Annotated in this window: 46 protein-coding genes, 1 tRNA gene and 1 pseudogene (1 of these 48 running past the window's edge); 29 read left to right on the top strand and 19 right to left on the bottom strand. The window is 42.3% G+C overall.

The features are described from left to right. Positions 1–131: 131 nt before the first annotated feature. Positions 132–515 (top strand): hypothetical protein, encoded by a 384-nt coding sequence (locus tag AACX33_RS09710; protein ID WP_194003464.1) that lies wholly within the window; start codon positions 132–134, stop codon positions 513–515. Between the two features lie 486 nt (positions 516–1,001). Here AACX33_RS09710 and cydB read toward each other — a convergent pair whose 3' ends face one another. Both cydB and AACX33_RS09720 read right to left on the bottom strand, forming a co-directional pair. Next, positions 1,002–2,015: a cytochrome d ubiquinol oxidase subunit II gene (gene cydB, locus AACX33_RS09715; RefSeq protein WP_194003462.1), complete on the bottom strand. Its 1,014-nt coding sequence runs from the start codon at positions 2,013–2,015 to the stop codon at positions 1,002–1,004. Positions 2,016–2,221: 206 nt separating this feature from the next. Then, positions 2,222–3,667: a cytochrome ubiquinol oxidase subunit I gene (locus tag AACX33_RS09720; RefSeq protein ID WP_194003460.1), complete on the bottom strand. Its 1,446-nt coding sequence runs from the start codon at positions 3,665–3,667 to the stop codon at positions 2,222–2,224. Between the two features lie 205 nt (positions 3,668–3,872). Here AACX33_RS09720 and AACX33_RS09725 point away from each other — a divergent pair, with 205 nt between their 5' ends. After that, the gene (locus tag AACX33_RS09725) at positions 3,873–5,186 is read left to right on the top strand and encodes an AAA family ATPase (protein WP_194003458.1); all 1,314 of its coding nucleotides are present in this window, start codon (positions 3,873–3,875) and stop codon (positions 5,184–5,186) included. Beyond that, positions 5,180–5,893: a DUF4276 family protein gene (locus AACX33_RS09730; protein ID WP_227789000.1), complete on the top strand. Its 714-nt coding sequence runs from the start codon at positions 5,180–5,182 to the stop codon at positions 5,891–5,893. The genes AACX33_RS09725 and AACX33_RS09730 overlap by 7 nt, the downstream gene beginning before the upstream one ends. 126 nt (positions 5,894–6,019) lie before the next feature. Here the strand turns inward: AACX33_RS09730 and ald are convergent, their stop codons facing one another. Beyond that, positions 6,020–7,111 carry an alanine dehydrogenase gene (gene ald / locus AACX33_RS09735; RefSeq protein WP_194003454.1) on the bottom strand — a complete coding sequence of 364 codons (1,092 nt, stop codon included), beginning with the start codon at positions 7,109–7,111 and terminating at the stop codon, positions 6,020–6,022. Positions 7,112–7,522: 411 nt separating this feature from the next. Between ald and AACX33_RS09740 the strand changes: the two genes are divergently transcribed. From AACX33_RS09740 to AACX33_RS09755, 4 genes are all read left to right on the top strand, one after another. Next, positions 7,523–7,693, top strand: a complete 171-nt coding sequence (locus AACX33_RS09740; protein WP_089093260.1) for a chlorophyll a/b-binding protein — start codon at positions 7,523–7,525, stop codon at positions 7,691–7,693. A gap of 331 nt (positions 7,694–8,024) precedes the next feature. Then, positions 8,025–8,333, top strand: coding sequence for a hypothetical protein (locus AACX33_RS09745; protein ID WP_194003470.1), 309 nt, complete (start codon positions 8,025–8,027; stop codon positions 8,331–8,333). Between the two features lie 39 nt (positions 8,334–8,372). After that, positions 8,373–9,434 carry a WD40 repeat domain-containing protein gene (locus tag AACX33_RS09750; protein WP_227789001.1) on the top strand — a complete coding sequence of 354 codons (1,062 nt, stop codon included), beginning with the start codon at positions 8,373–8,375 and terminating at the stop codon, positions 9,432–9,434. Between the two features lie 118 nt (positions 9,435–9,552). Beyond that, positions 9,553–10,125 carry an REP-associated tyrosine transposase gene (locus tag AACX33_RS09755; protein WP_194003452.1) on the top strand — a complete coding sequence of 191 codons (573 nt, stop codon included), beginning with the start codon at positions 9,553–9,555 and terminating at the stop codon, positions 10,123–10,125. A gap of 69 nt (positions 10,126–10,194) precedes the next feature. Here AACX33_RS09755 and AACX33_RS09760 read toward each other — a convergent pair whose 3' ends face one another. The 6 genes from AACX33_RS09760 to AACX33_RS09785 form a co-directional block, all read right to left on the bottom strand. Beyond that, on the bottom strand, positions 10,195–13,680 hold the full coding sequence (locus AACX33_RS09760) for a CHAT domain-containing protein (protein WP_194003450.1): 3,486 nt from the start codon (positions 13,678–13,680) through the stop codon (positions 10,195–10,197). A 326-nt stretch (positions 13,681–14,006) separates the two neighbouring features. Continuing rightward, positions 14,007–14,531 carry a DUF4168 domain-containing protein gene (locus AACX33_RS09765; RefSeq protein ID WP_194003448.1) on the bottom strand — a complete coding sequence of 175 codons (525 nt, stop codon included), beginning with the start codon at positions 14,529–14,531 and terminating at the stop codon, positions 14,007–14,009. Positions 14,532–14,877: 346 nt separating this feature from the next. Continuing rightward, positions 14,878–15,498, bottom strand: coding sequence for a cytochrome c oxidase subunit 3 (locus AACX33_RS09770; protein WP_194003446.1), 621 nt, complete (start codon positions 15,496–15,498; stop codon positions 14,878–14,880). 108 nt (positions 15,499–15,606) lie between these two features. Continuing rightward, a complete protein-coding gene (gene ctaD, locus AACX33_RS09775; protein WP_194003444.1) occupies positions 15,607–17,301 on the bottom strand; it encodes a cytochrome c oxidase subunit I in 1,695 nt (564 codons plus the stop codon). 186 nt (positions 17,302–17,487) lie between these two features. Beyond that, a complete protein-coding gene (locus AACX33_RS09780) occupies positions 17,488–18,582 on the bottom strand; it encodes a cytochrome c oxidase subunit II transmembrane domain-containing protein (RefSeq protein WP_194003442.1) in 1,095 nt (364 codons plus the stop codon). A 62-nt stretch (positions 18,583–18,644) separates the two neighbouring features. Then, positions 18,645–19,865 (bottom strand): RNA-guided endonuclease TnpB family protein, encoded by a 1,221-nt coding sequence (locus AACX33_RS09785; RefSeq protein WP_194003440.1) that lies wholly within the window; start codon positions 19,863–19,865, stop codon positions 18,645–18,647. Positions 19,866–20,390: 525 nt separating this feature from the next. On the opposite strand from AACX33_RS09785, the gene AACX33_RS09790 reads away from it, so the two are divergent. Further along, on the top strand, positions 20,391–21,374 hold the full coding sequence (locus tag AACX33_RS09790) for a COX15/CtaA family protein (RefSeq protein WP_194003438.1): 984 nt from the start codon (positions 20,391–20,393) through the stop codon (positions 21,372–21,374). Positions 21,375–21,765: 391 nt separating this feature from the next. After that, on the top strand, positions 21,766–22,719 hold the full coding sequence (locus tag AACX33_RS09795; RefSeq protein ID WP_194003436.1) for a heme o synthase: 954 nt from the start codon (positions 21,766–21,768) through the stop codon (positions 22,717–22,719). Between the two features lie 101 nt (positions 22,720–22,820). Here AACX33_RS09795 and AACX33_RS09800 read toward each other — a convergent pair whose 3' ends face one another. Together AACX33_RS09800 and AACX33_RS09805 are read right to left on the bottom strand one after the other, a co-directional pair. After that, a complete protein-coding gene (locus AACX33_RS09800; protein WP_194003466.1) occupies positions 22,821–23,594 on the bottom strand; it encodes a CPBP family intramembrane glutamic endopeptidase in 774 nt (257 codons plus the stop codon). A gap of 263 nt (positions 23,595–23,857) precedes the next feature. After that, positions 23,858–24,289 (bottom strand): AbrB family transcriptional regulator, encoded by a 432-nt coding sequence (locus AACX33_RS09805; protein ID WP_194003434.1) that lies wholly within the window; start codon positions 24,287–24,289, stop codon positions 23,858–23,860. 1,394 nt (positions 24,290–25,683) lie between these two features. Here AACX33_RS09805 and AACX33_RS09810 point away from each other — a divergent pair. Then, positions 25,684–26,694: a succinate dehydrogenase/fumarate reductase iron-sulfur subunit gene (locus AACX33_RS09810; RefSeq protein ID WP_194003432.1), complete on the top strand. Its 1,011-nt coding sequence runs from the start codon at positions 25,684–25,686 to the stop codon at positions 26,692–26,694. 23 nt (positions 26,695–26,717) lie between these two features. Here AACX33_RS09810 and AACX33_RS09815 read toward each other — a convergent pair whose 3' ends face one another. The 4 genes from AACX33_RS09815 to psbX form a co-directional block, all read right to left on the bottom strand. Next, positions 26,718–27,248 (bottom strand): TolB family protein, encoded by a 531-nt coding sequence (locus AACX33_RS09815; RefSeq protein WP_194003430.1) that lies wholly within the window; start codon positions 27,246–27,248, stop codon positions 26,718–26,720. A 95-nt stretch (positions 27,249–27,343) separates the two neighbouring features. Next, on the bottom strand, positions 27,344–27,895 hold the full coding sequence (locus AACX33_RS09820) for a PD40 domain-containing protein (RefSeq protein WP_194003428.1): 552 nt from the start codon (positions 27,893–27,895) through the stop codon (positions 27,344–27,346). A gap of 47 nt (positions 27,896–27,942) precedes the next feature. Continuing rightward, entirely contained in the window at positions 27,943–28,851 is a 909-nt protein-coding gene (locus AACX33_RS09825; RefSeq protein ID WP_194003426.1) for a Ycf66 family protein, read from the bottom strand. A gap of 351 nt (positions 28,852–29,202) precedes the next feature. Next, a complete protein-coding gene (psbX, locus tag AACX33_RS09830) occupies positions 29,203–29,322 on the bottom strand; it encodes a photosystem II reaction center X protein (protein ID WP_006194277.1) in 120 nt (39 codons plus the stop codon). A 265-nt stretch (positions 29,323–29,587) separates the two neighbouring features. Between psbX and AACX33_RS09835 the strand changes: the two genes are divergently transcribed. Beyond that, positions 29,588–29,881 (top strand): YggT family protein, encoded by a 294-nt coding sequence (locus AACX33_RS09835; RefSeq protein WP_194003424.1) that lies wholly within the window; start codon positions 29,588–29,590, stop codon positions 29,879–29,881. A gap of 88 nt (positions 29,882–29,969) precedes the next feature. Here AACX33_RS09835 and accC read toward each other — a convergent pair whose 3' ends face one another. Next, on the bottom strand, positions 29,970–31,313 hold the full coding sequence (gene accC, locus AACX33_RS09840; protein WP_194003422.1) for an acetyl-CoA carboxylase biotin carboxylase subunit: 1,344 nt from the start codon (positions 31,311–31,313) through the stop codon (positions 29,970–29,972). Between the two features lie 740 nt (positions 31,314–32,053). On the opposite strand from accC, the gene AACX33_RS09845 reads away from it, so the two are divergent. The 5 genes from AACX33_RS09845 to AACX33_RS09865 all read left to right on the top strand — a co-directional run bounded on the left by AACX33_RS09845 (position 32,054) and on the right by AACX33_RS09865 (position 36,597). Further along, positions 32,054–32,134 (top strand) — tRNA-Leu (locus tag AACX33_RS09845). A 135-nt stretch (positions 32,135–32,269) separates the two neighbouring features. After that, on the top strand, positions 32,270–32,899 hold the full coding sequence (locus AACX33_RS09850) for a chorismate lyase (protein ID WP_194003420.1): 630 nt from the start codon (positions 32,270–32,272) through the stop codon (positions 32,897–32,899). Positions 32,900–33,233: 334 nt separating this feature from the next. Next, a complete protein-coding gene (locus AACX33_RS09855) occupies positions 33,234–34,991 on the top strand; it encodes a DUF3352 domain-containing protein (RefSeq protein ID WP_194003418.1) in 1,758 nt (585 codons plus the stop codon). Between the two features lie 137 nt (positions 34,992–35,128). Continuing rightward, positions 35,129–36,187: a c-type cytochrome biogenesis protein CcsB gene (gene ccsB / locus AACX33_RS09860; RefSeq protein WP_194003416.1), complete on the top strand. Its 1,059-nt coding sequence runs from the start codon at positions 35,129–35,131 to the stop codon at positions 36,185–36,187. Between the two features lie 101 nt (positions 36,188–36,288). Beyond that, positions 36,289–36,597 carry a KGK domain-containing protein gene (locus AACX33_RS09865; protein WP_194003414.1) on the top strand — a complete coding sequence of 103 codons (309 nt, stop codon included), beginning with the start codon at positions 36,289–36,291 and terminating at the stop codon, positions 36,595–36,597. A gap of 85 nt (positions 36,598–36,682) precedes the next feature. On the opposite strand, the gene AACX33_RS09870 is transcribed toward AACX33_RS09865, so the two are convergent. Further along, the gene (locus AACX33_RS09870) at positions 36,683–37,582 is read right to left on the bottom strand and encodes a hypothetical protein (RefSeq protein WP_194003412.1); all 900 of its coding nucleotides are present in this window, start codon (positions 37,580–37,582) and stop codon (positions 36,683–36,685) included. 84 nt (positions 37,583–37,666) lie between these two features. Then, positions 37,667–38,584 carry a LysR family transcriptional regulator gene (locus AACX33_RS09875; protein WP_194003410.1) on the bottom strand — a complete coding sequence of 306 codons (918 nt, stop codon included), beginning with the start codon at positions 38,582–38,584 and terminating at the stop codon, positions 37,667–37,669. A gap of 85 nt (positions 38,585–38,669) precedes the next feature. Here AACX33_RS09875 and AACX33_RS09880 point away from each other — a divergent pair, with 85 nt between their 5' ends. The 5 genes from AACX33_RS09880 (at position 38,670) to tilS (ending at position 42,854) form a co-directional block, all read left to right on the top strand. Then, entirely contained in the window at positions 38,670–39,416 is a 747-nt protein-coding gene (locus AACX33_RS09880; RefSeq protein ID WP_194003408.1) for an SDR family oxidoreductase, read from the top strand. A gap of 6 nt (positions 39,417–39,422) precedes the next feature. Further along, positions 39,423–40,343, top strand: a complete 921-nt coding sequence (locus tag AACX33_RS09885; protein WP_194003406.1) for an SMP-30/gluconolactonase/LRE family protein — start codon at positions 39,423–39,425, stop codon at positions 40,341–40,343. A 22-nt stretch (positions 40,344–40,365) separates the two neighbouring features. After that, the gene (locus AACX33_RS09890; RefSeq protein WP_194003404.1) at positions 40,366–40,926 is read left to right on the top strand and encodes an antibiotic biosynthesis monooxygenase; all 561 of its coding nucleotides are present in this window, start codon (positions 40,366–40,368) and stop codon (positions 40,924–40,926) included. A gap of 502 nt (positions 40,927–41,428) precedes the next feature. After that, positions 41,429–41,743 carry a KGK domain-containing protein gene (locus AACX33_RS09895; protein WP_194003402.1) on the top strand — a complete coding sequence of 105 codons (315 nt, stop codon included), beginning with the start codon at positions 41,429–41,431 and terminating at the stop codon, positions 41,741–41,743. A 76-nt stretch (positions 41,744–41,819) separates the two neighbouring features. Continuing rightward, complete coding sequence (gene tilS / locus AACX33_RS09900) at positions 41,820–42,854, top strand: tRNA lysidine(34) synthetase TilS (protein ID WP_194003399.1); 1,035 nt, start codon at positions 41,820–41,822, stop codon at positions 42,852–42,854. A gap of 166 nt (positions 42,855–43,020) precedes the next feature. Here tilS and hmpF read toward each other — a convergent pair whose 3' ends face one another. Further along, entirely contained in the window at positions 43,021–44,754 is a 1,734-nt protein-coding gene (hmpF, locus tag AACX33_RS09905; protein WP_194003397.1) for a pilus motility taxis protein HmpF, read from the bottom strand. Between the two features lie 402 nt (positions 44,755–45,156). Here hmpF and AACX33_RS09910 point away from each other — a divergent pair, with 402 nt between their 5' ends. The 8 genes and pseudogenes from AACX33_RS09910 to AACX33_RS09945 form a co-directional block, all read left to right on the top strand. Then, positions 45,157–46,380 (top strand): response regulator, encoded by a 1,224-nt coding sequence (locus AACX33_RS09910; protein ID WP_194003395.1) that lies wholly within the window; start codon positions 45,157–45,159, stop codon positions 46,378–46,380. 167 nt (positions 46,381–46,547) lie between these two features. After that, positions 46,548–46,952, top strand: a complete 405-nt coding sequence (locus AACX33_RS09915; protein ID WP_194003393.1) for a response regulator transcription factor — start codon at positions 46,548–46,550, stop codon at positions 46,950–46,952. Beyond that, positions 46,921–47,298 (top strand): annotated as a pseudogene (locus AACX33_RS09920) (chemotaxis protein CheW); the annotation flags it as partial. The gene AACX33_RS09915 and the pseudogene AACX33_RS09920, both read left to right, overlap by 32 nt. A 229-nt stretch (positions 47,299–47,527) precedes the next feature. After that, complete coding sequence (locus AACX33_RS09925; RefSeq protein ID WP_194003391.1) at positions 47,528–47,917, top strand: response regulator transcription factor; 390 nt, start codon at positions 47,528–47,530, stop codon at positions 47,915–47,917. Continuing rightward, on the top strand, positions 47,901–48,431 hold the full coding sequence (locus tag AACX33_RS09930) for a chemotaxis protein CheW (protein ID WP_194003389.1): 531 nt from the start codon (positions 47,901–47,903) through the stop codon (positions 48,429–48,431). The genes AACX33_RS09925 and AACX33_RS09930 overlap by 17 nt, the downstream gene beginning before the upstream one ends. 16 nt (positions 48,432–48,447) lie before the next feature. After that, positions 48,448–51,423, top strand: a complete 2,976-nt coding sequence (locus AACX33_RS09935) for a methyl-accepting chemotaxis protein (protein WP_194003387.1) — start codon at positions 48,448–48,450, stop codon at positions 51,421–51,423. 111 nt (positions 51,424–51,534) lie between these two features. Next, positions 51,535–56,742, top strand: coding sequence for a hybrid sensor histidine kinase/response regulator (locus AACX33_RS09940; protein WP_194003385.1), 5,208 nt, complete (start codon positions 51,535–51,537; stop codon positions 56,740–56,742). A gap of 236 nt (positions 56,743–56,978) precedes the next feature. Continuing rightward, positions 56,979–57,671, top strand: partial view of a prolyl oligopeptidase family serine peptidase gene (locus tag AACX33_RS09945; protein ID WP_194003383.1) — the start only. It continues 1,356 nt past the right edge of the window; the window shows 693 of its 2,049 coding nt (coding positions 1–693); it begins with the start codon at positions 56,979–56,981; its stop codon lies beyond the right edge, outside the window.

Consider the following 57,671-nt stretch of genomic DNA (forward strand, 5'->3'; position numbering starts at 1 on the left):
TTCCTGACTAATTCGCGTAAACTTTCCGCGAATTAGTTTTCTGACTCTATTTCTCCCACACTTTTACTCACTCTCAATCCTTTAAACCCTTATCTCAAATTGCTTTCGGCTTATCTTAGTGCCATTCGCTCATGGCACAATCATACCAAGCCAAAGGTTCATCATTCTACATCACAGCCAAAAATCATTTCGAGAAGGCTATTCAATTTGACTTGGAAAAAAGAGGATTTTTTTACTATCAATTTGGATGCTTCTGTCGTTATGCGGTTGGCAATATCCAACAAGCCAAACAACACTTCGAGCAATCCTTCGCCCAAAAGCTCAACTTCTCCGCCTGTATCGAACTCGCTGAACTAGAAGCCGCAGAAGGCAACATTGAACGAGCCAAAACCCTTTTAGCAGAAGGACTTGCCATCATCCCCATCACCCGTCCAGAAAAGGAAGAGCGAGAAAAACTAGGCGATCGGATTACAGGCCTACAAATATTACTGAACCTAACCAAACTCAACGATTAGCTCTTATAAAGCATTAAGGTAGTGAGCCGAGATAGAAGTAAAAACCTGCAAGATGGTCTGGAAATGCTTACTATATCTACGTTATAGCCTTTTTGATATCGAACTAGAATTTCTGCATGAATGCAGTGGCACGTGGCACTTTTCACCCCATAATTGCTTTTCGTCTACCCATAACCTATCCCACTAATACAAAAGTATGGTAATCTACTTCTCAACAAAGAGGGGTAGATGGCGGGACGTTTTGAAGGATTGAGTGACCTCGAATAGAAGTTATTTGAGGATATTTTCCCTCTTTAGCAGGAACGGTGTTTCGCTTGTGGCTACCATCCACATCTGGATTCACAAAATATTATTAGTGGGATAGGTTCATATAATATTAATAATTTACAGAATTTTATTTTACCTTTTTTAACAGTTAAATTAACACCATAAATTCCCCTCCCCATAATCAAGGAAGGGTTAGGTGTGGGTTTCCACAAAAATTATTTATTCCCCATACTGTTCACCAGTCACCTTACCCCGAAACACAATGTACTGGTAAAGGTTGTAAAACAACATCACCGGAATCAGAAAGCCGATAAAAATAATCATGATTACCAGCGAACTCGGATCAGCCGCCGCCTCATAAATGGTGATTTGTCTAGGAATAATATAAGGAAAAACAATTAATCCTAATCCCAGGAACGTCAGCATAAATAAAAGAATTGTCCAGACAAAAGGCGCTCTTTCTTCCTCACGATTGAGACTTTTGAGGAGTTGCCAAATTAGCAGCACTCCCAACACAGGAATTACAGCAAAGATATAAACTAGGGGTTGTTGAAATAAGCGAGTCCTAGCACCCTCATAAATTATTGGTGTTGTAATTGTAATGAAAACTGCCCCAATTAAAGTTGTCCAAGCCGCAATTTTGGCAGTTTTAAAGTGAGTAGCTTGTATTTCTCCTGTAGTTTTCCACACAAGATAGGTAGAACCAATCAACACGTATGCTTGAATTAACGTCAAAGCTACCAACACAGATGGAATACTCAGCCAGTCCCAAGTTGTACCAATAAAGTGTCCTCTTTCATCAACTTTAATGCCCTTCAGCACTGCACCCAAAGCGAACCCCTGACCGAGTGCGGCGGCAAAACTTCCAGCACCAAAGGCGAAATTCCAGAAAAATTTGCGGTTGGATAACTCTCTAAATTCAAAGGCTACACCCCGAAAGATAAACCCAAACACCATTGTGAGAATGGGAATATACAGAGCGCTTAAAATTGTGCCGTAAGCTAGGGGAAATGCCCCAAATAGACCCCCAGCCATGAGAACTAGCCAGGTTTCATTAGCATCCCAAATATTACTCAAGCTAGTCATTAAAATGCCCCGGCGTTCTTCATCTGAGGAAGTGAGAGACAATATCCCAACTCCTAAATCAAATCCGTCTAGCATCACGTAGAGGAAGAGGAAGAGAGCCAAAATTACAAACCATACTTGGGGGAGAAAATACTTGAGTGTCTCCATATAATTTCTTGTTGAAATGTTTTGCAAAAATATGGATTCAGGATATTTAAAACCACAGATAAATTTGGGAATATCTAAACCTCACCCCAACCCTCTCCTTAGTAAGGAGAGGGAGCAAGAATATGTACAAGTGAGGATTTAGGAAATATTTTTAAACCTGAGATAATCTAGATGACTTATCTGTGTTTATTTGGGGATTGATTTTTCTATTGTTGTGCTTCTGCCGGACGTTCATCTGGTATAAAATCTCCAGGGGTGGTTTCCACTGCGGGTTTAGTAATTTCTAATCCGGGGATTGGTAAGTCGAGATTTGGGCCTCTACGAATAATCCGACTACCAAAGTACAAAGCAGCAATAAATAAAAGACTGTAGACTGTGGCAAAGCTGGTTAGTGAAACTAAAACATTGCTAGCAGGTATATGAGAAGCAGCATCAACGGTGCGAATTTGCCCGTATAATGTCCAAGGCTGTCGTCCTACGCAGCGCACAATCCAGCCTGAATCGACGGCGATGTATCCTAGAGGTGCGGCAAATATCCAAGCCCGCATCAGCCAGCGTTGCTGAGAAATATTTTCTGGTGAAAGCTTACCGCGTAGCCATTGCAAAGTGCTTAACAGCATTAATCCGGCGAAGAAAAAGCCAATGGCGATCATTGTGCGGAAGGCGTAATAAATTAAACCCACCATGTGGGGACGATCTTGTGGTTTCCACTCCTTCAGTCCGCGTAAAGGTTCTGAGAGATTTTTCCTAAATTCCAGAATGTACCCCAGTGCATTGGGAACGGTGATTTCCCAGTCGTTTTTTTGCGCCTGGTTATTGGGTATGGCTAGTAAACTCCAATCAGCAGGTTGTCCAGCGGGGGAAGATTCCCATTGGGCTTCCATTGCTGCGAGTTTGGTGGGTTGATAGTGATAAACTTGTTCGCCGCTTAAGTGACCGATGTATATTTGTAATGGAGCAACTGCGATCGCAGCTGCTAAAGCAATCTTTAAAGACCGAGCAAAAAAAGCTTGATGGCGTTGCTGCAAAATATACCAAGCACTAATTCCACCAATCACAAATAAAGAAGTTTCCAGTGTGGCAAAGAACATATGCATCACACTGTTAACCATAGAGGGATTTAAAATTGCTTGAAAGTAATCACTAACAACAAATTTACCATTAACCATTTCTCCACCCGATGGAGTTTGCATCCAGGAATTTGCTGTCAAAATCCAGAGTGTGGATAAGTTAGCGCCAACAGCCACCAAGATAGTTGAGAGATAGTGAATGGCAGGATTAACTCGTTCCCAGCCGAATAACATAATACCTAAAAATGCCGCTTCCAGCATAAATGCCCAAGAAGCCTCAAAACCAATAACACTGCCAAAAAAGTTACCTACCGCTTCCGAGAAAGGGGCCCAATTGGTGCCAAACTGAAATTCCATTGGGATACCAGTTGCGACACCAATGCCAAAGTTGAGGACATAAAACTTTGACCAAAAACGAGCATGAAGGTAGTAATCAGGATTACGAGTTTTTAGCCATATGCCTTCAACGATTACCAAATAAATCCCCATTCCGGTAGTCAGCACAGGCCACAGCATATGGAATAGTGCCGTCAGCGCAAATTGCATCCGTGATAGCACCACAGAATCGGATAAAAATTCCACGAATTTTCTCCCTTAGTTAGCCACACCATTTAGGATAAACGCTTTGGATAGATTGCAAATATACCAAAAGGCTGGCTGCATCTAAATTAGTTTTGTTGCAAATTGTCTCAATAGAGATTTTCTTACTTGCCATCAGCACTCAATGTGTAAAATGGAAGAATATAGTATTTTATAGTCATAATTATCCAAAGTTATTGGCAGTTTTATGAATTACCCCCTGCTTCATTTTCTGATTAGTAAGAATTATAAAAATTTGTCTTTAGATAAGGTAGTCGAATTAAATAAACTCAATATCTTTATAGGTGCAAACAATTCAGGTAAAAGCAACTTTATTAGCTGTTTGAAGTTCTTAAAATCTAGCCTAACTACAATTCCTGATGAAAGTCGGGGTGTCAGTAGTTTTGAAGATGCTATATCTCAAATTGGCGGTGACAGAATTTTAGATATTAGTGTAGATAGTCCTGCGAGAGTAAGACTTGCATATTGTTTTGAATTTCCTCAAAATACCCAAATTGATACAGATTCTAAAAATTGCAGAATCCTTGATATAAAAATTTTTGTGAATAAACCTAATCTGAAAGTTTCTATAGGAGAAGAGTATTTATATAATGGAGTCAATTTACATGATTCCAATTCATCGACACCTTTTTATTATTATAAATTTCATGATAGAGAAGTTGGCAAAGGCGCTGTGTCAGTTTATGATGAACCGGCTCAAAGCTCAACAACTCATTTTGAAGGTTTAGAAGATATACCAAGCAATTCTTTAGGACTTGCTACCATCCCTAGGCTACTTGAATATAGTCAATATCCTCCTGAAAATACACCTGTTTATAAAGTCAGAAGAGAATTAATTGAATTAATTTCGCACTGGCAATTTTATAATGCCAATAATATGGATTTAAATAAAATTAGAATCTCAGAGCCAAAAATTGGAGGAAATGATATTTATTTATCCGCATCTGGAGAAAATCTACCTCTAGTATTGGATAATTTAATTCAACTAGATATCGACTTTGAGGAAAGTATTAACCGAGCATTAAAGGCTATATTACCAAAAAGCCGTCGTCTTCGACCTATACGTTCTGGTAGATTATCTCTAAATTTAGAATGGTATTTTGAAGATATATACGAACCCTTCTATTTGGATGAATTATCAGATGGAACTGTAAGAATGTTGTGTTGGGCGACTATTTTGCATTCTCCAATTTTACCGTCATTGCTAGTAATTGATGAACCAGAATTAGGGTTACACGTATCATGGATGCCAATTTTAGCAGAATGGATTAAAAAAGCTGCAAGAAAGACGCAAGTAATTATTACCACACACAGTCCTGACCTTTTAGACCATTTCACAGATTGTTTAGAAAATGTCTTTTGTTTTTATTCCGAAGATAAAATGCATTTTTCCATAAAAAAGCTTTTTCCTGAAATGCTGAGTGAAAAACTAGCAGAAGGATGGGAATTAGGTGATTTATACCGTGTTGGTGATCCCAGTATTGGAGGATGGCCGTGGTAGTATGGGTGTTTGCAGGTGGTGGTGAATCTGAAGTTAGAGGACTGATTCCTTTTTTAGAAAAAAATTTTCCTGGATGTCAATTTGAAAGAAAAACCCCAGTTCGTAATAAACCTGGTGGTAAATCTAATAAGGAACATAGTTATGGAAAAACAGGTCAAAGTTTAATTGAACAAATTAAGATCGAGTTACCTATTGCTTTAAAATATCAACCAAATAAGTGTAATTTAATTTTAGTTTTTGATGATTTAGATTGTCGCAATCCGATTGAGCAAGAAGAAAAAATTTTAGCTGCTATATTATCAATATCAGAATCTATTAATATCAAAACATTTGTGGGATTTGCATCTCCTGAATTAGAAGCTTGGATTATCGCAGATTGGTCTAATTCAGTAGCTAAACATCCTGATTTTAAAGGCAGACACCAGCGTATGTGTCAGTGGTTGAGTACAGAAAAAAGTATTCCTTTTGATACCCCAGAGTCATTTAGTGAGTACGATAGTGAAAGAGATTGTTGTCTAGAAAAATTATCACAGGCGCTAGTAGATTCTAGTGTCCTAGATGAATTTGATAGCAGATCAACCCGCTTTTCTAAAGGGTTACATACACCTGCGCTATTAGGTTATATAGATCCAGATGTAGTTCAAAGAAAATGCCCATTATTTCGGGAAATGTATAACTATCTCAATGATTTTTGTCGTACTTCATGAAGTCTTAGTTAAACCCTGTAATTCCTGGGTTAAACAAATTTACCTTCTGTAGTAAGTGTTTTAAAACTAAAGCACTTACTACAAGCTTTTATTTATTAATGTTTACTTACCTAATACCCTGTAACATTAACTTACTAAATCCGGGAAAACTTCTTGCACAGCCGGATGTACTAAGCGATGATTTTGGACATTCAAGCCTTTGGCTAACGCTGGGTTAACTTCCAATGCCTTGATGCCTAAATTTGCTAACTGCACAACATAAGGTAATGTACTGTTATTCAGTGCTTGTGTTGCTGTCCAAGGTACTGCACCTGGCATATTGGGAACACCATAATGCACTACACCTTCTTCAACATATACAGGATTAGTATGTGATGTTACGTGTAGAGTTTCCACGCAACCGCCCTGATCAACTGCAACATCTACGATGACTGAACCGGGATGCATTTGTTTGACCAATTCGCGAGATACTAGTATGGGCGCTCTACGTCCTGGGACTAACACAGCACCAATCAGTAAGTCGGCTTCTTTAATAGCGGCTTCGATATGAACAGAGTTGCTGTATATTAATTCGACTCTGGAACCAAATAGGGTTTCTAAGTAAGATAAGCGCTCGACGCTTACATCTAAGATTTGCACAGCAGCACCCATGCCTACGGCAATTTTAGCGGCTTCTGTACCCACAACACCGCCACCTAAAATTACGACTTTTCCGGCTTTGACTCCGGGTACACCGCCTAAGAGAACTCCTCTACCACCTTGCTGGCGTTCTAGAAATCTGGCTCCAAATTGTACTGCTAGTCTCCCTGCAATAATGCTCATGGGACTCAGCAATGGTAGTTTGTTAGCACCGGGTTGTTCTACGGTTTCGTAGGCGATCGCACAAGTGCCACAATCAATTAAATGCTCGGTCAATTTGCGATCAGCCGCTAAATGCAGATAAGTAAATAAAATCTGCTCTTTTTGTAAAAAGTTATACTCACTAGTTAGAGGCTCTTTGACTTTGACAACTAATTCCCGATTCCAAGCTGCTTCAGGTGTGGAGACAATCTCAGCCCCAGCTTCTTGATAGTCATCGTCTGTAAATCCCGCACCACTACCTGCTTGAGTCTGAACAAAAATGGCATGACCATTTTCCCGCAGCACCCGCACACTAGAAGGACTCAACCCTACCCGAAACTCCTGATCCTTAGACTCTCTAGGAACGCCGATTTCCATGTTCCGCCTCTAATGATTTTTTATTCAACTTTAGCCTGCCAGTATCCGGCTTGCACTTCCGTATTCGGGATAACTAACTACTAACTTAGCTTTCTCAACCCCACTAGCAAGCTATGAAACTCCTACCCTTGACTATTGCCCCAGTATTTATACAATATATGAAAAATAATTACAAATTGTTAACATAGTGTTAGTAGGGTTTTTTTTGGACGCTGTAGCCGATTCTCCCAGAGATGCTGGCATTCAAGCACCGCCATCACCCCCATCAGTTATCAATAATCAACTTGGGAGTCACACTCTCTAAACTTTTGACAAAAGTTGGTTTCTGGTGGTAAATGCCATCTGAAACCTTGATAATTGTTTACTGTTCACTGTTTTAACTCCCGTTTGCCAAAAAGAGGTTCCTGGAAAATGACACAATCACAACCAACAATTACGCCCAAATTAGAAGATCCCAAATTTGGCTTTAATGAATACGCAGAACGCTTAAACGGTAGAGCTGCAATGGTTGGCTTTTTATTGACTGTGGTTATTGAGTACTTCACTAATCAAGGTGTGCTATCATGGCTAGGCCTGAAATAGGTCTACAAAAAATCATCAGCCTTGAGGTTGTAAGCTAGTAATTAGAAGTGTTTGAACCAGCTGAAACAACTAGCTGGTTTTGAGCGTATCAATACCTAAAAGGGAACTACCTTACACAATTTTCTGTCTATGACGAAGAGGCACTTAGAAAAGTTTTGGTATGATCTTAAACTTGTTGGCAAATAACACCTGCAAGAAGGTTAATCACTAGACTTTTTCAGTAATCTAGAAAATTCTAGTGATTGAGATGCCGATAGTCAAAATGTCAGTTAATGTGTGAGGTATTCCCAGTAAAATTACACATAAGGTAATCTGGATAAACCAAGCTGTGATGAATGCTGTATTACCTCGTTTTTTAAAGTCAGCCTACAGAAGAGACCCAATAATCAGCGTATTGATGACGGTAGGCCTGGTAGACTCCCTGATTGGAGGACTGAATGATAGTTGGTCATTATTTGCTGTTGGTTTGGGGACAGCAGGGATCAGCCTAGCTTTTAAGTTGTGGCATATCCAGCAACGGCGACCCCTACCAGATCAGCCTGTAGTACAACATTATTTGCCTTCCCAATCATCTAGTCCTACTCTGCCAATTCTGACTATTTCTAAGAAAAAACCCCCCGGTAAGGACATAATTCGGTAAATTTGATTGGCGTAAGTATCTTAAAAGTGAGGAAAAATAGTGAGGAGTGAGGGAAAAAGTGGTGATGATTCCGGACGGCAACCGTACATTATTATGGCATTTATGGCAGCGATCGCTCTGCCGATAACTGTCTGGCAAGGGTTAAACATTCGTGCTGCTCATGCTGTTGTGGAATTTGCACCAAACGCTCAAATCAAAAGTGCGGTTACTGGTCCCCAACTGCTGTACACCCTCTCTGCACATAGCGGAAACGTTAAATCTCTAGCCTTTAGTCCCAATAGCCAACTTCTGGCCAGTGGTGGTGCAGAAAATGATGGGATCATCCAATTGTGGAATCCCAGCAGTGGTGAAAGAGTGGGGCGGATTAAAAAAGCCCACAAAACTGGGGTGAAGTCTTTGGTAATTTCACCAGATGGTCAAACTTTAATTAGCTGTAGCAGCGATAATACTATTAATCTTTGGAATCTGAGAAATAATAGCTTTAGTCGTTCTTTTGTGGGACATGGCAGTAATGTGATGTCTTTAGCTGTATCGGCAGATAGTCGAGTTCTCGTCAGTGGTGCTTTAGACGGGATTCGGATGTGGGATTTGTTACAGCAGCGTCCATTGGCTACCTTAGTCCGTTTTGATAATTCTATACATACAGTGGCAATCAGTCCTGATGGTCAAACTGTAGCTAGTGGTGATAACAAGGGTGTAATTAAGCTGTGGAACTTGAAAACTGGGGAATTAATCCGTGAATTTACTGGGCATTCTCAGATAGTTACTACTCTATCTTTCACGCCAGATGGGTCAAATTTCGTGACTGCTAGCCGCGATCGCACAATTAAAGTTTGGAGTCTAAATTCTAACACGCCAGTTCGCACCCTCACAGGACACAATAGTTGGGTGAATGCGATCGCCATTAATCCCGATGGACGAACTTTAGCCAGTGCCGGCAGAGACGGCGTGAAATTGTGGAATTTAAATACTGGAGAGGTAGTAAATACACTGATGGGACATTCAGACTGGGTAAGTGCGATCGCCTTCAGTCCTGATGGTCAAACCCTAGCCAGTGGTAGCTTCGATGGCAGAGTTAATATTTGGGGAATCGCACCTTGAATGAATGCTGAGATCCCCGACTTCTTTGAGAAGTCGGGGATTTGATTGATTAATTAGCATCTGAATAAATTGCACTTTTTCAGGGAATACTAAAAGCAACACATTTATATTCCCAGCTATGCCGCGACGAGCAATTCCCTTGTACACTGGAAACTTTTATCACGTCTACAATCGAGGGAATAACCGGCAAAATATTTTCTTTGAGCGTGAGAATTATATTTATTTTTTGAGGTTAGTCAGAGAACATCTCATCAGTAAAGCAGTAGATATCGTTGCTTACTGTTTAATGCCCAATCATTATCATTTTTTAGTATATCTCAGAGATGAAACCCTCTCTGATGCCATGAAATCTCTCTCCCTCGCCTATACAAAGGCAATTAATAAACGTTTTAATCGTTCTGGAGTCTTGTTTCAGGGAAGGTTTCAAAGTATCCACATTTCACAGACTGAGTATTTGATCAATCTCTCTCGTTATATTCATCTCAATCCAGTCAAAGCAGGACTCGTACAGCAACCGCAAGAATGGGAGTTTTCCAGTTATTCAGAATATGCAAGATTGCGCGCCGGAACACTACCCAAAACAGAATATATCAAGATGCAGATTGAGGGAGAATCAGCCTATCAGCAATTTTTAGCAGATACTAATTTACAAATTAGCAGCGATTTACAGCCACTACTGCTAGATGATTAGCTTAAGCATAGATCCCCGACTTCTTTGAGAAGTCGGGGATCTGAACCCTCGCCAGGGAACAGAAAAAGCTTAAAATCGCTCAAATAGCCACTCATCCCCAATAATCGCCTCTAAACGTTGCTTGAGTTGCGGTATAAAATATTCGTGGTCATTCAACCCTTGCTGCACAAACCAAGTAGCAAATGCTTCCTGTGTGTCAATCCCTTGAGCAGCAGCCGCACCTGCTAAAATATCTAAACTGCGCTGTTTTAACTCCTCTAACTGGGGATGACCTTCGCCGCGAATTTGGCAGAAATACCTTGCTACTGCACCCAGTAAAGCTTTCATTTCATTCTCTTGGACTACATAATCATACATAGCCCAAAGAGTATTTACTGTATTAGTTAAAGGGACTTGAATTCGCAGACACAGCCATACAGCTTGAGCAAGGTAAATAATTCCCTTCGTTTCATCACGAATGCCTAAGTTATTTAAAGTCTTATATAAATCTAGATAAGCGCGGACTTGTCCGAATAGTTGGACTGCTTCCAGGTATAGTTCTAACTGCTTTGTCTTATTTCCCCTTTCTCCTTCGCAATAAGCCATATTTGTCAGCGTGGCGGCTGTGCCTTGGACATCGTTGATGCTCTCAGTGATATCCCTAGATTGCTGGTAATCTGACAAAGCACCAGTTATGTCTCCCTGTTGGGTTTTTAAATTAGCCCTATTGGTTAGCGTCACCGCTGTGCCTCGGACATCGTTGATGCTGTCAGTGATATCCCTAGATTGCTGGTAATCTAAGACAGCCCCAGCTATGTCTCCCTGTAGGGCTTTTAAATCAGCCCTGTTGGTTAGCGTTGCGGCTGTGCCTAGGACATCGTTAATGCTTTCTCTGATATCCAAAGATTGCTGGTAATCTAAGACAGCCCCAGCTATGTCTCCCTGTAGGGCTTTTAAATTAGCCATTTCGTGTAGTGTGGCGGCTTTTACTTTTAAATCATCTTCTGGACAGAGTTGTAAGGCTTGTTCATAATGCGCTAACGCTTCCTTAACAAAACCAAAAACCGCTTCTGCCCTAGCAATACTCCCCACAATTCGGTAATCTTCACCCAATGGCAGAATTTCTCGGCATATCTCCCAAGCTTCCACATATCGGCTGTTATTCAACCAAAAATTTGCAATGTTATCTCCTACACTAACGGCGATTTCTTTTTCCTGTCCCAACACCGCCAACCTGACAATTTCTCGCCCTTGTTCTTCGTTACGGTTATCCGTTTTTTCCCACCAAGTTTGATACATTTTACGTGTAGCTGCTTGGCGCGTAGTTTGCCATTCTTCCTCCGTTAATATCGTTTGCAGCAACGGTTCTAAAATCGTCGTTACCCGATATTCGGCAATTTGCTGGGCGTAAGTTGTCGCTGACTCCACTAAACTGAGACTAATTAATTTGGGTAGGAAACCTAACCCCCCAACCCCTACCAGAGAAGTGGAAGTTTGAAGCCCTTCTCCTGGTAGTATAGGAGTTGGGGAGAGGTTCTTAATTATTTCCTCCGTCACCGGGAGACGAAACACACTCAACCTAGCCAGAAACTTTTTTTCCTCATCCTCCAAAGCATTTAACAAAACTTCCGCCAAAATATCTTCCCGAAACTTGAGTTGCACACCCTCCAACCTTGTCAGCAACTCATCTGTAGCCAAATCTGGTAACTGCACAATTTCCACCAGCCACTTCAACAAGCGCGGATTTCCATCAGCAATTGTCAGGAGGCGCTGCTTTCTCACTTGCAACCTGATATTCTGATCCAATTGCCAATATATTTTATTAATATCCGCCTCACCCATCCCCTGCAAACTTTCCAAATGTAAGCGATGGGGTGGAAGAGTATCTTCTTTCAGATAGCGACAGGTAACAATTAACCGACTTTCCGCTTGATTCTCAGCCAAAGCTGCACACAAAGCTGCTAAAACCTCGTAAGCTTCCGCAGTCATCCGCAGACTACCATCTGTTATATTCCCTTGGGAGATATTCTGCTCAAAATCATCCAAAACCAACAACAAAGGCTGATAGTGTGTCTCTTCTATGGCCTCAAAAAAGTTTTGCAATCGCCCTTTAAAAGGGATTTCCGGCTGATTTAACAAAGCCGGCACACCAGCAAACCGTTCATACTTACTCGCCAGCTTGTTAATTAAACCCACCTCGTTTACAGGGCCAATCAACACCACGCGCTGAAAATTGGGACGTTGCGACTGCACCCGCGTACACAACCGCGCCGCCAGAGAACTTTTACCCAAACCCCCCATTCCCGCCAGAAACACGCCGATATTGTCGCTAGTTGCCCGCAAAGCCCGCATTCCTCGCTGTAAGGCTCTTCTGCGTCCGACAAATTCCCCTTGACTGGCAACTTTGACAATGTTTTTTTCATCGAGAAATTCGCTTTCAGGTGGTGTAAATTTCAGCTTTTCACGGTTTCTGGTCAGCAGTGGTGTAACTAACTCCTGAATCTGGCGAGTATCCCGATAAATCCGCAATAAATGCCAGTCAGAACATTCCTGAGTTATCATTTCTTGCTGTGCCGCTTTTACCGCATCTTCCACCGTCGCCCCCGTCGCCAAAGCTTGATACAGCGCTTGTGCAGCAATAATACCTGTCCTGTCAAACACCGGACGCGCCCAGCCCAAAACCACACCCACACCCGCTTTCACTAAAGCCTGCGCCATTGAGGGAACTGTACCTTTGTTGGCAAGTTGCCCAGTATGACAGCCAGAGAGAAACACCACACGGGGAAAGCGTACCCCAAAAGCTTTGGCTAAATCATCGACGGTGGTAAATTGTACACCTCCCACTTCATCCTCGGTGATGAAACAGGGAGTATCATCATTAATTTTGCGACCTGGCGGCAGATAGCCTCCCAACTCTTTTTCTGTATAAATAACACCATGCCCCGTCAAATGGAACACATCAAAATAATCTGCGGCATAGGAGAGAACTAAATTCCCCAACTCAGCCACTGAGCCGCTTTCCTCCACAATCAACGCCAAGGTCTGATCTTTTCTCACTGTGAGAATATTCGCCTCTTCCTGCTCAAATTGTAGAGGTGCAATTCCTGGGTGTTCTGGTGCAGTCGCCATAAATAACAGCCGCAACGGACGATTTTGCTGGGGAATAACTGGGTTATTTTGTTGCTTGACTGCTCTTACTGGTAAAAGATGTAAAAATACTGTGCCGTTGTGTAATAATTCCCAAGGCAAATGTGCTAAACCCAACGCCACTTTTTGAGTTTGGGGGTTTAAATTCTGTGCTTCACTGGTTTGAATTAAATCTAAATATATTGTCCCGTGATTTTCTTCATTTAAAGCTTGGCGTAACCATCCTTCTTTACCATCCAACCACGAATAAAGCTGACAGCCGATATTTTGCAACATTGCGGTGTCATCTTTTTCTTGAAAATAGTATCTTTCTTCACACAGATTAATCAGACTATCTAAGTGATTAGTATCGAGACGGCGCGTACCGTAATCACAGCGCAGCTCAAAGGTTTGGTTTTGGCTCAGAGCAAATGTGAAGGTAAAGGGCATAGTTAGAAGTCACAGGTACTTATGTAGTAATTATAGTTACCTTCACCATGATATTGTTTAATTTGGGGAAATTTGGGTAAAATACGGAAAAATCTTGGTACATACACGGAATACCAATTTGTCTACGACTTACGCAATAACTCTAATGCAACAGATATTTCAGGATTTTGGTGGGTTACGCTTTCGCTAACCCACCCTACTGGCTAAAATACAGAAAAATCTTGGTAAATAAACGAAATACCAATTTGAATTTATTAATGCAACAGATATTTCAGGATTTTGGTGGGTTACGCTGTCGCTAACCCACCCTACGATTTTTAGCTTCGCTAATTTCGTGGAATCAGCTGCTGTACCTGCTGTTGCAAAGCTGGGTCTTGCTGAATGGCGACCAATATCTCGTTGAAGCGGTTTGGTTCTAACCCCCCAGCCCGCACTGCTTCCTCCTGTTGGGACAGAGTTTCCTGTTGGATTGACTGGATTTCCGGGGCTACTTGATTAAAAGACTGTTGCTCTTGTGGAGTTGCTGGTGAAGATGGTGCAGCCCCAGGGGACTGCTGGGCTTCGGAAAGCTCTTGAAATCGCTCTACGCTCAAGCCTGATTGCTCAATAATTTTTACCGATCGCTGCTGAGATGATTGACCAATTTCCTGTAAAGTTGGGATAACGCTGGCAAATTGTTGTAGTTCTTCGGGACTAACAGTGGTTTGTCCTTGAGGTTGTTGCAGTTGTGCCTGTAGGGCTTGAGACACTTGAGTTTGAGGTTTTGATTCTGGAGCTTGTGCTAGAGCTGAAAGATTGCCTGCGAACAAAAAAACGAAAAGAGCGCTACTTTTCACAAGTTGCTTTAACATACAGACTTCCTCCGTAGATATTACTTACCTTACTAACGCAAGGGAAATGGTTTCAAGAAATCAAGCTAGTTAGGTTATTTTTCTCCAATGTATTCAGCACTAAGTATTTTTGATGTACCAACATCTTTGTGTACATCCTTGACATCAGTTCCCGCCTAGCGTAATACATCTTTACCGATTTCTGCAACATCACAGGGAAAGGTCTCTCCTGGGGAATATGGAATGTCAGTTCACTTGGCGATTGTGCGGCTTTTACGGTGGATTTTCAACTAAAATTCATGAAAAAAGCCCCCGGATGAGGGCTGATTTAGTTATTCGCGTGGAGTGAACAACTAATAGTTAATACTCAAAGTATGTACAGTAATCCGAACAGAATAATCCAAATTACATCAACAAAGTGCCAATAGATTTCTGCCGCTTCGATACCGAAGTGCTTTTCGTTACTGTAGTGACCGGGAACGCGCGATCGCCACAAAACAGCCACAATGGCCAAAACGCCGATAGTCACGTGCAGACCGTGAAAGCCCGTTAAAACATAAAACGAACTAGCAAACAAATTGGTAGTCAGACCAAATTCCAGGTGAGCATATTCATATACCTGACCCACCAAGAAAGTAGCACCCATCAACGCCGTAATTGTCAACCACATCTGCATACCCTTAGCATCATTTTTTTTGATGGCGGTATCAGCATTGTGCATCACAAAACTACTAGCAATCAGATTGATAGTATTGACTCCGGGTAGCAATAGTTCTAATTCTGGCGTGCCTTCTGGAGGCCATGCAGGTAAGGTAGCACGGAAAGCTAAATAAGCTCCGAACATCCCCAGAAAAATCATTCCTTCAGCGATGAGAAATACCACTAGCCCAAACAGACGCAGGTCTGGATGTTCTTCGTGATGAGCATCTGCTGTTGCGGGATGATGATTCAGTTCAGTTTTCGCTGGGTCAATTATTTGACTTTGCATGAATCTTTAAAAATGTATTGTGTTGGGGATCGGGGATTGGGAACCGGGGAATTGAGAATGGGGAATTGAGAATGGGGAATTTTCTTCTCCCCTACTCCCTACTCCCACTTAAACGCCAGACTCAATAGTCGGGTATGGTTCACCAGGTTCGATATTTAAAACCGCCTGAATATCTACTTTTTTCTCACTTACGCCATAGTCGTAAGGGCCAGTAGCTAAAACCGGGAGTTTCTCAAAATTCTCAATGGCTGGTGGTGAGGTAGTCATCCATTCTAAGGTCAGTCCCCGCCAAGGATTATCACCAGCTTTTGGTCCATACCACCAACTCCAAACAGCATTGACGATAAAGGGTAATGTCGAAATCGCCAGAATATATGATCCGTAGGTGCAGATTTCATTCAATGAGGTGAATTTGGGGTCATATTGAGCAATTCTGCGGTTCATCCCCATCAGCCCTAGCTTGTGCATGGGTAAGAAGGTCATATTCAGACCGACAATGGTTAAAACAGCATGAACTCGGCCCCAAAATTCGTTCATCATTCGTCCCGTCATTTTTGGGAACCAGTGATAAATAGCGGCAAAAATTCCTAAGACGCTACCACCAAACAAGACGTAGTGCAGGTGTGCGACTACAAAATATGTATCATGAACGTGAATATCAAAGGGGACGGCGGCTAACATTACACCACTGATCCCGCCAATTACGAAGGTTCCTAAGAAGCCCATCGCAAAAATCATCGGACTATTGAGGCTGATTTTGCCACCCCAGATAGTTGCTAACCAACCAAAAATTTTAATTCCAGTGGGTACAGCAATGATCATGGTAGTGATCATAAAAAACATTCGTAACCAACCGGGGACACCACTGGTAAACATATGGTGCGCCCAAACGATTAGCCCTAAGAAACTGATCGCTAGAGATGAATAGGCGATCGCTTTATAACCAAAAATCGGTTTACGGGCATGAACTGGCAAAATTTCCGAAATTGCCCCAAAGAAAGGCAAAATCATAATATATACCGCCGGGTGGGAATAAAACCAGAACATATGCTGGTAAACCACCGGGTCACCCCCGCCAGTAGGGTTAAAAAATGTTGTTCCTGCTAACAAGTCAAAGCCCAGGAGAATCAGCGCCCCTGCTAATACTGGTGTAGATAACAGTACCAAAGCCGAAGTTGCCAACATTGACCAACAAAACAAAGGCATTTGATGAACTCCCATACTGGGGACACGCATCTTCAGCAGGGTAACGATAAAGTTAATCGCTCCCAAGATTGACGATGTACCCAACAGCAGGACACTCATAATCCAAATCCCCTCACCCACTTGACCTGTGACCAAGCTCAAAGGAGGGTAAGAAGTCCAACCAGCATCAGGCGCATCACCCAGGGCTAAACTAGCGATGAGCAAAATCCCGGCTGGGGGAATCATCCAAAAGGCCACAGCATTCAAGCGAGGAAATGCCATATCTCTCGCCCCAATCATCAGGGGAATTAGATAGTTAGCAAATCCAGCCCCGGCTGGCACAATCCACAAAAAAATCATGATTGTGGCGTGCAGTGTAAATAGACTGTTATAAATTTCTGGACTAACAAAATCTACTTCCGGGGTGCGTAATTCTGTCCGCACCAAGTCAGCCATTACGCCGCCAATACAGTAGAAAACAAAGGAAGTAACTAGGTATTGAATCCCAATCACCTTGTGGTCGGTGCTGAAACCAAAAAAGTCTCGCCAATGTCTTTCTTCTGGTTCTTCTATATGAGGCGGGATATTGGCAGTTTTTTCTAACTGAGTTTGTGTCATAAGTTAATTAGTCATTAGTCATTAGTCATTAGTCATTAGTCATTAGTCATTAGGGAAATTAATTTTTTGGTGTTCTCTGGTTAGGAATGTTGTGATCATTCCCAGCTATTCATCTCCACCCTCAACTCTTAGTAAGGTGGGGACTTCCGCGAACTTGTTAACCCCTAACTCACATAGCGCCACTTTTTACTCAACACTCTTGTGGTGCATATGATGTAGCATTTCTGGCTGTATTCCCATGTCCTTAGTGTAATGACTCAGAAATTCATCTGGGGATAAATCGGTAGGATTAACAGCAACGGCTTGATTGAGAGTTTCGCTGCTAGCAACTAATTGCTCTTGTATCCAAGCATCATAAGCTTCTGTTGTTTCTACTACTACTTTTGTTTTCATTGCTCCGTGGTAAGGGCCACAAAGTTCAGCACAAATGAGGTCGTAAGTACCAGCTAATCTGGGCGTGAATCGAATCTCGCTTTGTCTACCGGGGATAGCATCTTGTTTCAAACGGAACTCTGGAACCCAGAAAGCATGGATGACATCATTGGCTGTCATATTGATTTGGACTTCCCGACCAACGGGAATGTGCATCTCACCTGTAGTGATGCCTGTATCAGGATAAGTGAAAAGCCACGCGTATTGTAAACCAGTTACATTAACTCGTAATTCTGGTGGTAAACCTGCTCTTTCGGGACTACCCCCAATTGTGGGAGCAACACTACCCACCCCAGGAGCATTGCGTTTTTGGGGAATTTGGTCAGCATTGCGGACTGCTGCGGTTGCTGGGTCTTCCATAGCCTCATCAGACTTTTCCTGATTGAGGTTGGAGCCTGTGCTAGGAGGGGTATCACTTAAAGTTGCAGCGATCGCAGATCCTGGCATGACCATAGATTCCTGAGTCATCGGGGCTTCATGAACAGAATGGGGATCAAAGCCGCCGATGTCGTTGTACACCTCAAAGCTATAAACAGAAATACCGAGAACGATAATTGCTGGGATCGCCGTCCAGAGGATTTCTAAAGGTACGTTGCCCTCAATGGCTGGCCCGTCGTCGTTATCACCTGCCCGCCGACGATATTTAATTGCAGAATAAATCAAAATACCTTCCACAAGTAAGAATATGCCAGTGGAAACGATCATCATTGTGTTGAACAGACCATCCACTAGAACGGCTTCGTCTGTGGCGGCTACTGGCAACAGACCGTGATTTTGTCCGTACCAAAGGCTGAAGAGCGTTAGTACGACACCAATTAGTAATGTCCAGATGGAACTTGGAATCTTCACGGTTTACTTAAATGAATTTACTACGTTATCTCTATGCTACTCACTTACTAAGTTGACACTCCTCAAGCCTTTAGGCTTGAGGATTCTTGTTTCGTGGGGATTCCAATGAATTTACCCTCCGCAAGCATCTTCACCGTATGCCCTACGGCTGCAAGTCCTCTGATCAGAACTACTTGTGCAGCGGCGACATCTCTATGAGTTGTATAGCCGCAATTAAAACAAATATGAGTACGTTGTGAAAGCTCTTTCTTACCTGTCTCAACTCCACAGTGAGGGCAAGTCTGACTGGTTTTTCTGGCATCTACTTTCTGAAAATAGACATCACGTTTAAAACAAGTCTGTTCCAGAATGTTGAAGAATTGTCCAAATCCGGCATCCAAGCAATGCTTACCTAGCATTCCACGGGACAAACCAACTAAATTTAAGTCCTCAACAAACACCATCCCAACGCTGTCACAAATTTGATGAGACAGTTTTCTGTGCCAATCTTTACGGCAATTAGCAACGTACTCATGCAATAAAGCGACTTTCTTTTGGGCTTTCTTCCAATTATTCGAGCCTAAGTATTTTCGAGAGACACGCTGTTGCAGCAATTTCAGCTTGCGTTCGGCATCAACAAAAAACCTCGGACGCTTGACTAAAAGACCATGAGAAGTTGCAATAAAATCCGTTAGTCCCACATCTATTCCTACTGCTTCTCCGTGTGGCATTGGTTGGGGTGTACTAACATCCCACTGGATAGTTAACATCACATACCAACCAGAAACACGTTTAACCACTCGCGCTTGTTTAATTACTCCGACCTTTGGAATTGAGCGAGATTGACGGTACTTAACTACCCCAATCACGGGTAATTTCACATAGCCATTATTTAATGGATTTGGCCCTAATTGGGGGAAAGAAAAAGACCGCATCCGTCCTGGCTTTTTAAATCTGGGAAATCCATGATTTTGTGACCACATACTCACAAAAGCCTTTTCCAGTCGCCTCAATGTTTGCTGCAAAGATTGAGCATTCACACGTTTTAAATACTCGCTTTGTTTTCTTGCAGCAGTAACAGACTTGCATTGACTAGCAAAAATTGGGCGTGGTGTATCAGCAGGGAGGATATAGCAACTATGGAGACTACAAGCGTTAATCTGACAACTACGGGACTTGTACCAGTCCTTGCGTTCAGCTAAAGCATAGTTGTAAACCCGTCTATGAGTTTCTAACCATTCTCCAAACAATAATAGTTGTTTTTGCGTTGGCTTGAGCTTGAATTCGTAAGTCAGGTTAAACACTTTTATCACCTCCTGAGTACATTCTAGTAATATCTACGTCCAGATGTGCAAAAGGTTAAAACCCTAAGAATATCGAGAGCGCAGTGCAGGGAAACTGTACACGCTGCGATCTATCTAACAGAGAAGGGCGAGGGTTAATACTCTCCTTCAACTCTACCAACCCCAAGTTTTTGGTAGTGCAGGCAATAAAATATGAAGTCTCATGGTTTTAAGATTTTATTAATTTTTCCAGCTAAGTTACTAATTTTGGGTACAAGAGATTTATTCGATACTGCCAAACTTGAACATAAATACGTAAGATAATTTTCAGAAAATTGAGCTTAGCACGATTAATTCTCATTTATCAATTGCTGATAACTTAAAAAATACCTAAAGCTCAGGCTAAAAGTCGCTGGAGTGATCCAAAGTATAAGTGCAAGCCAATCTTTTAAACTCTGGCTCATACGTTAGGGTGTAGATGGGTCGTTACTAAAAATTGAAAATTTTAAGAGAGCTACCACTAAGAGCGGGTGGAAGGTACTGTTCATGAATGAATTTGTCCTAGAACAACAAAATGAAGCGGCAACCGAGCAGCGAAAGCCCAAGGAAGTAATTCGTCGCTTGGTGTGGAAAATGTGCATAGCCACCTTGATTTTGATGGCCATAGGCAGTGCCACCCGTGTGATGAATGCTGGACTTGCTTGCCCAGACTGGCCATTGTGCTATGGGGAACTGGTGCCAGCCAAGCAAATGAATCTTCAAGTTTTCTTGGAGTGGTTTCACAGATTGGATGCGGGGTTAATTGGTTTAAGTGCGATCGCCCTGGCTGGTTTATCCTGGTGGCATCGGCGTTTTTTACCCACTTGGCTGCCCTGGGCATCCACATTTGCCCTGTTTTTAATTGTCTTCCAAGGTATTTTGGGAGGACTCACCGTCACCCAACTGTTGCGGTTTGATATTGTGACCGCCCATTTGGGAACGGCGCTATTGTTTTTCACTACCCTACTGATTGTCGGCATCGCCTTGACTCCCTATCAAGGCACTGGCACTGTTGGTAAATTACCTTGGTTGGGTTTAAGTGCCGTTATTTTTGTTTACCTGCAAAGTATACTAGGTGCTTTGGTAGGGTCTCGCTGGGCGTTACACCAATGCTTTGGTGATTCTCAGCTTTGTAATGTGATGTATAGCCATATTTTTGGCTTGGTACCGCCAACTGTGGCTACTTTGGCAGTGGTATTCTTCTCCCGGCGGACACCAGCACTGCATCCAACTTTGCGGCGACTGGCAAATATTGCTGGTGGGTTGTTGATGTTACAAATAGTCTTGGGAGTGGCCACTTTCCGGTTACATCTCCAAGTCGAGTTGTTGACAGTATCTCACCAAACTATCGGAGCGGTTTTGCTGGGTACTTTAGTAGCTTTTACAGTTCTAGCATTGCGTGACTGGGCTACGTCTCGTGAAATTAACGCTTTTCCAGTTGGTTCAACTGCAATTGTTAGCAGTACACCAGCAAATGGATCGAATGCCTAACTCAATTCAGATTCGTTTTCCTATTGCTCTAATATGGCTACTGATAACTAATGGCAATTAGCTATTAGTTATTTAGTGGTGAAACGAACTTGATATCACATCTAGCAACAACCCCTAAGAACTAGAAGTGGTAAAACCATAAAAACCAAAACCGCCTGCGCCCCAAGAGAAGTCTCGACTTTCTGAGCCAGTCTGAGCCAGGGGAGATGGGGAATCGGGGGGAGATTAGGGAGCGTTGGACTACGCTTACACCCAAGTCAAATCTTCCTCATCTTCTCCATTCTCCTCATCTTCCTCATCTTCCCTCAGTCTCAGTAACTATTTTAAATGTCAACTCAGTATGAGCAGGGGCTGCATAAAAGTTGTTGAAAAATAAGGAACAAGAGCCAAAATGATTGAGACTAATGTCTCTCGCCACCACCAAACACTTCTCCAAGTTATCCAAAGCTACTACCAACTGACAAAGCCCCGGATTATCCCGTTGCTGTTGATTACCACGGCTGGAAGTATGTGGATTGCTGCACAGGGACAAGTAGATCCATTGTTGCTGCTAGTAACTCTTACTGGTGGTACTTTGGCTGCTGCTAGCGCCCAGACAATTAACTGTATCTATGATCGGGATATTGACTATGATATGGAACGGACGCGTCATCGTCCTATCCCTTCTGGTAAGGTGCAGCCTCGTGATGCCCTAATTTTTGCGATCGCTCTAGCAGTGATGTCCTTTACACTACTAGCAGTATTCGCAAATTTATTGTCTGCTTGCCTCGCATTCTCCGGCATTGTCTTTTATATTTTGATCTACACCCACTGGTTGAAACGCCACAGCACTCAAAATATTGTCATTGGTGGAGCCGCAGGAGCAATTCCGGCTTTAGTAGGTTGGGCTGCTGTCACAGGGACTTTAAGCTGGGCTGCATGGTTAATTTTTGCCATAGTCTTTCTCTGGACACCTCCCCATTTCTGGGCGCTAGCGCTGATGATTCGGGATGATTACGCCAAAGTTGGCATCCCCATGTTACCTGTGGTTGAGGGTGATATGGCAACCGTCAAGCAGATTTGGTATTACACACTGGTGACAGTCGCAGCTACGGTGTTACTAGTTTATCCCTTGCACGCCAGTGGATTTCTCTATGGAGCGATCGCTGTCAGTCTGGGAGGATTATTTATCCACAAATCTTGGCGTTTGTTGCACAACCCAGAGGATCGCACTGTAGCTAGAGAGTTGTTCCTCTATTCCATCTCTTACATGATGCTGTTGTGTTTGGGTATGGTCATCGATAGCCTCCCGATTACCCATAATCTAATTACTACAGTCATCAGCCAGCTGCATTTCATTAGCTAATTAGTGGGGTGCAATCAGCGACTTCCCATAAATTCCCGAAAATTGTAGGGTGGGTTAGCGACAGCGTAACCCACCATCATTAATTCTGCCTGGATATGGTTTTAATATTCCGATAACAACCACAAAATTAACCCAGTTCCCAATACACAAATAATTCCCGCCGCCCCAGCTAGGGGTTTTTTGTTTTTACCAGTCCACCATTCCGAAGCCTTACCAGTATAAGTAATCAGTTCTGCTGTATCTACAGTAGCGATCGCCCAGACTAAAGCAGCGTGTAATCCCCAAGCTATACCCAAACCGCCGCTATCAGCAATCCTCGCTAACACCAACATCATTCCCATCAGCCACAATCCAGGGATTTGGGGTTTAGTTTCCCGTTGCTCCCAGACTAAATGCAGCAGCGCAAAAATTAAGCTAGAAATTGCCGCAGCTAACCATACTGGGTAATCACGCTCTAATTCAGTGAACAAGAAACCACGAAAAACTAATTCTTCTATGCCCCCAACTAACAACGCTATCACTAAAATAGTTGGCAAGATGGATGGTATCAACTTGATATTTGATTTTTCAAGATAGCACCAGCCTAGCCAGAATTGGCAGGTAAACATCATTGCTAGGCTGATTATTCCTAAACCAAAACCTAGCGTTAAGGAACTTAACAGGGAAATATTCCCCACAAAGCCGTAATCTGAAAAAGATTTATCGGATAGCCAAATAACTCCCCAGAGAACCAGGGGGGCTAATAGATAAAGTGGCACTAATAAGGGTAATTTTTGTTCTGGCTGTAAAGGTTTGGTAGGTTGCCAATTAAGTGCAATCGCTATTACTGCTGCTATTGGTAACCAGCATCCTATCCAGCTGATAAAAAATGTCATCACTACAACCGGCACTGATGCATCTTCTATAAATGCTCGTAGAGTATCGACTATGTTGATCAAAATAGACACAAAAAAACACGATAGACTTCTTGCTTATTAATCAAGACTCTACTAGAGTCTGTGACTTCTGCAAGGGGTCTAATCGTATTTTTACAATCTTAAAAAATTTCAGCCAAGAGAATTAGCAGTTAGCTGTAATCGGAGGAATGAGTTATCAAGCCTTCACCTTAAACTTATTCAAACCATCAGCCAACTTACTCTTACTCTTCCACATCTTCATCTGATTCTTCAGAGTCGATATCTTCAGAGGTCAATTTTTTATCAGTTTCACCAAGTTGAATTAAGTGAATATGCTTATATCCCAGTCTAATTTCAAACTCATCACCTGGCTTTAAGTTCATTGCCTTAGTGTAGGTAGCACCAATCACAATTTGACCATTTTGGTGAACGCTGACTCGATATGTCGGTTCACGTCCACGACCATCTTTAGGTGCTTCTGGACTAAGGGGAATACCTCTAGCCGATAGCAACGCATCATAAAAATCTGTGAGATTAACGCGGACTTGATTATTCTTAGTAACAGTGTAGTAGCCACACTGCTTGGCTCTTTCTCGGCGGGGTAAATTAGAAAGTTCTTTTACCTTAGCAAGCAATGCTTTTCCAGTTAATGGTGCGGTTGCAGTTTCAGTCATTACGCTCAAATTTTCCTTACTCTCTCCAAACTGATAAACGAAGTTGTCTCATGCCAGCATTTGATTACTCATGACCCTAGAGTGGGGGATAAATTCCTGTTTATAGGTTGAGCTACAAGCGCCTATATTATGGTCTTCCACAACAAATTAGAGGTCATGGTGTCCACCAACATTAATTTAGGTGATTTTACGGCACTTTTAACCATTACTCGCCATTGAAAATCAATTGATTTTCTCTTTTGGCGCTACTGTAGCGGTGTAATTTTCAGCCACCTTCACAATAGGTTTGAGTTCTACTACAAATAAGTCGTAGACCCAATAAATTGCAGGCTTTCAACTTTCAGTGCTGGCCTTTATTGCCCTTGAGTTGTTAGGTTTTCCCTACTCTGACTCTCCAGGACAGGACAGCATAGTATTTGAATAGGCTCTTACGGACATACACCTTTGTCCTGCCTGTAGGGACATGAATTTTCTTGTCTCTACATTACAAATTAACAAAGCAGCATTAACCATGCTTATGCAGCTATTGGTACTGGATTTGTTACTTCGTAATTTTATATTAAATACTAGCATGAACTAATAATAGCAAAATAATTGTTTAGTTTTGAATTTAACTTGCTGAGAGATTTTAATCTAAATATCTAACCTTGGGGAGGCAAAAAGCAGGGAAGATTTTCCTCATGCTTTATTGCTCTAGTGAGTATTGCACCATGACTTTTATAAAAATTAATCTAAATTCAGACGAGCAGTTTTGACAAGTGAGTTAAATCCCAGATTTCCTTAATTTCGTACAGACTAAACTAAGAGAGGATTGTCCTGCTGGTTTATGCTCACGAGACAAAAAGCGGACAGCCATTATATACGTCTGTCTTTGGGAAGAATAAATTTTCCCATATTTGGCAAATGCTTGATTTTCACCAGATGTTTATCAACAGGTTTCGCAGTTCCATCTCCACAAAAAACTCTCCTTTTCGAGTAGATCAGGGATTTTTCCAAGCAATGGCTCCTATTGGTCTTAGCATCAAGATATATTGAGAAACATTACTGCATTTCGTTTGGATATCTTTACTATGCAGGAAATGAACCGCCTTCTTTCTCCTGCTCAACTCACTTGCGGTTGTACTGCCAAACAAGTAAGTTAAATTCTTCCGGTACTATTACCTTATTTGAGTTTAGTTTTGGAGCTTGACAATAATATCACTTGTAGTGCTTGGAGCAAATTAAATTTTAATGGTTATCCTTAAACTAGAATCAGTTGCGCTTTGATTATCAGCCTATTAACACTTGGCGGGGAATGAAGGGCAACAAGAGTATAGCTCAATTTGTGCAACCAGCCGCCTTTACTCACGATTTCTGAGGCTGGTGATGTAATTTTAAGATTTTGGTTAGTGATAATGGAAGTTCTATTTAAGATCATTCGGCAGCAACAAAATTCCTCTCCTGTTGTACAAAGTTACCTTTTAGAGGTAGATTCTGGCAATACAATCTTGGATTGCCTCAATCAAATTAAGTGGGAACAAGATGGAACACTCGCTTTTCGCAAAAATTGTCGCAATACAATTTGTGGTAGCTGTGCTATGCGAATTAATGGGCGTTCAGCTTTAGCTTGTAAGGAAAATGTTGCTGGTGAACTGGCCAGATTACCACAAGTCCCTGCTTTGGAGAATAACGCCAAGACGATTCGGGAAATTACAGTAGCTCCTCTCGGTAATATGCCCGTAATTAAAGATTTGGTGGTGGAGATGAGTAGTTTTTGGAATCATCTAGAGGCAGTCGCTCCTTATGTCAGTACAGCAGCGCGACAAGTTCCAGAAAGGGAATTTTTACAAACACCACTGGAGCGATCGCGTCTTGATCAGACAGGCAATTGTATCATGTGTGGTGCTTGCTACTCTGAATGTAATGCCCGTGAAGTTAATCCAGATTTTGTGGGACCCCATGCTTTGGCTAAAGCCTATCGCATGGTCGCTGACTCTCGTGATAGTGAAACTGAAAATCGCTTAGAAAGTTACAACGAAGGAACTAAAGGAGTGTGGGGTTGTACTCGTTGTTTTTACTGTGATTCAGTTTGTCCAATGGAGGTAGCACCATTAGAGCAAATCACGAAAATTAAACAGGAAATTCTTCAACGTAAAGAAGCCCAAGACAGTCGCTCAATTCGTCACCGCAAAGTATTAGTAGATTTGGTGAAAGAAGGTGGTTGGATCGATGAACGTCAATTTGGCATCCAAGTTGTTGGTAACTACTTTAAAGACCTCAAAGGATTACTCAGTCTTGCACCTCTGGGTTTGCGGATGATCCTTCGGGGTAAATTCCCACTTAACTTTGAACCGTCCCAAGGTACTCAACAAGTGCGATCGCTCATCGAATCTGTGCAGCAAGAAGTAGGGAGTGGGGGAGAATAAATCAGAGTCATAGGCTTCAACCTCTAACGTGGATCTTGAGGTATATTCAACCTTTGTCCAGATTGTTCATAAACTAAAACATCCCATTGCCCATTGTTACTATACTCAAAGGCAATCCTCCGACCATCAGCGCTAATACTGGGGTTGCGGACTTCAGCTTGCAAGTTATTAGTTAAATTTCTTGATTGTCTTGTGTCTCGGTCATAGACAAAAATAGTAGATCGCCCCTGACGACTAGCAGCAAAAACAATGTAGCGACCATTTTCAGCAACGCTAGGATTAGAGGCGATCGTATCTAAGGAATTTAAACCTGGTAAATCGACTAAACTGCGAGTCAGAGTATCGAACATATACACATCTTGGCTACCCCGGCGATCGCTTGTAAAAACAATATATCTCCCAGAAATTTGGGGATTTAGTTCCGAAGCTGAACTGTTCAGACTCCGACCACCAGGATCAAAGGGATAATTTGCTAGGCGAGGATAACCAACACAGCCACCCAACAAGCTCAAGCTCGCAACAAATATAGGTATAAAAATAGTTTTATTAGTCATTGGTCATTAGTCATTAGTCATTAGTCATTAGTCATTGGTCATAAAACTAACGACTCATAACTAATACCATTTCTTTGTCATCAGCTGAAAAAACCTTAGTTTACACTGGCACCACTGGGAATATCTAACTCAATATTCGGTCCCCGGTCTAAAACTTCAATATCCCACTGACCACGGCTAGCGGTTTCAAAAACAATATAACGTCCATCTAGGCTAATTCCAGGATTTCTGACCCAGCCACGATAAGTAGGAGTAATGATTTGTGACTTTTGCGTAGCGCGATCGTAAAGTGCCACCACAGGTCTACCTTGCTCGCTGGTCAGATAAGCAATGTAACGCCCCGTGTAACTCAAACTCGGACTTTCAGCAATTGTCTGGGGTCTATTTAACCCTGGTGTGCGAACCAACCGTTGTTCTGTCAAGTCATAGACCAACAGTTGGTGACTACCATTCCGATTAGATATAAACGCTAAAAAGCGTCCATTTCCACTTAAAGCTGGTTGTTCTTCAGTGTAGCGACTGTTGAGAGAAGTAGACCCTATGGGTATTTCGTTAGAACTGCAAGATAACAATAAACTAGCAAAGCTAAAAACCAGGCTCCAATGAATTGGTTTTTGGAGCCAAAATCTAGGCGTAAATCTTTTCACCTCAATTGTTTTCCATCGCCTTCAGAGCTAATTCTCACCCCAATGTATTAAATGATGCCATCATCAAAGTCAGTCGAATTATCTGGCTCCTGATTGGGTTGTTCAATTGGGTTATATGGTACGTATTCAGTTGGTATGGCATCATCATCCTCGCGCGGTCTCCGCGAACTTGAGTCAGCAGGCGGGCGGCGCTTTCTGGTTCTGGGCGGGATATCCTGCTCAGGAGTGTCTCGGCGCGGTGGTTGATTAGTACCACGACGAGAAGATTTTCTCACTTCCCCTCCTGGACTTTCCCAATCATCAACTGGCCTAGTAGAAGCACTCCAATCTTCTTGTTCAACATTCTCAGAGTTGCGACTCACAGGACGGTTAGAACTAGGACGACGGCTTCTAGTTCCGGTTTCTGGTCTTTCCCTACTGCTGGGGCGTTCTGGACGACGGGGTGGTTGCTCCTCGTAGTAGTCATCACGAGGGGAACGAGTATCCCTACTACCCCGAATCCGGGGACGGACAGGTGGTTCTTCGTCTTCATAAGGCAGTGGTTCTAAATCATCCTCCACCTCAGCCTCATATCCCCTGCGATTGTAGGAATAATTTCTGCTGACTTCTCGCTCGTCGTCCACAATGGGAGTGTTACGTTTAGCTTGTTGAGTAGCGATACCTCGCAAACGAATACTTTCAACCGCAAAAAACACAGTTGAGCCAACTAAAAGCAGCTGATTAAATTGCAAAATTGGGTCTAAACGCCATCCTTGGAAAATGAGAATGAAGCCGCAGAGTAAGCCCACAGCTGCAAAAAAGATATCTTGATCTCGTGACAGTTCTGGACGCACAGTGCGGAGAAAATACAGTGCTGCCCCAGACACAGCCAGGAAAATTCCTAAAATACTGGCTGAGTTCGTCCCAAAATTGACCTGAGCCAGAACGCTGGCTGAATTCAGCCAAAAATTTACCATTGTTCTTTTCCAAATATCAAATCTATGTTAGCGAGTCACAATTAAAATCACTACTCTAATCAGGCACAATATGCACAATATATTTAAGCTCCAAAGTCTTTGGCAAAGAGAGCTTCTGAAGCTGCTCACCGCCTGCTAAAAAAGCCAATGTCTGTCAACTAAGTATACCTTGTCCTCAGTGGGAAGACTTTCTGCTTTTGGTGCAGTTAGGTAAGCTGCTTCACATTTAACTTGCATAATTAAGGCGGGCAAGATGCCTACCTGACAAGATATGCAAATTAGATGAGTTTTAACTAGGATAGCTGACAGACAATCGGCGAGAGGTGAGAGTCAAACCGACTCTCCCAAGCATTATGAACGCTGGATTTTATCTTTCTGGCTAATGAAAATCAGCCCAACTGTAGCGGGGACTACTACAATCAAACCACCCCAAAGCAGACTCCAAAGAAAATTTGCTAATGAAGGCGTCATAGTTCTCAACCTTTTTTTACACACTTCATCATAATTCTAATATGCTGTCTTACAAAAAAAGTGCTATTACCGGAGCGGGGCGTTAGTTTGTGCTGAGACGCGATTTATCGCGTCTGTACAAGAAGGTGCTAAGTGAAAAAAATTCTTCTGGATTCAATTGGTTAAAATTAAAGAAATAATACTTAACAAAGCTGCCAATTTGTTGGCTTTCTCCCAAGTTCTTTCCCAGTTCTTTCTTAGTTCACTAAATTATTAGCTCAAACCGATGACTAGTGTTAACCTGACTGTTTGGATTCTCAGTCCTGTATTGGGACTGATGATATTTTTGTTTATCTTCCGGATAATTCTCACTTGGTATCCACAAGTAGACCTGAATCGTTTGCCGTTTAATCTCATAGCTTGGCCTACTGAACCTTTTTTGGTGCCATTACGAAAGCTAGTACAACCCATAGGAGGGGTAGATATTACCCCGATTATTTGGGTAGGAATTTTCAGCTTAATCAGAGAAATTCTTCTGGGTCAGCAAGGATTACTCACCATGATGACTCGTTTGAATTAGAGAGATGGAAGAGGCAGGGGGGCAGGGGGTAAGAGGTGGGCTTATATCCTCCTACATTCCCCAATTCCCACTCCCTACTCCCCACTCCCTAAAGATTCATTTCCTGTACAAAGTTGGTGTAGACATTACCTTGCAAAAATTGTGGATTTTCCATAATCTTTTGATGAAATCCAATGGTAGTAGGAAGTCCGGTAATGGCACACTCTCTCAGTGCGCGTTTCATGCGGTTAATTGCAGTGGCGCGGTCTGGCCCCCAAACAATTAATTTACCAATGAGGGAATCATAATAGGGGGGGATTTGGTAATCAGTGTAAACATGGGAATCAATGCGGACACCGGGGCCACCAGGTGGAAGATAGCCGCTAATACGTCCAGGTGCGGGACGAAAATCATGGTCGGGGTCTTCAGCGTTAATCCGGCATTCAATAGCATGACCCCGTAAGACTACTTGGTCTTGGGTGAGCGTCAGTTTTTCGCCTTGGGCAATGCGGATTTGTTCGACAACTAAATCTACTCCAGTAACCATCTCTGTTACAGGATGCTCAACTTGAATCCTGGTGTTCATTTCCATAAAGTAGAACTTACCAGACCTATCTAAAAGAAACTCAACTGTGCCAGCCCCAGTAAAGTTGATAAACTGAGCCGCTCTCACAGCAGCTTGTCCCATTTTTTCTCTTAGTTCTGGGTCAAGTCCTGGACTAGGAGCTTCTTCTAGTAACTTTTGATTGCGGCGCTGAATTGAGCAGTCCCGTTCACCCAAATGGATAACATTACCGTAATTATCAGCCAAAATTTGAAATTCAATGTGGCGTGGACGTTCAATAAATTTTTCTACATAAACGCCAGAATTGCCAAAGGCGGCTCCCGCTTCCCCTTGAGCTGCCAAGAAAAGTTTGACAAATTCGCTTTCAGAACGAACTAAACGCATTCCTCGTCCGCCGCCACCAGCTGTGGCTTTAATCATCACTGGATAATCCATATCCTTGGCGATGAGCAATCCCTCTTGCTCGGATTCTACCAACCCATCACTACCGGGTACAGTCGGTACCAAAGCTTTTTGCATGGTTTCTTTGGCTGTGGATTTATCCCCCATCAGCCGTATCGCTTCGGGAGTTGGGCCAATAAAGGCAATGTGATGGTCAGCACAGATTTCTGCAAATCGGGCATTTTCTGATAAAAATCCATATCCAGGATGAATGGCGCTGGCATTACGTGTCAGAGCGGCAGCAATAATGTTGGGAATATTCAAATAACTTTTACTGCTAGCAGGCTCGCCAATGCAAACGGCTTCATCGGCAAGTTGGACGTGGAGAGCATTCCGGTCAACGGTGGAGTGAACTGCAACCGTCGCGATGCCCATTTCTTCACAGGCTCGGAGAATGCGAAGGGCGATTTCTCCCCGATTGGCAATTAATATTTTGTCAAACTTCATACAAATACATGGTATGCGGGAAACTCAGTCACTTCTGTGCTGAGAGGGAAGCGACGCAAGCGGTTGTCACCGCAGTGATCATTAGTCCTGTTGAGCGTCGAATCAACCGGACTTGATGTTTATTGATCTGTCCTAACCGTTTCCAATCCTGATTGAAGACAGAAACTTGTTTTTCAGTGTCGCCACTAACCCAACCACGATAAGTTTTAATACCTTGAATTGCTTCAACGTAGTCCCCTCCTGACTATATGTTCCATACAGGCTAATCCGAAGTAGAAGTAATATGCTTGCCACAGAAACATCAGAGGTCGGGGAAAGAACACTGTTAGCTGGTCTGCTATGGCAATAAATCCCAGCGGTGTTGCACGAAAACTAATAACTGCCTAGCTAGATGGCTAGTTGGAGGCTTCGGCGGTTGAGACGGGAAACTCCAAAAACGAATAAGACCGTTCCTGGGTTCAATGATGTTGTCAGCTCCAAGTTCAGCGAAGCAGGTTGGAGTACTTCACCTAGATTAACAATATTGCATCTGCTAGTCTGGAGCCAGTTTCCCGAAGTAGGCTGTTGTGAGCGCAGTTTGCATCTCAGTTGTCAAGGCACGATATTTTTGTCAGTTATATACCCTCTTTTCAATAATTTGTGTCCACTTCCACTTAAATTTTTGGTAATTTTTGCTAAATTTCAGTATTTTCTCACTATTTTAATTTTTTTGTGCTATGCTTTATTTCTGGACAATCAGCGCGGATGTGGCGGAATTGGTATACGCGCACGCTTGAGGTGCGTGTGGCTTTGCCTTGCGAGTTCGAGTCTCGCCATCCGCATTTTTTAGTATTAAGGACGCGATCGCGTCCTTTTACAATTTATTTGGTCAAAAATTATCCTTGTACTTCTCAACTTGCTATTGAAAGCATGATTTTTGTGCTTTTATAGTAATAAGTGAACTTTTGTAAAGAACATTGACAGCAACTTTTACAGGCACAAACAACTCAACATTGCCAACAGCATGGCATCGCCTCACTCCGATTTGGCAAGGTGGGGAGGAAGTTATCCAGAAAAGTTTGCCTCACTCACAGTTAGCACCAACGTGGCAATTGTTACTTTTAGGTGACGGCTCGCCCACAAGGCATTTACAATTACTGACGGGTGAACCGACAGAAGTGGATGTCATTGATATGTCTTTGATTGGCATGAACTCAGATAATGCTCCAAACTTAATTCAAGCTGTACCAGGGCCACGACTGCGGCGACAGGTATGGTTACGTACTGCCTCTGGTCAGCGATTAGGTTATGCTACCTCGTGGTGGGAAGCTAGTCATGTAGATGAGTTTTTGCAAAATCGTTCACTACCAATTTGGGCGAGTTTAGCTCGCATTCGGACAGAGTTATATCGAGATATTCAAGGAATTTACTACGGCTACTCAGAAGCATTAGAGTCAGGTTTTGAGGTGTCTGGCCCTTTTTGGGGTCGTCATTACTTGTTTTGGCATCACGGACGACCTCTGACTTTAATATATGAAGTTTTTTCGCCTTATTTAACCAAATATTTGGGTGCTACAAAACTTATTTCCACTAATGGAAAAGCATAAAGCCACTGAGTATTCATAAAATACAACAACAAATCAAGGTCGTGTCAGGAGAGTGCAAAAACTACTAAATAGGTGGGCGTAAATAAAGTTAACTGGCGGGGGTTGTCCTTTGTCATTGGTCATTGGTAAGGGTTTCATGGGTGTTTACGAGTCGTAATATAGTTTGGTTTTTCCATACCCACCTACTTACACCGATGACTTGCAGCTTTTTCAAGTTAGTTATACCCTCAAAGTGCTGGGAGTAATGGATGTATCTTTGAGGAATTTATCCGTAGAGGAAATATCCCAGAAAACTTGTCTGCTCAATTCAACACAGGATGAGGTATAAGTTTCGATGGCCCTGCCTATTGTGTCTGTGATCAAAAAGAAAACAAAAAAACCCTCTCTGGTGCTGACACTATTGGCGGCTGGATTATTGATTGGTGCAGGGAGTGCCGCATACTGGTTTTTAACTCAGAGGCAAACATCTTATAGAGGCTTGCCCGTAGGTGCAAATATTATTCCTCAAGATGCCCTGTTTACGGTTTCTTTAACTACAGATCCTCAACAATGGCAAAAATTGCAGGAGTTGGGAACAAAAGAAACCCAAGCAGAAATAAATAAAAATTTAGTCCAGTTGCGCGATCGCTTTCTCACTAATAATGGTTATGACTTCCAGAAAGATATTGCTCCTTGGGTAGGCGATGAAGTCACCTTAGCAATTTTGTCTCCACCAACGATTCAACCTGCACTTAAACCAGTAGAAAACGATGGTGATGCTGCTAACGCTCAACAGTCGATGGTCATGGTATTACCTGTGAACAACCTAGAAGCAGCAAAAAGCATCTTGGCAGAACCCAAAACCCTCAAACAAGGTAAATGGATCGATCGCACTTATGAGGGAATTACCATTAAAGAAAGTGATGGTCAATCAGGGGAAAAGCTTTCAGCTGCATTACTAGATGAACGGTTTTTAGTGATTACGGATCATCCCCAAGCCACAGAACGAGCAATTGATACATATCAAGGTGAAGCATCCCTAACAAAAGTAGGGGGCTTTGTCGAGAATTTTCCAAAAATCTCCAATTATCGCCCCTTTGCTCAATTTTATGTCAATGTACCAATAGCCGCCAGAATAGCTGCTGCTGCTCCCAACCGGGCTTTACCCGCTCAAGTTTTAGCCCAACTGCAAAATAATCAAGGTTTAGCAGGATCTATGACTTTGGAACCTGAAGGAATCCGCTTCAAGGGTATTTCCTGGCTCAATCCTAATAGTCAGCGTGTCCTGAAAGTGGAAAACAAAGCCGGGACAATGCAAAACCGTGTACCAGCCGAAACCTTAATGATGCTGTCTGGCGGAAACTTACAACGGTTCTGGGAAGACTACGTTTTAACATCACAAAAGAATCCTCTCTCGCCTATATCACCAGAACAGTTGCGAGGTGGTGTCAAGTCCCTCACCGAGATGGATTTAGATCAAGATTTTCTCAGTTGGATGCAAGGTGAGTTTTCTGTCTCGGTGATTCCCAATAGCTCAAATGATGATTCCAAGGATTTCCGAGCCGGTTTATTATTCATGGTACAAGCAAGGGATGCTTCTGACGGGCAAAGCCTACGCAACTCAGCTGAAGCATCTTTGAAAAAGCTGGATGAGGTGATGAAAAACCAATATCAGTTCCAGATCCAACCGAGTACAGTTGCAGGTAAACCCGTTGTTAACTGGATTACACCCTTTAACACTTTAACCGCCAGCCGTGGTTGGTTAGATGACGATATTGCTTTTTTGGTCGTGGGCGCTCCCATCACAGATAAAATTGTCCCTAAACCTGATCAGACATTAGGCGCGTACCTGCCATTTCAACAAACAGTGCCGACAGAACCCAATCCGACCAATGGGCAATTTTTCTTGGATATGGAAATGGCTGTCAAAAACTTTGCTCTCAATAGTTTATTTCCTAATCAACAACTTTTTCTAGATGCCACCAGTTCAATTGGGGTGACATCTGCTGTCAGCGATAATCGCAGTACTCGTTACGACATTTTCATTGTCCTCAAAAAAGATGGCTCCTCAGCACTTTCTCCTAGTTCAGATATGAGTGCTGAGACGCGATAAATTGCGTCTATACAAGCAAGCACTAAGTGGGTAATCCTGAAAACGATGCTAAAAACCATGTGCTATGAGTCTCTAAGCGGATAGGATCAGAACAGTCAGAGTCCGTATTTTAATGAATCAACTGGGGAGAACACTCTATGAATCTGGTTGAACTCCAGAACTGGCTGGACAATGCCACGTTTGCTGTATTATTTCTCACAATGCTCGTGTATTGGGGAGGGGCAGCTTTTCCCAATCTGCCCGCACTTGGTACTTTGGGGACTGCGGGAATGGCGATCGCTAATTTGTGCATAGCTACTCTGTTAGGGGCGCGATGGATAGAAGCGGGTTATTTTCCCCTGAGTAATCTGTATGAGTCCCTATTTTTCTTGGTTTGGGGAATTACCGCTGTTCATCTGTTTGCCGAGAACACCAGCCGTAGCCGCTTAGTCGGAGTTGTTACCGCACCTGTAGCAATGGGGATTACGGCTTTTGCAGCCCTCACTCTGCCATCAGAAATGCAGTCAGCAGAACCCTTAGTACCTGCGCTCAAGTCTAATTGGCTGATGATGCACGTCAGTGTGATGATGTTGAGTTATGCGGCTTTAATGGTGGGATCATTATTAGCGATCGCATTTCTGATTGTCACTCGTGGTCAAAATATCCAACTCCAAGGCAGTTCTGTGGGTACTGGGGGTTATCGGAGTAACGGCTACCGCTTGCACAAAGCTGGTGAACTCATTTCTGAACCAGCCACACCCCCAGTAGAAAATAATGGCTTTTCTCGCTTAGAAAGTAATAACAATGGCAAGGGTAATACTGCTGTTTTAAATTTAGTCCCGGCTACCGAGCTTACCTCAGTAGTCACAGCCAAAGAACTACTTTCTCCACAGCGCCTGAGCCTAGCTGAAACCCTCGACAATATCAGTTATCGCGTCATTGGACTAGGATTTCCCCTGATCACCATTGGCATTATTGCTGGTGCAGTTTGGGCTAATGAAGCTTGGGGTTCTTACTGGAGTTGGGACCCGAAAGAAACTTGGGCATTAATTACCTGGTTAGTTTTTGCCGCCTATCTCCACGCCCGAATTACTCGCGGTTGGCAAGGTCGTCGCCCAGCAATTTTAGCCGCCAGTGGCTTTGTTGTCGTTTGGGTTTGCTATCTGGGTGTGAATCTTTTAGGTAAAGGTTTGCATTCCTACGGTTGGTTTTTTTAAGCAATCCACATCTACCCCTTCTTCACAAGCGAGGAGGGGAAAACAACCTATGAAAATTCACTATTCTATGCGAATTATCAGTTGAGTTAGAGGAAATATATATGAGCAATAAATTTGAGCATCTAAATCATAATGAAGTTGTTTCTGTAAAACCAGAGACTTTTAATAATTTAGATGTTTCACAAACTTTTAAAGTCAGTGATTTACTGAGAGCTATTATGGAATGTGTCGAAGCTGATAACACAAATGAAGCACCTTTGTACAGTAAAGGCTTAAATTGTGAAGTCTTGAAATTAGGTGCTATGAGATGGCAAACCGGAAAAATTAGACTCTGTTTAGAATTTTGTCCTGATGAAGCAGAATCACCACTAGATGATATGCGTCAGCAACTTAAACAAGTTGAAAATTAGTTTCCCTGTCCAAAAAAAGACCTGTCCTTTATTCAGGCGGAAATGGTTGAAGTACCGAATCGGGTGAAATTAGATGATGAAAGGTTCAATACGTTTTTGGCGTTAGCCACAAAGCGACATTACGCACATAAGCCTTAATATCTTCTAAAGCCCGTGGTTCTGTTTTCATCCCATCTCCCGGTAGTTCATCCACAAATGTGGGACAGCCTTTGTTAATGTCCCAGTTGTAATCTACGAAGTGATGGAAACTTGAGTTAGCTACTACACGCCCGACTAGATTACCCTGTGCGTCTGTATAGTTGTCGAGTGCTACAACTAGATTGAAGTCCCGACCTGTAGCCAAACTTTTTCCTAGTGCAATTACTCGCGCATTTAGTTTTTCTGGATGCACTCCAATACCACCCTCGTGGGGATGCGTGGGAAAAAATTCGATGCTTCCAGAAGGAGAATGAGGATTTTTCAACAGTTCGTGAATTGGTTCTACCAGAGTAATTTTTTGATAATCACCATTAGCTCCAGAATAGTAGTTAGGCCAAGAAATATAAGTTGTATGCGGATCATCCCGGCTCCAGCGAGAGTTATCAGGATCGGGATTTTTGGTATTGAAATAATGGAGATCGCCAATGTCAACTAAACCGCACATCGAACAGCCCATATCCTGATGATCCCGTGTGGTGAGAATGCCACTTCCACGTTGATGAAAAGCATTAATGCCAGCAATATCTTTTTCTGTCAACCCATCGCCAGTATCTAAGGCAAATAGCCACAGTTGATCAAAATTAGATTCCCCTAGTGTACTCAAAATCGGGTCGTTACCCTCTGCATCTGCGTAGCGATCGCGTGCTATAACTTCAAACAATGGATTTCCCGCTTCATCTTGAATAGATGCCAAATAATCCTGTAACAAAGAGAACCGGAAAATACTCCAGTCATCTTCAGTGCTAGGAATGGTAGTTTGTAAAAGAATGCGAATTGGTTTTGTCATCGGTTCCGTAGTTGGATTTTTGAGCCATTGTCATGAATTTAAGCAGATTTAGGTAACGTGAACTAAATTTATTCACCTTTTGCCTCAAATTCCCTCACAAACGTTTTTCAGCATCTGTCGTAACCAAATATTTGCCTGATCTTGATCTGTAAGTTTGCTCCAAAGCATAGAAATCATCCAGGGTTCAGTTTTGACAGGAATTTCAAAAGTTTCTAATGTACCTCGATATGCAAAGGATTCTACCAATCGTGATGGAACAGCACTCACCAAGTCACTGGATGAAATAATTTCTGGTAACACTAGTAAATGAGGAGTTGTCAAAGCAACTCGACGCTGGAGATTATATTTAGCAAGCACCTGATCGATTTCACCAATTTCATCTCGTCTGATAGTGAAAAGAGCATGAAGCAGATCAGCGAAGATTTCCGGTGTGATAGCATCCTGGGTAATCATGGGATGTCCACGCCGACAGATGCCTACAAAGTGTTCGGGAAATAATGGCATCTGTATTGTTTGTCTGGGCGGGTTTTGGAAAACACCCAAGGCTAGATCAATCTCTCGTTGCTCTAATAGTTCTCCCACACAGTCTTTAGCAAAACCAATCAATCGAAAATCAATATTTGGTGCAGTACGTCGGCAAAGTTCCAACAGCTTGGGCATGACAACGTAGCTGGTGTAATCTGAACTAGCAATTGTGAACGTATTTTTAGCAATAGCTGGGTTAAATATTTTACTAACTGCTAATATTTGGCGAATTTGTTCTAGGGCGGTTCTGATATCAGGGGCAATTTCCAGCGCCTTGGCTGTGGGCTGCATTTCTCTACCAATACGGAGAAATAACTCATCTTGGAATAGTATACGTAATCTTGCCAGGGATGCACTCATAGCTGGTTGCCCTAGATACATTTTTTGGGCTGCGGCTGTCACGCTCCTTTCTTCAAACAGCGCTTCAAAGGCGACCAGGAGGTTCAGATCAATGGCAGATAAATCTATTAATCCCATCGATGAAGTATATTGTTTTAATCAATTTGATTAATTTAATCCAACTCAGTAAAGTGAACTTAAAAGTTGTTTAAAAATTAACAAAATGACAGTTCAAAAAAAGATTGCTGTAGTTACAGGCAGTAATCGCGGGCTAGGATCGGCAATTTCGCGTAAATTATCCCAAATTGGCATTCAGGTAGTTCTCACGAGTCGGAATGAAACAGATGGTCTGGCTACTAAGCAGCAGTTATTGAGTGAAGGGCTGGATGTAGACTATCACAAACTGGATGTGACTAATGACGGCAGTGTGCAGAATTTTACAGATTGGTTGCGTGAAACATACGGTAAATTAGATATTTTAGTCAACAATGCAGGCATAAATCCCACTACTAAGCCGGAAGAATCGAGCTTATTAACTGTTCAACTGGAGACGATGCGCTCTACATTTGACACCAATATTTTGGCGGTACTGAGGATTTCTCAAGCCTTAATTCCGTTGATGAAGGTTCACAACTACGGTCGTATCGTCAATATTTCCACCGAAATGTCATCTCTTAGCTCAATTTCGAGTGACTACTATCCTTTAGCTCCTTCCTATCGACTTTCCAAACTAGGGGTGAATGGACTAACTGTGGTTCTAGGTAAGGAACTTTTGGGTACTAATATTCTGGTTAATGCCTATTCTCCAGGTTGGATGAAAACCGACATGGGAGGCGAAAATGCACCGTTTACGGCAGAAGAAGGAGCCGAAACCGCAGTCTATCTGGCAACACTTCCAGATGGGGGCGCACAAGGACAATTTTTTGCGGAAATGCGGAAGTTTGGTGGACCAATTCAATTACAGTGGTAGGTGAATATGGAAAATTCAGGATTACCCCCGATTTACGCGGATACAACCGTGGAGTTAGTGCCAGCTAAAATTATTACTTCGTTTCCAGTTAATACTTTTCTCGAAAATTTAGCGATCGCTTCTGATGGCACAATATTTGTGACAAATCATGAAATCGGCCAGATTGTTCGCATTACTCCAGATGGTAATCAGCAGATTCACGCCAGTGTGTCAGGCAAAGTCAGTGGTTTAGCTTTTACTAGCAATGGGGGTTTGGTGGCGACTGGATGGAATGCTGATTCTATCTCAGTGGTTTCCCTAATTACCGCAGATGGCACGGTGGAAACGATATTAAAACTACCAGATGCCATATTTCTCAATGGCATTACCCCTCTTTCCAGCACTCAGTATCTTACAGCTGATTCCTATCGGGGGGCAATTTGGTTAATTGATACTGCCCAACGCCGGGCTTCAATTTGGTTAGAACATTCTTTACTGGCTCGCAGCAGTGCAGAGAATGTGATTCCTGCTGCTAATGGTTTAAAGCGTTTTGGTAACTTCCTTTACGTTTCAAATACGGAAAAAATGTTACTTTTACGCATTCCTCTTGGCATTGCAGATGCACCCGGTGAGCCGGAAATATTTGTTGAACAAACTAATATCGACGACTTTGCATTTGATGTAGAAGGCAACCTTTACGGTGCAACACACATTTATAATAGTGTCGTGAAAATTACACCAAATGGTATGACAACTATTATCGCTCAAGCCAAACAGGGTGTAATTGGCAGTACCGCAGTTGCTTTTGGTCAAACAGCAGGCGATCGCACTGCCATATATGTTGTGATGAATGGGGGAATGTTTTTACCGCCTCCGACAGGCGTAGTTCCTGCCAATGTTGTCCGACTTGAAGTCGGGAATGCTGGGTATCCTTTGGCTTCAGGCTAAAAATCACATTTGCTTAATATAAATGGAACCAGAAGATCACATTGTCACCGTTGTCATTTCACAAATTGTCAAACCAGGATGCGAAAGCGCTTATGAGACTTGGTTAAAAAATATTACCAGTGTTTGTGGGAGTTATGCTGGCCATTTAGGCACAAATGTGATTCGCCCACAACCAGGCTTGCGTCCAGAATATGTGATTATCTTCCGGTTTGACGGCTATGAAAATTTGAAGGTATGGATGACATCACGCGATCGCGAATATTGGCTGACTCAATCTCAAAATTTAGTGCAATCTGACCCTCATATTCAGGAAATCAACGGATTATCAGCTTGGTTTTCTCTTCCCGGTCAACCACTCAAAACTCCACCTCGATATAAAACAGCATTGTTAACTTGGGCAGCTGTATCTGTATTGATTAATGTGCTGAATAGACTTTTAACACCCTTGCTTCGCAACTTACCTCCTGTGATGATTTCATTAATTATTCCCGCAGTCATGGTGGGATTGTTAACTTATGTTGTCATGCCTTGGGTAACTCGTCTATTTAGTCCTTGGCTATATGGGAAATCACGAGGAGTTTAAAAAATTATCGTATGGGCATCTTGCCTGGTAAGATGCCCCATCCAACTACCGTTTCGTCGGATATCTCCATCATGGATGATGCTTTTTTTCTAGGTAGTATCTATTTATTTCTGCACAAATATAAAAATTACTTCATATTTGGATCTAGTACAACATTTCCCAATGAAATACTTTCTGGGAAATGCGTAACTTCTGACACCAAAATTTTTGCAAAATCAAATTAATATTGAGCCAACATATAATATAATCTTCATTCGTGTGTCTAATAATTCATGAATAATTATTAGTTTCGATTTAATTGCTAATTGTCAGAATAAAGAAATATGGATAAAATGTAAGCACTAAATAATTAGGGTGAGTTAATCTCATATTAACGTATTTATTCGATCAATGCGTTAATTAATACATTAATTAAACAACATCTATCTAAAAAAAGCATTATTTTATTTGGGCTGAACATCTATCTCTGTGGAAACTATAGACTTAGTGACAGGAGATTTATATGGAAAATGGATTTGAGCGATTAAATCATGATGAAGTTGTGTATGTAGAACCAGAGATTTTTCATAATTTAGATGTTTCAGGAACATTTAAAGTTCATGATTTGATCTCAGCAATTAAAAAATATCTGGGAGCCGAAGGGACAACTGAAGAAAGTTTGTACAGCCAAGGATTAAATTGTGAAGTTTTAAAATTTAGTGCCGAGGGCTGGACGAAAGGAAAAGTAAGACTTTCTCTAGAATTTTGTCCTGATGAGCCTGAATTTCCATTGGAGCAAATTTATCAACATTTTGAACAAATGCAAAGCCAAGAATAGCTGATCAATCTTTAACTGCAAATACACACTGGTATAATAAAAATTAGCTAGGTTTGTCTGTGGTTAAATAACAAAAATGGTATGGACTGCTTTACACGCGAAAATACATCGTACCATTCGTTCGCGCCACTTATTTGAGCGCAATCAAAGGCTATTAGTCGCAGTTTCTGGTGGTCAAGATTCTCTGTGTTTAATTAAATTACTGTTAGATTTAGAACCTAAATGGGGATGGTATTTAGGTATCGCTCACTGTGATCATCGTTGGCGTAACGATTCTGAAGCTAATGCTAATCATGTGGAGAAATTAGCTAAAAGTTGGGGTGTATCTTTTTATTTAGAAACAGCAACACAGCCATTAAATAGTGAAGCTGCGGCACGTAGTTGGCGGTATGAAGCTTTAACTGCGATCGCTCAAGGGAATAATTACCAGTATATAGTTACCGGACATACCGCAAGCGATCGCGCCGAAACTCTGCTTTACAACCTCATGCGTGGGACTGGTGCTGATGGGTTACAAGCACTAACTTGGCAAAGGCCACTAACTGCCGATATTTTCTTAATCCGTCCATTATTAGAAATTACTCGCCTAGAAACAGAGCAATTTTGTCAAGAGTTTCATCTCCCAGTTTGGGAAGATTCCACCAATCAAGATGTCAAATATGCCCGTAATCGCATTCGCCAAGAGTTAATCCCATATTTACAAAGAAATTTTAACCCCAAAGTAGAATCCGCCTTAGCCCAAACAGCAGAACTGCTGCAAGCCGAAGTAGAATATTTAGAGCAAGCAGCCCATAAATTGCGAGAGGAAGTGCAGCTTTCAGAAGAAATGGGGATCAGGGGAAATGGCGCTGAATTGAGGTTAAATCGTCGGATATTACAGACAGTACCACTAGCGCTGCAACGTCGCGTGATGCGACAGATATTACAACAGATCCTGACTGACGCACCGAGTTTTGAACACATTGAAAAATTAACAGCTTTAATTACAGCGCCAAACCGTTCACAAACCGATCCATTTCCTGGTGGTGCGATCGCCCAAGTTCAAGGCGATTGCATCTGTGTGACCGAAGAGGCAGGGGGGCAGGGTGCAGGGTGCAGGGGGGACTTGTAACTTCCCAGCAATCAGGGAAAAATATTTATTCCGAGATGCTTTGCACAAGAAATAAGCGTCCTTGTTTCCCGCCCCTACCTACATTTATGTCTGGGGTCTTCTCCCCTGTCCCCTTGCTCCCTTTCCTCTTTTTTGACACACTCCTAAATCTCTTGTAGAGCAGCGATTATCGAGTCTCTACGAAGTCACGCATTTCATTAATCGTTTGGAGATGATAGTCACCAGTTTCTTGAACTTGAGCCAAAGACTCAGCAATTCCTTGCAGCTTATGGCGTAATCCGTCGAGAGCGTCCTGAATTGGTTGTAATGCCTCCTGATAAAGATTCACACGCGCCCAACATTCAGAGGTTGCTGTTCGCAGGGATAGCAAACTTGTTTCGATCTCCTGGCATTCCAGCTGCTTTTCTCCTTGCTCTTGGGTTTGATTCTCAATCATTCCTTGAGATATTTCAATAGCCGCAAGCATTTGCGAAATCTCATGTTCTAACTTTTGTAGTTCTTGCGACTGTTCTTGTTGCTGGGATTTGATCTGTAACAAAATCGGACTCAAGTCAATGTGGTTATTTTCTTCTGTATTGGTAACCGGATGTCCTTGTCGTCGCAAAAGTATATTCTCATGCTGCTTAATCAACTTTTGCCGTTGTACCAAATTACGGCGTTGCCCTACCAGACTTTCGTTTAACATCTGGTAGAGGTCTTGTTCATCCGCAAGTTCCATTTCCAAATTGATTTGCTCTGGCTTGGCGGCTTCCTTGATTTGATTTTGCAGTTTTTCTATAGTTTCTTGTTTATATGTCAGTTCTTGCTCCTGATCGTGGACAAAGCTAGAATCCATTTCCAACTTATGCCTCAAGTCTTGTATTACCTGTTGTAGTTCTTCTAAAGAAATTTTTTCCAAAGCTTCTACATCAACTTGTTGGCTCAGTCCTGAATCACCATAAGTTGCCGCCAAAGAGCGAATTTGCTGATGTAGCAGATCCTGATTTTGCAACTGTTCCTTGATGACTTGAAGATAATCTTGCTTACTAGACAGAGTTGCAGTGTTCACTTTTAATTGAGCTTTTTCTTGTTCCAGAAAATCGCGTGCCTGTTGCCATGCGTTTTGGCGATCGCTCAAAGTTTGTGCTAAACGCTCAATTTCTTCTTGCTGCTCAGTCGCTACAGTTCTTTGCTGCTCTAGTTTTTCCCAATGTGGGTTTAAAGTAGCTTGCTGGCTTTCGACTAATTCCAAAGCTAAATTCAGGTGTTCACTGACAGTTTCCGTGGGTGCAACTCTATTAGACAAGCGCTCCAGTAACTCGTTCATCACCCGACTTTGTTCCTCATCTAGAACCTTCCCCGGTAGAGTATCTGCTTGAGATTCCTCTAGGCGGCGGCGCTCACCCCGCAAATGTTCCCAAGCTCCCTCTAATTCCTGACGCTTACGTTCAAGTTCTGTCTGTAACTGTGAAACCAGCTCGCGGGTGGTCTCTACTTCCTGCTTCTCTGACTCCAGACGTTGAAACTCTTCCTCCATTTGTTGCAACTGTTCTAAACGAGCCTCCATATCCATTTCCCGGCGATTCATCTCTTGCGCCTGAAATGTTAGTGACTCTTTCCACTGATCAATTTCATCTTCCTTGAGCTTAAATTTTTCCAACTGACGGGAAAAATTTTGCAAAATGTTAACCAATGGTCTTCCAGCTTCTTGAATCCTCTGCACTTGACGATTCGGATTCAATTCCACCAGTACCAATGCGCCATCATTTAATCTACTAGCGTCCTCAGCACTAATTGCTTCTTCCGACACAGTACTCCAATTCTGGTCGGTTCGCTGACACGCTAGCAGTTTCAGTTCGGTTTTAGCTCCACCACCGAGTAAGCCGCCTTTCTGCTTTTGTACTTCTGCTAAATACAGCACACCGTTTGTCCTCTTGTGTACTTGATGTCCTTCTTGGGGGATATACCTGAGATAATACTGCTAATTCGTCTTAATTTTACCTAACTTTCCGAAATAAACACAGACAAAACTATTTATAGACGTAAGATAAACGTCTTGATATTTATAAAAACAATTTAGTTATGCCTTTATATTTTGTCCTGATGGCAGTGATCATGACTTCCGTGTTATTACTAGGTTTACCAAAATATATTACAAAAGTTTACAATTTGTAGCTAAATGTAGCCTCTGATTGAGACTAGTTGTAAAGGAAATAATATTGTGAGTAATAGTACCTGATTCATCTGCTAAAAACGTAGAACCTGGAATGAGCAAAATTAACAGAGAACGTCAATGGAATCTTCAGGAGAGCCTTCAAGCTAAATGCAGGGAAATTTAAATGAAATTGATATTCGCAGTATCCTGCAATTGATTGAAGTAGGACAGCGAACTGGGCAACTTTTGGTGGAAGCCTGCTTTCACAATAGCGACAAACTCACAAATCACGAGACAGCCAGACATCACCATTCCTGGAAGCGTGAACAAAAGTTTTGGTTCGTCTTCTTCCTCAACGGTCAAATTATCTACTGTCAACAAGGTGATACTGATTTGTCGCGGATTGATGATTACTTACATCATTACCGCATCGAGACAAGACTCAATGAACAGCAACTTGCTTCACTAGGTACAGAGAATGCACCAGAGTATGGCTATCTCTGGGCATTGATAGAACGAAACATCATTGTCCCCAAGGTAGGGCATAGTATTATCCACAGTTTGGTGTATGAGACACTTTTTGATCTGCTGAGTTTACACCAGGGGAGTTTCATTTTTCGCCACGGTGCGACCCTTAGCCCGCAATTAACCAGCTTAGAAATTGCCCCTTTAATATACAGAATTACACAGCAAATCCAGACATGGAAACAGCTTTATCCACATATTCAGTCTTCTGAACAATTACCAATCCTAGCTGATCTGGTGCAACTAGAATCTTCACTGCCAGCAGCAACAATCAACAAGCTCAAGCATTGGGCCGATGGTAAAAGAACCCTGCGTCAACTGGCTCGCCATCTCAACCGAGATATTTTGACAGTGGCCAAGGCCATCTATCCATACGTGCAGCAGGGTTGGCTGCAACTAGTATACTCAACTCCTCATAATTCCCCGACACACAGAGAAGAGTCAGGATTCGATGACAATTACCAGGTACGAGTAGTATGTATTGACGATAGCAAAACTATCTGTGAAGCTGTAGAGTCAATCTTAAAGCCACAGGGATATCAAGCGATCGCCTTGAACAAGCCCTTAGAGTCCATCAGTGTAATTTTTCAAGTCCAACCAGATTTAATTTTATGTGACATTGCTATGCCGGAATTGGATGGTTACGAAATTTGTGCCATGCTGCGGCACTCTACCGCATTTCAAAATATCCCGATCATCATGCTAACTGGTAAAGATCGATTTATAGATCGAGTCAGGGCGACGATGGTCGGAGCCACGGATTATTTAACCAAGCCCTTTGGGGATACTGAGCTACTCATGCTCGTGGAAAAATACATCAACCTTCCCTCTTATCTGGGAACACACACAAAGTTTAATACTAAATGACACCATAAAATTAAGGAGAAAAGATATTATTGCAGAATCATCTGACTCAAGTACCAGGTTATTATCTAGTACATTAGTGAACAATAAAATTAATTTATACACTAAAAATTTTCAGGAGATCAGGGAATGTTGCAACCAGGAACGTTGATATCAGGAGATAGGCATTTATGAGTATAGTTCTGATTGTGGAAGACAGCATCGCACAACTGGAGATGATTACAGACCTTCTGGAAGCAAGTGGTTTGATAGTCACCCATGCCCATGACGGAGTAGAAGCATTGGAGGTAATTCAAACTTCCCCTCCTGATTTAGTCGTATTGGATATTGTGATGCCCCGGATGAACGGCTATGAACTTTGTCGTCGGCTCAAATCCAACCCGACCACCCAAAACGTCCCCGTGGTCATGTGTTCTTCTAAAAATAAAGAATTTGACCGCTACTGGGGTACAAAGCAAGGTGCGGATGCTTACATAGCCAAACCCTTTCAACCAACCGAATTGGTGGGAACAGTCAAAAAACTGCTGCGAGAATCAAAACGATATGGTGAGCAAACCGGAGTATTTAAGTGGTAGTGGTCAAGATCACTTTCGGACAGCATTACAAACAGAAAGTCCTGAAGATCAATTACATCTGCGGTTTTATATTCCCTGACATCACGAGTTTGCACTACCCACCAATGGTATCCGCGAGGTCATAGCATTAAGTTTTCATAGAATCACTCCCATCCCTAATGCTTCTCCTCTAGTTTTGGGTACTCTAAATTTACGAGGTCGAGTCATTTAGGTGGCTGATGTGGGTAAATTCCTGGGTGAAGCAACCGCATTAAACACCGATAGAGCCAAAATTGCGGTGATTACTATTGAATCACAAGACACCATCCTAGATTTAGCAGTAGAAGCCATTGCTGGTATTGCGTGGTAAAAAATAGATTAACGTCCCGCCTGATCTGGGAACACTAACAATATGCAATACTTACTGATGCCAGAAAATCTTCGGTTAAAAATGTGATCACCGAATCATTTAACTCAAATACCAGGTTATTATCTAGTACATTAGTGAAACAATAAAATTAATTTATACACTAAATATTTTCGGGGGATCAGGGAATGTTCCAACCAGGAACGTTGACATCAGGAGATAGGCATTTATGAGTACAGTGCTGATTGTGGAAGACAGTATCGCACAACGGGAGATGATTACAGACCTCCTGAAAGCAAGTGGTTTAATAGTCACCCATGCCCTTGACGGAGTAGAAGCATTAGAGGCAATTCAGATGGCCCCTCCTGATTTAGTCGTATTGGATATTGTGTTGCCCCGGATGAACGGCTATGAAGTGTGTCGTCGCCTCAAATCCAACCCGAAAACCCAAAACGTCCCCGTGGTCATGTGTTCTTCTAAAGGTGAAGAATTTGACCGCTACTGGGGTATCAAGCAAGGTGCGGATGCTTACATAGCCAAACCGTTTCAACCAACCGAATTGGTGGGAACAGTCAAACAATTGCTGGGAGGATTAAAACGACATGGTGAGCAAACCTGACTTTTTAAGTGGTAGTGGTCAAGATCAGTTTCGGCCAGAATTACAAGTAGAAAGTCCTGAAGGTGAATTACATTTACGGTTTTATATTGCCTCGGATCTGGAGTTTGCACTACCTGCCACTGGTATCCAAGAGGTTATGGAACTAAGTCCTGATCGAATTACCCCAATTCCTAATGCTTCTCCTTTACTTTTGGGTACTCTAAATTTACGAGGTCGAGTGATTTGGGTGGCTGATTTGGGTCAATTCCTGGGTGAAGCAACCCCATTGAATACAGATAGAGCCGAAATTCCGGTGATTGCTATTGAAGAACAAGACACTATCGTAGGCTTAGCAGTAGAAAAAATTGGTGGTATGGACTGGCTGGATATCCAGGATTTAATGCCACCAAGTAATTTACCGGATTCGATGACTCCGTTTTTGCGTGGAGAGTGGTTAAGAAATGCTGATCATAAACAGTGCTTAAGACTGCTTGATCAAATGGCAATTTTGCGGAGTGCGAGGTGGGCAGGATGAAATTGGGAGAGAGCAAATGGCAGCTAGTTTAAACGATTATTTAGATTCATATAAGCAGGCTTGTACAGCCTATGCACAACAAAAGTATGAAGTTGCCGCCACTTTAGTAGACGAAGTGGTGCAAAACGTACCAGATGACCCTAACTGCCATTTATTACGTGGTCATATCTACTACGTATTGCAGCAGTACGATGTGGCAAAAACAGAGTACCAAAAAGTTTTGCAGTTGTCTGATGATCGAGAAATTATTGGTTTTGCCAATAATGGTTTAGAAAACATCAATCAAGAGCAAGCAGCACTAAATTCAGACATTGGTCTTGGAGAAAATCATCAGCAAGAGCCAGAAAATTTCTGTGAAATTTCTGATGACTTGGTATCTGATCCCCCAGAATTTGATGATTTTGAGGTGTTTGCCAACATAGATAGCCACAGCTTTGAATTGAATTCCTTGGAAGAGCTTCCACCATCAGTAGATGTAGAAGACTTATCCTCGCTCAATCCATTTGAGATCCCTGTAGAGACTATTTCATTTAATCAAACGCCAGATTTAACTTCACCTTTTAGTGAAGAGCCTTTTGCTTTTAATGAAAATCAAAACGGCAAAGAATCTCATGCCAATACGGGAGACGAGGAAGTAGCGTTAGATTTACCCGTTTTCTGGGAAGAAGAGAATGTCGCAGAAAGTGTAGATCAGCCCGAAACTAGCAGTAACTTATCAGAGGTTGCTATGGATGATTCTCTGGAATTTTCCCTAGTTTATGATGAAAATGTAGATGATAGAGCTTTTTCAGAAGTTGACTTTTCCACAAGCAATAGTTTAGGAAATACTCCTAATCTTTTGACTGAAGAGGCGGAAAAAGAGCCAAATCTGGAGAATTTTGACCTGCCGATAAATATCCAGGAAACAGAGAACTTACTGATGGATCAGGAGAATCTCCAAGATGGTTCAACAGAACTGAATGATTTGAGTAATAATTCTCTAGATGATTTTCCGCAGTTGGGAGATAGCAATTACTTGGATCAAATAGAGGTTGAAGAAGAATTATCGACATCATCCTCAAGCTTGAATGGGAGATATTCACCAACAGATCCGGAGATTACAACTGATTCAGAGGCAGAGCTAACTAATTTTGATAGTGATGATGGTTTTGATGATTTTGAGGCATTTAAATCTGCCTTTGGGGCTGAGGAAGATACAAGTAGTTTACTAAGGGGTGAAAATTCTCAGAGCAATATAGAGTTTTTAGATGACTTTGATGAATTTGATGATTTAGGGAATATTCCTGGATTTGACTTAGCAGAAGCCGATTCTAGCTTTGATGATGTGACCATGCTTTCGGGTTCATTAAATACTAGTGCTAACCGACAAAGTAAAGACAAGGGATCTCAAGCCAAAAATGAAGCTAGTGAAATCCGTTCGCGTCACGATCGCACTGAAAAGAATCGCGACGATGAACTGTTTTCCATCACAGGCTCACAGAATGGCGCACAAGAAGTAGATCCAATGTTTACCGAAACAGATGGCTCGAAGCTAGCACCAAACGTCAACGTGGAGCAAGGCTGGCTAGCACCTTTAGAGAATGCCTCTCTAGATGTGAAGCCCTGGTTCGTCGCTGGTACAGTGGGCGTTTTCTCAGCCTTAGTTGTAGCTACAGTTAGCTTCACAACTACCAACTTTTCTCCACCTGCACAACGGGAATCAGTCAGGAATACAGGCTGGGCGATGTCATTAGCTGCGGGTATTGCTGGTTTCGGTACAGCAGCCTTTATGGGTAATCTGACACTCAAGCAAATTCGCCGCACCACCAAGGATCTGCAAGCTCAGTTTGATGCAGTCCGCCAAGGTAATTTGAATGTGCAAGCCACGGTGTATTCCGAAGATGAATTAGGGCGTTTGGCTACTGCTTTTAATGACATGGCTCGTGTAATTTTTACAACTACACATGATGCCCAACGCAAAGCTCTGGAACAAGAAGAAGCCAAGGAAAACTTGCAACGCCAAGTCATTCGCCTGTTGGACGACGTGGAAGGTGCAGCTAGAGGTGATTTGACAGTCCAAGCTGAAGTCACAGCCGACGTACTAGGAGCCGTGGCGGATGCTTTTAACCTGACAATTCAAAACCTCCGGGATATTGTCCAACAAGTAAAAGTGGCAGCAAAGGAAGTAACAAAAGGTGCAACCAACTCCGAAACATTTGCTAGAGCCTTATCTAGTGATGCTTTGCGTCAAGCCGAAGAGTTAGGTGTCACTTTAAATTCGGTACAGGTGATGACTGACTCCATTCAAAGGGTAGCGGAAGCGGCGCGAGAAGCAGAAATTGTGGCTGGTGATGCCAGTGCGATCGCTCTCAAAGGTGGAGAAGCAGTGGAAAATACTGTGGCGGGGATTTTAGAAATTCGTGAAACTGTAGCGGAAACTACCCGCAAGGTAAAACGATTAGCCGAATCTTCCCAAGAAATTTCTAAAATTGTGGCGATAATTTCTCAGATTGCCTCCCGGACTAACTTGCTAGCACTCAATGCCAGTATTGAGGCAGCCAGAGCTGGTGAAGCTGGACGTGGGTTTGCCATTGTGGCAGATGAAGTGCGTCAGCTAGCAGACAAATCTGCCAAATCCTTAAAGGAAATTGAACAGATTGTTATGCAAATCCAGAGCGAAACAGGCTTGGTAATGACCGCCATGTCTGAAGGCACAGAACAGGTAATTAAAGGCACAGAATTGGCACAAGAAGCCAAGCGATCGCTAGAAAATATTATTCAAGTAGCCAATCGCATTGACACTCTGGTGCGCTCAATTACCAGCGACACAGCAGAACAAACCGAAACTTCTCGTGCCGTCGCGCACGTGATGCAATCGGTGGAACTCACAGCCCAAGAAACCTCCCAGGAAGCCCAGCGCGTTTCTGGGTCTCTACAAATTTTAGTAGGTGTTTCTGGCGACTTGATTGCCTCCGTAGAGCGTTTCCGCGTGGAAACCATGGATTCCAAGTAAATCAAAGTTAGGAGTCTGGAGTTAGGAGTAAATCAAAAAAATTACCAATTACAACTCATAACTCACAACTCATAACTCACAACTCATAACTCACAACTCATAACTTTTGCTATGCTGCCGGAACAACAACAACAGCGGATTTTAGGTTTCTTCATCAAAGAAGCAGGAGAGTATCTCGATACGATTGAGCAGGGGTTAATGAATCTCCAAAGTACCTTGAACGACCCGGAAATGGTAAACGAAGTTTTCCGGGCGGCTCACTCGATCAAGGGAAGCGCGGCTATGCTGGGGCTGAATAGCATTCAGCACACGTCCCACCGTCTGGAAGATTGTTTTAAAGTTCTTAAAGAACATCCGGTTCAGGTTGACCAAAAGTTAGAATCTTTATTTCTCGGTGTCACTGATACCCTCAAGGTGCTGTTAGAACATTTGAGTGGGCCATTTGGTCTCTCGGAAGATACTGCTAATACTTTGATGTTAGAAACTGAGCCGGTCTTTCAATGGCTGTATGAGCATCTAGAACTGCTTGTACAACAAAGCAGTGGGGTAGTTCAGAACAATCTCACAACAGAAGTAGAACCAAATCGGCAGGACAGTGTTAACACACTTACGGATCTGTTCCTGCGACGAGATATTCCCAATTTGGAAGAAGACACCGAAAGTACATCGACAGAATCAACCGGATCTGTAGTATTTTCAGAAGCACATTCGCTCTTACCCGCCCAAGCCAGTGACTATGGGGATGAATTTCAAGCCCAGGTGTTACAAGCACTGCGGGAAATGTTGCAACTGTTTAAAAACAAAACAACACCCGAATCTCGGAACAATCTTCAGCAATGCTGTCAGCAGTTAGTCAGACTTGGGCAGAGGTGGCATTTGCCTCATTGGTGTAGATTATGTCAAGCAGCTGCAAGTGCGATCGCTAATCCTGAAAATACCTATCTCACCCTAGCTAAAATTGTCATTACCGAAATCAAAAAAGCCCAAGAATTAGTTCTCCAAGACAGAGAAACCGAGATTGTAACTTGTCAGCAATTAACCGCGCTATTGAACTTGTCAGAACTTGAGTTGTTACGGTCTCAAGATTTGTTTGCTGACCAGCCAAAACGGAGAGTAGATGAGGAATTGTTTTCGACTACAGATAACTTTAGTGAGCCTACTACTTTACAGCCAACAGACAAGATAAATAGCCTCACTGAACTATCCGAGCAACTTCAACCGAGTCAAGATACTTCAGCCGCAACAGAAAACACTGTCCCTGAAACTTCTATGACTTCTAATTTCTTCTTGGATAATCAAGAAGATACAGACAATAGCAACATTAGTCAAAATGGCCCATTCGTAGGATTAGCTGAGTTAAATACTCTGGCTGATTTATTTGACGGTGAAACTTCCGAACTAGATCAAACCTGGCAACAAGAGGAATATTTGGACATTACCTCCACCAGTGAATTAGGAATAGATATCAGTGACAGCGATATTGAAGATGTTGATCACGATTTAGCTGATTTTCTATACTTTGATGAAGAGAAAAACGATGATGATCTGCAAATCAATCTAACTACATCAGAAGAATTAAACCTATTATTTGGGGAAAATTTCGCGGAAACAGAGCATCCATCCCTGCAAAATCAACCAAAATATGTGGCAATTAACAGCGAATCAGAGCAATCTGCTGGTGATCATCATAGTAATGATTTAATCGGTGATTTATTAGCACCAACACTCGATGAAAATGAATTAGTGCCTACAGGCCAAATAAGTCAACCAGAACAAATATCCATTAACCAACCCAGCAGTTTTGACGACTTATTCTTAGAAAAAAATGATGCAGATATAGAAGAGATTTCAGTGGATGAATATATAGAAGCCAAACCGACTATACTCCAGCCAGAATCTTTAAGTTTAGATGGTTTGTTTGATGATTTTGATAATATTCAAGATACTCCACAACTGTCTAGTGATGAGTCGGATATTACTGATTTATTTGACATATCAACCACAGCAGCAACAGAATTTATTCAGGAAGAAGACGATTTAAACGACTTTTGGCATCAGGAAACAACAACAGAAGAACAAGAGGAAGCTGTTCGGTTTGTTGAGCAAGATGTGGCAAAAGCTTTAGAGGAAAGTTTATTTGCGGCTGCTTCTGATGATATTTTTGGCAATAGGGAAGAGTCTGTACCCTCGCCCTCAACAAGTATTGATTTCCCGAACCAGAATTTAATATTACCATCAGATACTGGTGTTGAAGATGATTTATTTGCAGATTTAGCCGCATCCAATTCCATATTTTTTAGCGATGACGAAGATCAGGAGTTGACTCTACAGGAAATTAGCGGCTTCTCCCAAGAGCCAGAAGCATTAGATTTCATCCCAGAATTTACACAAGAGCCACCAAAAACAGCTGCTGTAGATTCTCCGCCAGGATTGGCTGATTTTGAAGTTGATTTGTTTGATAGTCTCGATGAGCATCCGCAAATCGTCTTTGAAGAAATAGCCACTGCCGATAATTCAACATATCTGCAAATGGATCATGCCGATAGTCTTGTTGATGATCAGGAATTATTAGCTTCAGAAACAAATTTAGATATAAGTTATCCCGAAAATGTAGACTTACAAGAGTTTCAACCTGAATTAGAATTTGTAGATATCAATGTTAATTCTAGTTTGCCGGATGATGTTGATATTAGGGAAGCAACTGATTTAGTTGATGATTTATTAGCCACAGAAACTGAGCAGCCAACAGTCAATCAAGGAGAATTATTAGTAAATAGTATTGAAGATAGTTCAGTAGCATTCTGGGATGACAGCGAAGACGACTTGAATCTGGAATCTGGTGAGGAAATATTTGAGGAGACAGCCGATTTATTAGATGATCTGTTGAACACAGATTCCATATCCCTAGACACACAATTAGCCCAGAGTGAAAATGCTAATTTTGTTTTGCCTGAAGAGGAAGAGACAACATTAAATTACCCAGAAGAAGCTACTCCAGAACATGATTCTAATACTTATATCCAAGATGAATTTGCTCATTTAGAAGCTTTATTAGAATTAGAAGAGGAAGCAGCATTAAGTTCCCATGCTAATTCGATGGCAGAAGAAGATTTTGCTGTTCTGGAAGCTTTGCTGAATACCAGCAACTTAGATGACCAAGAGGTAACTTTATCTGATGACCAGCCATCCTACGTACCACAATTTGAACTAACTACTAACCAAGCTACCAGTTACACAATTGCATCATCGGATCGGGATGATGATTTTAGCGAATTGGAGGACTTGCTTGCAGAAGCCGATCAAACTATATCCCATTCATCATCGGCAAAACCAAAACCGCACACGAGCCAAATCTCCCGTTCTTCAGAACGTCGGACTGCCAGATTTGAAGAAACAATGAAGTTGCCAGTTAAGCAACTGGACGAGATGAGCAATTTAGTAGGGGAGTTGGTGGTAAACCGCAATACCTTAGAACAGGATCATGAACGGCTACGGCAATCTTTAGATAACTTGCTCATTCAGGTGCAACATCTGTCGGATGTGGGAGCAAGGATGGAAGAATTGTATGAGCGATCGCTATTGGAAGCTTCTCTTCTGGCCAGTCGCAAAACGAAATCACCTGAAGAAACGAACTTGAACAGTGATAATTCCCATAAAAACATGGGCTTTAGTGAGTTACAAATCGATCAGTTCACTCCTTTCCATAGACTATCCCAAGAAACGATTGAATTTATTGTGCGGGTGCGTGAGTCAGCGAGTGACATTGACTTTGTGACTGAAAAAACCGAAAGAGTAGCGCGACAGTTCCGACAAGTGACAACCCAGCTACAAGAGGGACTCACACGAGCGCGAATGGTGCCTTTTTCCCAAACGATTGATCGCTTGCGCCGAGGAGTACGCGACAACGCCATCAAGTATGGGAAACAAGTAAATTTGGTGATTGAAGGGGGAGATACCTTAATTGACAAGATGATTTTAGATCATCTGATCAGCCCGTTGACTCATATGCTCAACAATGCGATCGCGCACGGGATTGAAACGCCAGATATCAGGCAAAATGCTGGTAAACCACCCGTAGGATACATTACGATTCGTGCCTTCTACCAAGGTAATCAAACAGTGATTTCTGTGGGTGATGACGGTGCTGGGATCGATCCAGAACGGATCAAGGCAAAAGCAGTTCAATTGGGCATGATGACAGCAGTTCAAGCAAAATCCGTTTCATCAATGGAAGTGTATGACCTGCTATTTCAACCTGGTTTTAGTATCAAAGACAAAGCAGATGAGATTGCCGGCCGTGGTATAGGAATGGATGCAGTGCGTTCGGAAATTAGCGAAATTCGCGGCATAGTCTACACAAATTCGACTATTGGTGAAGGAACTACCTTTACTATTCGTTTACCATTGACCTTGAGTATTTGCAAAGCTCTCTGCTGTGTCTCCGATAAAGCGCGGATTGCCTTTCCGATGGACGGGGTGGAAGATACCCTAGATATACCCGTAAGTAGTATTCAGCATCACGCCGATGGACAATCATATATTGCTTGGCGCGATACATTACTGCCTTTCCGACCGTTGAAAGAACTTTTAACTTTTAATCGTCTGCTGAGTCGCGGTAATGTTTATGGTGGTAACCGAGATGATGATATGGTCTCAGTCGTGGTAGTGCGATCGGGAAATACCATGATTGCTCTACAAATTGACCTGGTGCTGAGTGAGCAAGAAATTGTGATTAAGCAATTTGAAAGTCCAGCACCCAAACCCATTGGTGTAGCCGGTGCTACTATCTTAGGTGATGGTCGGATTATGCCCATCGCTGATGTACTAGAAATTATTGAAATCTTCCAAGGACGGATTTCTAAACACAATGGTAGTAAACTTTGGCAGCAACAAGGAGAGCCAATCCTGCCAGAAACTACGGTAGAAAAAATTGATCCCACAGTGCTGATTGTCGATGACTCAATCACAGTTAGGGAGTTACTCTCACTGACATTTATCAAAGCTGGTTATCGCGTTGAACAGGCGCGAGATGGACAGGAAGCTTGGGAGAAACTCCGTTCAGGTCTACCTTGCGATATCGTATTTTGTGACATCGATATGCCTCGCTGCGACGGACTGGAATTACTCTCCCGTATCCAAAAAGATGCTGATCTGAGTCAGGTTCCTATAGCCATGCTCACCTCACGGGGTGCAGACAAACACCGTCAAATGGCATTTCAACTCGGTGCTAGTGGCTACTTTACCAAACCCTATATCGAAGAAGTTTTACTCGAAGCCGCAGTGCGGATGCTGTCAGGCGAAAAACTGAGAAATTCTTAAGCTGTTAGACATGGGCTAAAAATTGCCGCTGACAGCTATTTTCCGGTAAATTAAACACAAAACAGCAATTAAAACCCTGTAGAGACTTTGTATGCAACGTCTCTACACTGTGGTCTAATTAATTAAAAACTGCTGTAATGAAAATTCCTCTCTTCCTTGCTAGCCTGTCTCAAAACCGCAGATAGAGTTAGTTTGGATAAATTTACAGGTTTTTGATCTTTAATTTTTCATTGCTTATGTCTTACCCAATCAGCAACAAGAGTGATCAAATTGACAATTATCACGGGACGTTAGTTGCAGATGCATACCGTTGGTTAGAAGACCCCGACTCCGGAGAAACTCAAAGCTGGATTTCGGCTGAAAATCAAGTTACTTTTGCTTACTTGAACGAAATTCCAGCTAGGGAAAAAATTAAACAACGCCTGACTAAACTTTGGGATTATGAAAAATATGGCATCCCATTTAAAGAAGGTAATAACTACTTTTATTTCAAAAATAATGGACTGCAAAACCAAAGCGTCCTCTACACTCTCAAAACACTCGACGCTGAACCGAGAATTTTACTCGACCCAAACAAACTCTCCACAGATGGGACTATTGCCCTTTCAGGATTAGCCATTAGTGAAAACGGTAAACTTTTAGCCTATGGTTTATCTAGCTCTGGTTCAGATTGGCAAGAATGGAAAGTCCGCGATGTCGAAACAGGCGCAGACCTACAAGACCATCTGAAATGGATTAAATTTTCTGGTGCATCGTGGACAAAGGATAATCAAGGTTTTTTCTACAGTCGTTATGATCAACCAAATGAAAAAACTAAATTAAAAGATATCAATTATTATCAAAAGCTTTATTATCATCAACTGGGTACTCCCCAATCTGAAGATGTTTTAATTTATCATCGTGATGACCAGAAAGAATGGGGTTTTAGT

The sequence above is a fragment of the Nodularia sp. LEGE 04288 genome, from assembly GCF_963896525.1.
Lineage (GTDB): Bacteria > Cyanobacteriota > Cyanobacteriia > Cyanobacteriales > Nostocaceae > Nodularia.

Bases quoted from the DNA above. Each gene is read 5' to 3' on its own strand.
- AACX33_RS09710 (WP_194003464.1), top strand. From the start codon at position 132: ATGGCACAATCATACCAAGCCAAAGGTTCATCATTCTACATCACAGCC.
- cydB (WP_194003462.1), bottom strand. From the start codon at position 2,015: ATGGAGACACTCAAGTATTTTCTCCCCCAAGTATGGTTTGTAATTTTG.
- AACX33_RS09725 (WP_194003458.1), top strand. From the start codon at position 3,873: ATGAATTACCCCCTGCTTCATTTTCTGATTAGTAAGAATTATAAAAAT.
- ald (WP_194003454.1), bottom strand. From the start codon at position 7,111: ATGGAAATCGGCGTTCCTAGAGAGTCTAAGGATCAGGAGTTTCGGGTA.
- AACX33_RS09740 (WP_089093260.1), top strand. From the start codon at position 7,523: ATGACACAATCACAACCAACAATTACGCCCAAATTAGAAGATCCCAAA.
- AACX33_RS09745 (WP_194003470.1), top strand. From the start codon at position 8,025: ATGAATGCTGTATTACCTCGTTTTTTAAAGTCAGCCTACAGAAGAGAC.
- AACX33_RS09755 (WP_194003452.1), top strand. From the start codon at position 9,553: ATGCCGCGACGAGCAATTCCCTTGTACACTGGAAACTTTTATCACGTC.
- AACX33_RS09760 (WP_194003450.1), bottom strand. From the start codon at position 13,680: ATGCCCTTTACCTTCACATTTGCTCTGAGCCAAAACCAAACCTTTGAG.
- AACX33_RS09765 (WP_194003448.1), bottom strand. From the start codon at position 14,531: ATGTTAAAGCAACTTGTGAAAAGTAGCGCTCTTTTCGTTTTTTTGTTC.
- AACX33_RS09770 (WP_194003446.1), bottom strand. From the start codon at position 15,498: ATGCAAAGTCAAATAATTGACCCAGCGAAAACTGAACTGAATCATCAT.
- ctaD (WP_194003444.1), bottom strand. From the start codon at position 17,301: ATGACACAAACTCAGTTAGAAAAAACTGCCAATATCCCGCCTCATATA.
- AACX33_RS09790 (WP_194003438.1), top strand. From the start codon at position 20,391: ATGAATGAATTTGTCCTAGAACAACAAAATGAAGCGGCAACCGAGCAG.
- AACX33_RS09795 (WP_194003436.1), top strand. From the start codon at position 21,766: ATGATTGAGACTAATGTCTCTCGCCACCACCAAACACTTCTCCAAGTT.
- AACX33_RS09800 (WP_194003466.1), bottom strand. From the start codon at position 23,594: ATGACATTTTTTATCAGCTGGATAGGATGCTGGTTACCAATAGCAGCA.
- AACX33_RS09805 (WP_194003434.1), bottom strand. From the start codon at position 24,289: ATGACTGAAACTGCAACCGCACCATTAACTGGAAAAGCATTGCTTGCT.
- AACX33_RS09810 (WP_194003432.1), top strand. From the start codon at position 25,684: ATGGAAGTTCTATTTAAGATCATTCGGCAGCAACAAAATTCCTCTCCT.
- AACX33_RS09815 (WP_194003430.1), bottom strand. From the start codon at position 27,248: ATGACTAATAAAACTATTTTTATACCTATATTTGTTGCGAGCTTGAGC.
- AACX33_RS09825 (WP_194003426.1), bottom strand. From the start codon at position 28,851: ATGGTAAATTTTTGGCTGAATTCAGCCAGCGTTCTGGCTCAGGTCAAT.
- psbX (WP_006194277.1), bottom strand. From the start codon at position 29,322: ATGACGCCTTCATTAGCAAATTTTCTTTGGAGTCTGCTTTGGGGTGGT.
- AACX33_RS09835 (WP_194003424.1), top strand. From the start codon at position 29,588: ATGACTAGTGTTAACCTGACTGTTTGGATTCTCAGTCCTGTATTGGGA.
- accC (WP_194003422.1), bottom strand. From the start codon at position 31,313: ATGAAGTTTGACAAAATATTAATTGCCAATCGGGGAGAAATCGCCCTT.
- AACX33_RS09855 (WP_194003418.1), top strand. From the start codon at position 33,234: ATGGCCCTGCCTATTGTGTCTGTGATCAAAAAGAAAACAAAAAAACCC.
- ccsB (WP_194003416.1), top strand. From the start codon at position 35,129: ATGAATCTGGTTGAACTCCAGAACTGGCTGGACAATGCCACGTTTGCT.
- AACX33_RS09865 (WP_194003414.1), top strand. From the start codon at position 36,289: ATGAGCAATAAATTTGAGCATCTAAATCATAATGAAGTTGTTTCTGTA.
- AACX33_RS09870 (WP_194003412.1), bottom strand. From the start codon at position 37,582: ATGACAAAACCAATTCGCATTCTTTTACAAACTACCATTCCTAGCACT.
- AACX33_RS09875 (WP_194003410.1), bottom strand. From the start codon at position 38,584: ATGGGATTAATAGATTTATCTGCCATTGATCTGAACCTCCTGGTCGCC.
- AACX33_RS09880 (WP_194003408.1), top strand. From the start codon at position 38,670: ATGACAGTTCAAAAAAAGATTGCTGTAGTTACAGGCAGTAATCGCGGG.
- AACX33_RS09885 (WP_194003406.1), top strand. From the start codon at position 39,423: ATGGAAAATTCAGGATTACCCCCGATTTACGCGGATACAACCGTGGAG.
- AACX33_RS09890 (WP_194003404.1), top strand. From the start codon at position 40,366: ATGGAACCAGAAGATCACATTGTCACCGTTGTCATTTCACAAATTGTC.
- AACX33_RS09895 (WP_194003402.1), top strand. From the start codon at position 41,429: ATGGAAAATGGATTTGAGCGATTAAATCATGATGAAGTTGTGTATGTA.
- tilS (WP_194003399.1), top strand. From the start codon at position 41,820: ATGGTATGGACTGCTTTACACGCGAAAATACATCGTACCATTCGTTCG.
- AACX33_RS09910 (WP_194003395.1), top strand. From the start codon at position 45,157: ATGCAGGGAAATTTAAATGAAATTGATATTCGCAGTATCCTGCAATTG.
- AACX33_RS09915 (WP_194003393.1), top strand. From the start codon at position 46,548: ATGAGTATAGTTCTGATTGTGGAAGACAGCATCGCACAACTGGAGATG.
- AACX33_RS09925 (WP_194003391.1), top strand. From the start codon at position 47,528: ATGAGTACAGTGCTGATTGTGGAAGACAGTATCGCACAACGGGAGATG.
- AACX33_RS09930 (WP_194003389.1), top strand. From the start codon at position 47,901: ATGGTGAGCAAACCTGACTTTTTAAGTGGTAGTGGTCAAGATCAGTTT.
- AACX33_RS09935 (WP_194003387.1), top strand. From the start codon at position 48,448: ATGGCAGCTAGTTTAAACGATTATTTAGATTCATATAAGCAGGCTTGT.
- AACX33_RS09940 (WP_194003385.1), top strand. From the start codon at position 51,535: ATGCTGCCGGAACAACAACAACAGCGGATTTTAGGTTTCTTCATCAAA.